At 70.6% G+C, this 49,343-nt stretch carries 47 protein-coding genes; 18 read left to right on the forward strand and 29 right to left on the reverse strand.

Going from position 1 to position 49,343, the window contains the following annotated elements; all coding sequences use genetic code 11:
- Both VFB40_RS22815 and VFB40_RS22820 read left to right on the forward strand, forming a co-directional pair.
- On the forward strand, positions 1 to 396 hold a 396-nt coding region (locus tag VFB40_RS22815), incomplete at its 5' end, for an ABC transporter permease (protein ID WP_414642133.1).
- A gap of 65 nt (positions 397 to 461) precedes the next feature.
- A complete protein-coding gene (locus VFB40_RS22820) occupies positions 462 to 1,388 on the forward strand; it encodes an aldo/keto reductase (RefSeq protein ID WP_324853956.1) in 927 nt (308 codons plus the stop codon).
- Between the two features lie 13 nt (positions 1,389 to 1,401).
- Here VFB40_RS22820 and VFB40_RS22825 read toward each other — a convergent pair whose 3' ends face one another.
- The 3 genes from VFB40_RS22825 to VFB40_RS22835 all read right to left on the reverse strand — a co-directional run bounded on the left by VFB40_RS22825 (position 1,402) and on the right by VFB40_RS22835 (position 3,646).
- The gene (locus VFB40_RS22825) at positions 1,402 to 2,262 is read right to left on the reverse strand and encodes a tetratricopeptide repeat protein (protein WP_324853958.1); all 861 of its coding nucleotides are present in this window, start codon (positions 2,260 to 2,262) and stop codon (positions 1,402 to 1,404) included.
- Between the two features lie 87 nt (positions 2,263 to 2,349).
- Positions 2,350 to 3,021, reverse strand: a complete 672-nt coding sequence (locus VFB40_RS22830; protein ID WP_324853960.1) for a FadR/GntR family transcriptional regulator — start codon at positions 3,019 to 3,021, stop codon at positions 2,350 to 2,352.
- A gap of 163 nt (positions 3,022 to 3,184) precedes the next feature.
- Positions 3,185 to 3,646: a GNAT family N-acetyltransferase gene (locus VFB40_RS22835; protein WP_324853962.1), complete on the reverse strand. Its 462-nt coding sequence runs from the start codon at positions 3,644 to 3,646 to the stop codon at positions 3,185 to 3,187.
- A 94-nt stretch (positions 3,647 to 3,740) separates the two neighbouring features.
- Between VFB40_RS22835 and VFB40_RS22840 the strand changes: the two genes are divergently transcribed.
- Positions 3,741 to 4,283 (forward strand): NUDIX domain-containing protein, encoded by a 543-nt coding sequence (locus VFB40_RS22840; protein ID WP_324853964.1) that lies wholly within the window; start codon positions 3,741 to 3,743, stop codon positions 4,281 to 4,283.
- 13 nt (positions 4,284 to 4,296) lie between these two features.
- Here VFB40_RS22840 and VFB40_RS22845 read toward each other — a convergent pair whose 3' ends face one another.
- Complete coding sequence (locus VFB40_RS22845) at positions 4,297 to 5,454, reverse strand: acyl-CoA dehydrogenase family protein (RefSeq protein WP_324853966.1); 1,158 nt, start codon at positions 5,452 to 5,454, stop codon at positions 4,297 to 4,299.
- 124 nt (positions 5,455 to 5,578) lie between these two features.
- Between VFB40_RS22845 and VFB40_RS22850 the strand changes: the two genes are divergently transcribed.
- Both VFB40_RS22850 and VFB40_RS22855 read left to right on the forward strand, forming a co-directional pair.
- Positions 5,579 to 6,238, forward strand: a complete 660-nt coding sequence (locus VFB40_RS22850; protein ID WP_324853969.1) for a TetR/AcrR family transcriptional regulator — start codon at positions 5,579 to 5,581, stop codon at positions 6,236 to 6,238.
- 64 nt (positions 6,239 to 6,302) lie between these two features.
- Complete coding sequence (locus VFB40_RS22855) at positions 6,303 to 7,664, forward strand: FAD-binding oxidoreductase (protein ID WP_324853971.1); 1,362 nt, start codon at positions 6,303 to 6,305, stop codon at positions 7,662 to 7,664.
- Positions 7,665 to 7,722: 58 nt separating this feature from the next.
- Here the strand turns inward: VFB40_RS22855 and VFB40_RS22860 are convergent, their stop codons facing one another.
- A complete protein-coding gene (locus VFB40_RS22860; protein WP_324853973.1) occupies positions 7,723 to 8,529 on the reverse strand; it encodes a hypothetical protein in 807 nt (268 codons plus the stop codon).
- A 162-nt stretch (positions 8,530 to 8,691) separates the two neighbouring features.
- Here VFB40_RS22860 and VFB40_RS22865 point away from each other — a divergent pair, with 162 nt between their 5' ends.
- On the forward strand, positions 8,692 to 9,210 hold the full coding sequence (locus tag VFB40_RS22865) for a DinB family protein (RefSeq protein WP_324853975.1): 519 nt from the start codon (positions 8,692 to 8,694) through the stop codon (positions 9,208 to 9,210).
- 236 nt (positions 9,211 to 9,446) lie between these two features.
- Here the strand turns inward: VFB40_RS22865 and VFB40_RS22870 are convergent, their stop codons facing one another.
- Entirely contained in the window at positions 9,447 to 10,241 is a 795-nt protein-coding gene (locus tag VFB40_RS22870; protein ID WP_324853977.1) for a cellulose binding domain-containing protein, read from the reverse strand.
- A 287-nt stretch (positions 10,242 to 10,528) separates the two neighbouring features.
- On the opposite strand from VFB40_RS22870, the gene VFB40_RS22875 reads away from it, so the two are divergent.
- Positions 10,529 to 11,623, forward strand: coding sequence for an LOG family protein (locus VFB40_RS22875; RefSeq protein ID WP_324853979.1), 1,095 nt, complete (start codon positions 10,529 to 10,531; stop codon positions 11,621 to 11,623).
- A gap of 145 nt (positions 11,624 to 11,768) precedes the next feature.
- Here VFB40_RS22875 and VFB40_RS22880 read toward each other — a convergent pair whose 3' ends face one another.
- Positions 11,769 to 12,470: a gamma-glutamyl-gamma-aminobutyrate hydrolase family protein gene (locus VFB40_RS22880; protein ID WP_349260035.1), complete on the reverse strand. Its 702-nt coding sequence runs from the start codon at positions 12,468 to 12,470 to the stop codon at positions 11,769 to 11,771.
- A gap of 49 nt (positions 12,471 to 12,519) precedes the next feature.
- On the reverse strand, positions 12,520 to 14,226 hold the full coding sequence (locus VFB40_RS22885) for a DUF885 domain-containing protein (protein ID WP_324853981.1): 1,707 nt from the start codon (positions 14,224 to 14,226) through the stop codon (positions 12,520 to 12,522).
- A gap of 169 nt (positions 14,227 to 14,395) precedes the next feature.
- Between VFB40_RS22885 and VFB40_RS22890 the strand changes: the two genes are divergently transcribed.
- On the forward strand, positions 14,396 to 15,034 hold the full coding sequence (locus VFB40_RS22890; RefSeq protein ID WP_324853983.1) for a hypothetical protein: 639 nt from the start codon (positions 14,396 to 14,398) through the stop codon (positions 15,032 to 15,034).
- Between the two features lie 30 nt (positions 15,035 to 15,064).
- On the opposite strand, the gene VFB40_RS22895 is transcribed toward VFB40_RS22890, so the two are convergent.
- On the reverse strand, positions 15,065 to 16,324 hold the full coding sequence (locus VFB40_RS22895; protein ID WP_324853985.1) for an S-adenosylmethionine:tRNA ribosyltransferase-isomerase: 1,260 nt from the start codon (positions 16,322 to 16,324) through the stop codon (positions 15,065 to 15,067).
- Positions 16,324 to 17,109, reverse strand: a complete 786-nt coding sequence (locus tag VFB40_RS22900; RefSeq protein ID WP_324853987.1) for an SDR family NAD(P)-dependent oxidoreductase — start codon at positions 17,107 to 17,109, stop codon at positions 16,324 to 16,326. The genes VFB40_RS22895 and VFB40_RS22900 overlap by 1 nt, the downstream gene beginning before the upstream one ends.
- A gap of 161 nt (positions 17,110 to 17,270) precedes the next feature.
- Here VFB40_RS22900 and VFB40_RS22905 point away from each other — a divergent pair, with 161 nt between their 5' ends.
- Genes VFB40_RS22905 through VFB40_RS22915 form a run of 3 tightly spaced genes read left to right on the forward strand, consistent with a single transcriptional unit; the run spans position 17,271 to position 22,091 of the window.
- Positions 17,271 to 18,446: a GAF domain-containing sensor histidine kinase gene (locus VFB40_RS22905; protein WP_324853989.1), complete on the forward strand. Its 1,176-nt coding sequence runs from the start codon at positions 17,271 to 17,273 to the stop codon at positions 18,444 to 18,446.
- Positions 18,439 to 19,113: a response regulator gene (locus VFB40_RS22910; protein ID WP_414642134.1), complete on the forward strand. Its 675-nt coding sequence runs from the start codon at positions 18,439 to 18,441 to the stop codon at positions 19,111 to 19,113. Before VFB40_RS22905 ends, VFB40_RS22910 begins: the two co-directional genes overlap by 8 nt.
- A 23-nt stretch (positions 19,114 to 19,136) precedes the next feature.
- Entirely contained in the window at positions 19,137 to 22,091 is a 2,955-nt protein-coding gene (locus VFB40_RS22915; protein ID WP_324853993.1) for an FAD-binding and (Fe-S)-binding domain-containing protein, read from the forward strand.
- 5 nt (positions 22,092 to 22,096) lie between these two features.
- On the opposite strand, the gene VFB40_RS22920 is transcribed toward VFB40_RS22915, so the two are convergent.
- The 6 genes from VFB40_RS22920 to VFB40_RS22945 form a co-directional block, all read right to left on the reverse strand.
- On the reverse strand, positions 22,097 to 23,029 hold the full coding sequence (locus tag VFB40_RS22920) for a hypothetical protein (protein ID WP_324853995.1): 933 nt from the start codon (positions 23,027 to 23,029) through the stop codon (positions 22,097 to 22,099).
- A 48-nt stretch (positions 23,030 to 23,077) separates the two neighbouring features.
- Positions 23,078 to 24,061 carry a hypothetical protein gene (locus VFB40_RS22925; RefSeq protein WP_324853997.1) on the reverse strand — a complete coding sequence of 328 codons (984 nt, stop codon included), beginning with the start codon at positions 24,059 to 24,061 and terminating at the stop codon, positions 23,078 to 23,080.
- Between the two features lie 239 nt (positions 24,062 to 24,300).
- Positions 24,301 to 24,552, reverse strand: a complete 252-nt coding sequence (locus VFB40_RS22930) for a hypothetical protein (RefSeq protein ID WP_324853999.1) — start codon at positions 24,550 to 24,552, stop codon at positions 24,301 to 24,303.
- 381 nt (positions 24,553 to 24,933) lie between these two features.
- On the reverse strand, positions 24,934 to 25,593 hold the full coding sequence (locus VFB40_RS22935; protein WP_324854001.1) for a DUF1707 SHOCT-like domain-containing protein: 660 nt from the start codon (positions 25,591 to 25,593) through the stop codon (positions 24,934 to 24,936).
- A 94-nt stretch (positions 25,594 to 25,687) separates the two neighbouring features.
- The gene (locus tag VFB40_RS22940) at positions 25,688 to 26,293 is read right to left on the reverse strand and encodes a DUF1684 domain-containing protein (protein WP_324854003.1); all 606 of its coding nucleotides are present in this window, start codon (positions 26,291 to 26,293) and stop codon (positions 25,688 to 25,690) included.
- 292 nt (positions 26,294 to 26,585) lie between these two features.
- Positions 26,586 to 27,704, reverse strand: coding sequence for a LysR family transcriptional regulator (locus VFB40_RS22945; RefSeq protein WP_324854005.1), 1,119 nt, complete (start codon positions 27,702 to 27,704; stop codon positions 26,586 to 26,588).
- Between the two features lie 91 nt (positions 27,705 to 27,795).
- On the opposite strand from VFB40_RS22945, the gene VFB40_RS22950 reads away from it, so the two are divergent.
- The gene (locus VFB40_RS22950) at positions 27,796 to 29,007 is read left to right on the forward strand and encodes an EamA family transporter (protein ID WP_324854007.1); all 1,212 of its coding nucleotides are present in this window, start codon (positions 27,796 to 27,798) and stop codon (positions 29,005 to 29,007) included.
- Here the strand turns inward: VFB40_RS22950 and VFB40_RS22955 are convergent.
- The gene (locus tag VFB40_RS22955; RefSeq protein WP_324854009.1) at positions 28,966 to 29,622 is read right to left on the reverse strand and encodes an FMN-dependent NADH-azoreductase; all 657 of its coding nucleotides are present in this window, start codon (positions 29,620 to 29,622) and stop codon (positions 28,966 to 28,968) included. The genes VFB40_RS22950 and VFB40_RS22955 overlap by 42 nt on opposite strands.
- Positions 29,623 to 29,769: 147 nt before the next feature.
- Here VFB40_RS22955 and VFB40_RS22960 point away from each other — a divergent pair, with 147 nt between their 5' ends.
- The 4 genes from VFB40_RS22960 (at position 29,770) to VFB40_RS22975 (ending at position 33,803) form a co-directional block, all read left to right on the forward strand.
- Positions 29,770 to 30,336 carry a MarR family winged helix-turn-helix transcriptional regulator gene (locus tag VFB40_RS22960; RefSeq protein WP_324854011.1) on the forward strand — a complete coding sequence of 189 codons (567 nt, stop codon included), beginning with the start codon at positions 29,770 to 29,772 and terminating at the stop codon, positions 30,334 to 30,336.
- 307 nt (positions 30,337 to 30,643) lie between these two features.
- Positions 30,644 to 31,423, forward strand: coding sequence for a GNAT family N-acetyltransferase (locus VFB40_RS22965; RefSeq protein WP_324854013.1), 780 nt, complete (start codon positions 30,644 to 30,646; stop codon positions 31,421 to 31,423).
- A gap of 39 nt (positions 31,424 to 31,462) precedes the next feature.
- Entirely contained in the window at positions 31,463 to 32,215 is a 753-nt protein-coding gene (locus tag VFB40_RS22970; RefSeq protein ID WP_324854015.1) for a class I SAM-dependent methyltransferase, read from the forward strand.
- A 394-nt stretch (positions 32,216 to 32,609) separates the two neighbouring features.
- Entirely contained in the window at positions 32,610 to 33,803 is a 1,194-nt protein-coding gene (locus VFB40_RS22975; protein WP_324854016.1) for an RtcB family protein, read from the forward strand.
- Between the two features lie 180 nt (positions 33,804 to 33,983).
- On the opposite strand, the gene VFB40_RS22980 is transcribed toward VFB40_RS22975, so the two are convergent.
- Positions 33,984 to 34,433: a nitroreductase family deazaflavin-dependent oxidoreductase gene (locus VFB40_RS22980; protein ID WP_324854018.1), complete on the reverse strand. Its 450-nt coding sequence runs from the start codon at positions 34,431 to 34,433 to the stop codon at positions 33,984 to 33,986.
- A 162-nt stretch (positions 34,434 to 34,595) separates the two neighbouring features.
- On the opposite strand from VFB40_RS22980, the gene VFB40_RS22985 reads away from it, so the two are divergent.
- Positions 34,596 to 35,408: a class I SAM-dependent methyltransferase gene (locus tag VFB40_RS22985; RefSeq protein WP_324854021.1), complete on the forward strand. Its 813-nt coding sequence runs from the start codon at positions 34,596 to 34,598 to the stop codon at positions 35,406 to 35,408.
- Positions 35,409 to 35,588: 180 nt separating this feature from the next.
- Here VFB40_RS22985 and VFB40_RS22990 read toward each other — a convergent pair whose 3' ends face one another.
- The 6 genes from VFB40_RS22990 to VFB40_RS23015 form a co-directional block, all read right to left on the reverse strand.
- Positions 35,589 to 36,830: a cytochrome P450 gene (locus VFB40_RS22990; protein WP_324854023.1), complete on the reverse strand. Its 1,242-nt coding sequence runs from the start codon at positions 36,828 to 36,830 to the stop codon at positions 35,589 to 35,591.
- 183 nt (positions 36,831 to 37,013) lie between these two features.
- Entirely contained in the window at positions 37,014 to 37,940 is a 927-nt protein-coding gene (locus VFB40_RS22995; protein ID WP_324854025.1) for an SWIM zinc finger family protein, read from the reverse strand.
- Positions 37,941 to 37,963: 23 nt separating this feature from the next.
- Positions 37,964 to 41,278, reverse strand: coding sequence for a DEAD/DEAH box helicase (locus VFB40_RS23000; RefSeq protein WP_324854026.1), 3,315 nt, complete (start codon positions 41,276 to 41,278; stop codon positions 37,964 to 37,966).
- 86 nt (positions 41,279 to 41,364) lie between these two features.
- A complete protein-coding gene (locus VFB40_RS23005) occupies positions 41,365 to 41,685 on the reverse strand; it encodes a thiamine-binding protein (RefSeq protein WP_324854028.1) in 321 nt (106 codons plus the stop codon).
- Between the two features lie 42 nt (positions 41,686 to 41,727).
- Entirely contained in the window at positions 41,728 to 42,729 is a 1,002-nt protein-coding gene (locus tag VFB40_RS23010; protein ID WP_324854030.1) for a glycoside hydrolase family 18 protein, read from the reverse strand.
- A gap of 52 nt (positions 42,730 to 42,781) precedes the next feature.
- Complete coding sequence (locus VFB40_RS23015) at positions 42,782 to 43,486, reverse strand: TetR/AcrR family transcriptional regulator (protein ID WP_324854032.1); 705 nt, start codon at positions 43,484 to 43,486, stop codon at positions 42,782 to 42,784.
- Between the two features lie 173 nt (positions 43,487 to 43,659).
- Between VFB40_RS23015 and VFB40_RS23020 the strand changes: the two genes are divergently transcribed.
- A complete protein-coding gene (locus VFB40_RS23020) occupies positions 43,660 to 44,916 on the forward strand; it encodes an MFS transporter (RefSeq protein WP_324854034.1) in 1,257 nt (418 codons plus the stop codon).
- Here the strand turns inward: VFB40_RS23020 and VFB40_RS23025 are convergent.
- From VFB40_RS23025 to VFB40_RS23045, 5 genes are all read right to left on the reverse strand, one after another.
- Positions 44,896 to 46,017, reverse strand: a complete 1,122-nt coding sequence (locus VFB40_RS23025) for an AAA family ATPase (protein WP_324854036.1) — start codon at positions 46,015 to 46,017, stop codon at positions 44,896 to 44,898. The two genes, VFB40_RS23020 and VFB40_RS23025, sit on opposite strands and share 21 nt — an antisense overlap.
- Positions 46,014 to 46,646: a nicotinamide riboside transporter PnuC gene (gene pnuC / locus VFB40_RS23030; protein ID WP_324854038.1), complete on the reverse strand. Its 633-nt coding sequence runs from the start codon at positions 46,644 to 46,646 to the stop codon at positions 46,014 to 46,016. The genes VFB40_RS23025 and pnuC overlap by 4 nt, the downstream gene beginning before the upstream one ends.
- A 96-nt stretch (positions 46,647 to 46,742) precedes the next feature.
- Positions 46,743 to 47,744, reverse strand: coding sequence for an MBL fold metallo-hydrolase (locus VFB40_RS23035; protein ID WP_324854040.1), 1,002 nt, complete (start codon positions 47,742 to 47,744; stop codon positions 46,743 to 46,745).
- Positions 47,745 to 47,814: 70 nt separating this feature from the next.
- On the reverse strand, positions 47,815 to 48,831 hold the full coding sequence (locus tag VFB40_RS23040) for a Gfo/Idh/MocA family protein (RefSeq protein ID WP_324854042.1): 1,017 nt from the start codon (positions 48,829 to 48,831) through the stop codon (positions 47,815 to 47,817).
- A 1-nt stretch (position 48,832) separates the two neighbouring features.
- On the reverse strand, positions 48,833 to 49,343 hold a 511-nt coding region (locus tag VFB40_RS23045; RefSeq protein WP_324854044.1), incomplete at its 5' end, for an arylamine N-acetyltransferase.

Raw genomic sequence — 49,343 nt, forward strand, 5'->3', positions numbered from 1 at the left:
ATCTACGCCGTTGGCGGCAACATGGAAGCGGCGCGCGCCGCCGGGATAAAGGTGAACAGGGTCCGGATCGGCGTCTACGTGGCGGGCAGCGTGCTCGCCGCGATCGGCGGGCTGATGGAGGCGGGCAGGGTCTCCCAGGTCGCGCCCAACCAGGGCTACGGCGAGGGCATCATCTTCTCCGTGTTCGCCGCCGCGGTGATCGGCGGGGTGTCGCTGCGCGGCGGGCGCGGCAGCATGGTCGGCGCGGCCAGCGGCGTGATTCTGCTGGGCCTGGTGCAGAACGTGATCGACCTGGCGCAGGTCTCCAACTACTGGCAGCTGGCGATCAGCGGCGCGGTCATCCTGTTCGCGCTGGCACTGGCCCGCGTGGTCGGCGGCGAAGCGAGCGCTGACTGACCTTGGGCGACGCCACTTCCCTTCAAGCATCCGCACGCAGGCCGCTCGGGCGCAGCGCGGTGTCGGTGACCGCGCTGTCCCTCGGTACCGCCCCGCTGGGCAACCTGTTCGCGCCGGTCACCGACGAGCAGGCCACAGCCGTGGTCGAGGCGGCGTTCGAAGCCGGGATCGGCTACATCGACACCGCGCCGCACTACGGCGTCGGTCTGGCGGAGGAACGGCTCGGACGCGTCCTGGCGACGCGGGACCGCGCCACCTTCACCCTGTCGACGAAGGTGGGCCGATTGCTGCGCCCGCTGCGGAACGGGGAGTCCGCCGATCCGGAGGGCTTCGTCGAGACGCCGCCGCGCGCGCGGGAGTGGGACTTCAGCGCGGCGGGCGTCCGCTCCAGCCTCGAGGCCTCGCTGGATCGCCTCGGCTTGGACCGGATCGACATCGCCCTGCTGCACGACCCGGACGAACACGAGCGCGACGTCTACGAGTCCGGATACGCCGCGCTCGCTCGGCTGCGCGCGCAGGGCGTCGTCGGAGCGATCGGCGCGGGCATGAACCAGTCGGCGATGCTGACGCGCTTCGTGCGCGACTTCGATCTCGACTTGGTGCTGTGCGCGGGGCGCTATACGCTGCTCGACCAGTCGGCCCTCGCGGATCTGCTGCCGGCGTGCGAGCGGCGCGGCACGTCGGTGGTGATCGGCGGCGTGTACAACTCCGGCCTGCTGGCCAACCCGAATCCGGGCGCGACCTTCGACTACGCCCCGGCGGACGCCGCGCTGGTCAAGCGTGCCCAGGCGCTGGCAGAGCTCTGCGAAACACACGGAGTGCCGCTCAAGGCCGCCGCCGTGCAGTACCCGCTGCGCCACCCCGCCGTGGCCAGCGTCCTGGTCGGCTGCCGTAGCGAGGCGGAGGTGCGCGACAACGCAGCCGCATTCGCGCACCCGATCCCGGAGGAGCTCTGGTCCGCGCTCGGCGCCTCGGGCCTGCTCACTGCATAGGGCCGGCGTCCGCCTACAGCAGGTCCGCGCCCAGGTGTTCGCCGCTGAGGTGTTCGCCGCTCAGCTCGGCGAGACGGCGCAACCGTTCCGGCTCCTCGGCGACGAGCCAGGCGTCCCCAGACAGCAAGCGATGTGCGGCGGCGAAGTGTGGCGAGGCTGCCTCCGGCTGCCCGGTAACCAGCAGCAGCTCGCCGAGCTCCTCGTCGATGTACCCGGCGCCGGGGCCGGACTGGCGAAGCTCTCGCTGAATCGCCAGCGCCTCGTCATACCGCCCGAGCGTACGCAGGCACCGGGCGACCGCCCAGCGCGCCACCTTGATCGGCTCGGGATCGCCTTGCGCCAGCCGGAACGCGAGGGCCTGCTCGAAGTATCGCAGTGCCTCGTCATACCGCCCGAGGCCGTGCGTGGTCCAGCCGAGGTTGTGGGTCACCGGGCCGACCCACCGGCGGGCCCGGGGATCGTCGGAGGACTGGGCGATCCGCAGCGCTCGCTCGGCCCAAGGCACCTGCGCCTCGCCGGACTCGGCGATGGCGAGCATGTGCGCGGCGTCGGCGGCCAGGAAGTCGAGGCCTGCCGCCTCGGCGCGTTCCAGCGCGCTGATGAAGAACGGGCGGGCGGCTGCGGTGTCTCCGCTGGACCGCAGCATCCGGCCGCGTTCGATGGCCAGGTACGCGGCGGCCAGCGCGCTGTCGCCGGGATCCACCGCGGACAATTCCTTGTCCGCCTCGTCGAACCGCCGCTGTAGCCCTAGCGCGCGGCCAAGCTGGGTGCGCAGCACCGCCGCGTCCTCGCCGTCCGCATCGGCCAGCGCCGCCCGGAACCGCTGCTCGCTGGCAGCCGGATCTCCGAAGTCCCACAAGGCGTCGAGGTCCACGCCGTCACCGTACCAACGGCGAGACGTCCCCGCGGCGCTCACCGATACATGGTGCTCACGGACACGCTGCGCGCCGCGGCGCACGCCCTAGAGCACTGAGGCGAGCCACTGCTCCACGCTGGCGATGTGCACGGTCGCCCAGGAACGCGCCGCCTCGGGATCGCGGGCCTGCAGCGCGTCGAGGATCGCGCGGTGCTCAGCGAGCGTGCGGGTCGCGGCGCCCTCCTGAGTCAGGCCGCGCCAGACGCGGGCTCGCGCCGTCGGCGCGGAGAGCGTGTCGAGCAGTGAGCACAGCACCGAGTTGCCGGAGGCGGCCGAGATGCGGCGGTGGAATTCCAGGTCGCTGGCGACCAGCTTGTCGATGTCCGGCGTCTCGCCGAGGTCGTCGAGCGCGGCGCGCAGCGAGGCGATCTCGTCCTCGGCGATCCTGGTGGAGGCCATCGCCACGGCCGCGGGCTCCAGGATGCGGCGCACGGCGAGGAACTCCAGCACCGTGTTGTCCTGGTGGAAGTCGACGATGAAGTTCAGCGCCTCAAGCAGCAGCGGTGGCTCGAGGCTGGTCACGTAGGTGCCGTCGCCCTGGCGCACGTCCAGGATGTTGATCAGCGAGAGCGCCTTGACCGCCTCGCGCAGCGAGTTGCGCGACAGGCCGAGGTCGGCCGCCAGGTCGGCCTCCTTCGGCAGCCGGTCGCCCGGGCGCAGCGCCCCGGTCACGATCATGCCCTTGATCTTCTCGATCGCCTCGTCGGTGACCGCCACGTACCACTCCCGTCGACCCTGCCGTGCCTGCCGGGACCGCCCCGGCAGGCATCGGAGCTCTCCGCATCAGTATCGCGGTCGCTGCCCGCGGAGAACAGCGGAAACAGCTCACATTCGGACGGTGAGCAGGCATGACATCCTGATCGATCAGATGTCCGGCTCGTCAGGGCAGCGGCTTGATCCAGCGGCGCCAGTGCTCTTCGCGCTGGTATCCGGCCGCGCCCCAGGCGCCGTGCGCGGTCGTGTTGCGTTCGAGCACCATCGCGTCCGCGCGGCGGCCGCCGAAGGCCGCGAAGCGCAGTTCCGCGGCCTCGATCAGCAGTCGGCCGATGCCCTGCCTTCGGCGGTCCGGCGCGACCGCGAGGCGGTAGAGGTGGCAGCGCCAGCCGTCGAACCCTGCGATGACGCTCCCGACGATCCGGCCGCTGCGTTCAGACGCGGGGCTGTGCTCGGTCGCGGGACTGTGTTCGATCGCGAGGATGAGCGCCTCGGGATCGCGCTCGATCAGCCCGCGCACGCCCGCCGGGTCGTCGCTGACGCTAACCCCTTCGGCCGCCGCGGCCCAGAACGCGAGCACGGCGTCGATCTCGTCCAGGCGCGCGGGACGGACGTCAAGATCGCTCATGCGGCGATCCCATCACGGGAATTCGGCTGCGGGCCACCGGTTATCCGGCCGCCGGCGGCAGCGCGGTGGAAACGCGGCGGCTAGGCTGGCCGTCATGATCGAGCAGGTTGCCAGCCGAGTGGTGTACGAGAACGCGTGGATGAGCGTGCGCGAGGACGAGATCGTCCGCGCCGACGGGACCGCGGGCATCTACGGGGTCATCGACAAGCCGCGGTCGGCGCTGATCGTCCCGCTGCAGGACGACGGGTTCTGGCTGGTGGAGCAGTACCGCTACACGGTCGGCGGCCGGTTCTGGGAGTTCCCGCAGGGCACCCTGCCGGATCGCGGCGACGGCGACCCGGCCGAGGTGGCGCGGCACGAGCTGGCGCAGGAGACCGGCCTGAGCGCCGGGAGGCTGACGCCGCTCGGCCGGTTCTTCCACGCCTACGGGATGTCGAGCCAGGCCTGCAACGCCTGGCTGGCCACCGATCTGCGACCGGATCCGGCCGCCGCGGCGCCGGATCCGGAGGAGGTCGACCTGGTCGCGAAGTGGTTCCCGCGCCCGCAGTTCGAGGAGATGCTGCGCGACGGCCGCATCGCCGACCTGGCGACCATCGGCGCGTACGGCCTGCTGATGTTGGAGGAACGCAGCCGGTAGGCCGTCGCTCCTGCTACAGGCCGAGCGACTTCGCCACGATCGTGCGCATGATCTCGGACGTGCCGCCGTAGAGGCGCGAGACGCGGGTGTCGGCGTACAGGCGGGCGATCGGGTACTCGTTGATGTAGCCGTAGCCGCCGTGCAACTGCAGGCACTTGTCGATGATCCGGCCGGCCGCCTCGGTGGTGAACAGCTTGCAGGCCGCGGCGTCGGCCGGGGTCAGCTTGCCCTCGTCGAACAGCTCGACGGCGCGGTCGGTCATCGTCTGCGCCGCCTGGTACTCGGCCTCACAGTCAGCCAGCACGAACTTGGTGTTCTGGAACGCGGACACCGGCTGCCCGAACGCCTTGCGCTCCTTGACGTACTCGATCGCGAACCGGATCGCCGCGGCCGCCGACGCGGTGGCGCCCACGACGATGGCCAGGCGCTCCTCGACCAGGTTGTGGGTCAGGTACTTGAAGCCCTGGCCCTCCTCGCCGAGCAGGTCCTCGACCGGGACCTTGACGTCCTGGAACGCCAGCTCCGCGGTGTCCGAGGTCTTCAGGCCGATCTTGTCCAGCTTCTTGCCGACCGAGTAGCCGGGGGACTTGGTGTCCACGAACAGGATGGACAGACCGCCGCGCCGGTCCTCGGGGGTGGCCGGGGAGGTGCGCGCGACCACGAGCACGCGGTCGGCGAGCACGCCGCCGGAGATGAAGGTCTTGGCGCCGTTGAGGATGTAGTGCGTGCCGTCGGCGGACAGCTTCGCGGTGGTGGAGATGCCGGCCAGGTCGGAGCCGGTGCCCGGCTCGGTCATGGCCAGCGCGCCCATCATCTCGCCGGAGACGAACCCGGGCATCCAGCGCTGCTTCTGCTCCTCGCTGGCGAAGGCCAGCAGGTAGGGGCGCACCAGATTGGTGTGGATGCTGTAGGCGCCGAAGGAGACGCCGGCGCGGGCGACCTCCTCGGCCATCACCATGGCGAACTTGTAGCTGGACTCGCCGGCGCCGCCGTACTCCTCGGGCACGTTGATGCCGTGCAGGCCGAGCTCGCCGAGCCGCAGGTAGAACTCGCGCGGGACGTGGCCCTGCTGCTCCCACTCGCCGTGGTGCGGGACGACCTCGGCTTCGATGAAGTCCCGGATCATGGACCGGAACGCCTCGTGGTCCTCGTTGTAGATGGTGCGGATCACGGGGTATGCCTCCTCGCGAGTACAGTTGAACGCTCGTTAAGCTACTCGTCAGTAGCCCAGCCTGTCCAGAGCGGTCGCGTTCGGGGCCGGCCGGGCCGCCCGGGTGAGTGGAAGGAGCCCGTCCATGGCCGGACGCCCCGCTGGGCACCAGGCACTGCTCGACGCCGCGTCGGCGGAGTTCGCCGGACGCGGCTACTACGCCACCTCGATCCGGGACATCGCGGCCCGCGCCGGGGTGAGCCTGTCCGCGCTTTACCACTATTACCCGGGCAAGCAGGCGCTTCTCGCCGCCTTGCTCCACGAGGGCATGGACGCCTACTTCGCCTTATGCGACGACGCGATGGCGCAGGCCGGCCGTGATCCGGCCGGACGGCTGGCCGCAGTTGTCGGCGCGACGGTGCGGTACCGCGCTGAACGTTCGGTAGCGAGCCTGATTCTGATTAACGAAGCTAGAGCGCTGCCTGAGGACTTGGCTGCGGCGTACCGCGAGCGGGAGCGCCAGGCGACGGACCTGTTCCGCTCAGCGATCAATGCGGGAATCGCGAGTGGCGTTTTCACGACGCCGTACCCCGACGACGCACGCCGGACGATCATCGCCGCGTGTAACGCGGTCGCGCAATGGTACCGGCCGGATGGTCCTGTACCGCTGGACGTGTTGGCTGAGCGGTACGTGACGCTCGCGTACACGCTGCTGGGTTATCGGCGCCGCACGCCGCTGGCGCGATCGCGCGCAGCGGCCTCGGCGGCCACTCGGGCAGCTGCCATCGACGCCGGCGCCGGGTGATTCGCCTCCGCGCCCGGGCGCCGCGGCATTGACACCGGCCGGACCCGCGAATAGACCCGTTACCGTGATCATCGACGATCTCGTGAAGGAACTGCCCCCGGGTCGCGTCATCACCGATCCCGACCAGATCGGCGCGTACTGCAACGACGAGCACTCGTATGTGACGCCTGGTCAGGCCTGCGCCGTCGTGGTCGCGCGAGAGCGGGACGACGTCGTGGCGGCGCTGCGCTGGGCCTCGCGCAACCGGGTGCCGGTCATCCCGCGCGGCGCGGGCACAGGCATCGTCGGCGGCACCGCCGCGGTCGACGGCTGCCTCGTCATCTCCCTGGCCAAGATGACCGCGATCCGCGAATTGTCGGCGGAGGACGAACTCGCGGTCGTCGAGCCGGGCGTCATCAACGCCGAGCTCGACCGCCAGGCGCGCAAGCTCGGTCTGATGTACGCGCCGGACCCGTCCAGCTACGAGACCTGCACGATCGGCGGCAACATCGCCACCAACGCGGGCGGCCTGCGGTGCGTGAAGTACGGGGTGACCCGCGAATCGGTGCTCGGGCTCGAAGCCGTGCTCGCCGACGGGTCCGTCCTGCGCACCGGCCGCCGGACGATCAAGGGCGTCGTCGGATATGACCTGACCGCGCTGCTGATCGGCTCGGAGGGCACGCTCGGCGTCGTCACCGAGGCGACGCTGCGGCTGCGCCCGGCGCCCAAGCAGCCGCCGGTGACCGTGGCCGCCGAGTTCCCGACGATCCGTCAGGCGGCGGAGGCGGTCTGGGCGATCATCCGCTGCGCGGTCGGGCCGAGCCTGCTGGAGCTGATGGACCGCACGACGCTCGTCGCGATGGACGAGTGGCGCAACATCGGGCTGGATCCGGCGACCGGAGCGATGCTCCTCGGACAGGCGGACGGATCGGATGCGCAGGCGGCAGCCGCGGTCATGGCGCAGTGCTGCGAGGCCGCGGGGGCGTCCGTCGTGGCCGTCTCGTCGGATGAAGCGGAGGCCGCACAGCTGCTCACGGTGCGCCGTACGGCGTTCAACGCGATCGAGCGTCTCGGTGCGTGTCTCATCGAGGACGTGTGCGTACCGCGCTCGAAGCTGCCGGAGATGTTCGATGCGGTAACGCGCATCGCAGAGCAGTACAAGGTGCTGGTACCGACGGTCGCGCACGCGGGTGACGGCAACCTTCACCCGGTCTTCGTCTTCGACCGTTCGCTGCCCGAGATCCCCGCCGAGGTGTGGGCGGCGGCCGACGAGCTGTTCCGCGCGGCGCTCGCCCTCGGCGGCACGTTGACCGGAGAGCACGGCGTGGGCACGCTCAAGCGGCACTGGCTCGGCGAGGAGCTGGGCGCGGAGACGCTCGCCGCGAATCTGGCGATCAAGCGGGCGCTCGACCCGCTCGGGATCCTCAATCCCGGCAAGGCGATCTAAGGGCCGCGGCGCGGCTCACTCCCTACGGCCACCGGACGCGCCGCGGCGAGCAAGCCCCCTACTCCGAGGCGAAGAACGAGGAGGTCGCGGCGTCCGGGAGGGTGCCGTCGAGGCTGCGTCGCCGTGCCCGGCGCAACGATTCGAGCCCGGCGAGGTCGAGCGTGCGTGTCTCGATCGCGGCGGCGGTCGGCGTGGCTCCGGCCGACACCGGGTCCTCCGCATTGGCGGCGGCGGTCGCGGTCATCGTGGTCGCGGCGGCCGGTTCGGTGGCCGGCGCGACGGCGCGGCGCACCGAGTAACCGATGGCCGCCGTGACGCCGGGAAGCCAGCCGAGAGCGGCGCCGAGCACGGCCATCGTGGCCGCTTGCAGCGTGAGCACGTCACCGATGGGCGCGTTGGCGGTCATGCCCAGATCCATCGCGCGCATACCCGGGGCCACCGCGTGATCGACGATCCCTGCGATCAGGCCGATCACCGCGGCGCAGAGCGTGCTCAGGCTCCACACGCCGACCAGCAGCGAGAGCCGGGCCCTGCGCAGCGCCAGCCCGCCGGCCAGCAACCGCGCGCCGATCAGCACCAGCAGCGGCCAGCCGAGGTCGAGTACGAGCCCTGCGACCCAGTGTCCGGTGGTCTGCCCGGCCGGGGCGCTGGAGCCGTGCGGGCCGACCGTCCAGTGGAACACCGAGAGCGACCCGGCCAGCATCGGCACGCTGTTGCCGACCGGCCTGCGGTCCAGCGCGCCCATCGTCGACCAGGTCCACGGGTTCCCGATGGCGGCGGTCAGGATCAGCACGGCGCCGGCGGCGCAGCCGGCGATACCCCAGCGACGGCGCGGCGAAAGAGTCGACAGGTATGTACGTGCCATGGCAAGCAAGCTTCGCCGGGCTGTTGAACGAAATCAAGCCCCGAATCGGTAGTTACGTGGTTACCGATTCGTGACAATCCGCCCGGTCCGCGCCTGGCCTGGGAGCGCGCGGCGCGGATAAACCCGCTGAGCCTTGTCGGTACGTTATGCCAGGATTGCGCCATGACGATCACCATGGACGCACAGAGCCGCCACGAGCCGCCGGGCGTGGCCGACGAACGCACGCTGCTGACCGGCTTCCTCGACTATCACCGCGACACGCTGGCCTGGAAGTGTTCCGGCCTGAGCGAGGAGCAGCTGAAGCTGCGCTCGGCGGAGCCGTCGAGCATGTCACTGCTGGGGATGCTGCGGCACCTGACCGAGGTCGAGCGCGGCTGGTTCAACAAGGGCATCGCCGGCGAAGAGACGCCGCCGCTGTACTTCGACGACGAGGACCAGGACGGGGACTGGAACCGCCTCGACGCGAACAGTCCGACCGAGGTCTTCGAGGCGTGGCAGGCGGCCTGCGCCCGCTCGCGCGAGATCACCGCCGCGCACGAGCTGGATTTCGAGGCGAGCCGGGGCGACTGGACCTTCTCGCTGCGCTGGGTGCTGCTGCACATGATCGAGGAGTACGCGCGGCACAACGGGCACGCCGACCTGCTGCGGGAGCGCATCGACGGCGGCGCCATCGGGGAGTGACCCGACCGGCGCGGCGTGCCATGAGCGTCGATTACCTGTTGGCGTCCGCTGCGAAGCTGGGGGTGCGGCCGCGCGGCTCTGCCCCCACCGGCGGGAGCGCAACACCCGGCGGTGAGGGCAGAGAGAGTACCGCGCAGCAGTCCTGATCAGCGTCCCAGAACAGCAGCCTTGCGCAGCGGTCCCGCGCAGCAACTCTGCGCAGCGGTCCCGATCAGCTACCCCAATCCCTGCCGGCGTCAGGCGCAGGGGACGCCGTTGAGGGTGAAGCCGCTCGGCGGCGCGTCACTGCTCTGCCAGGAGCCGACGAAGCCGACGCCGGTGAGCGTCGCCCCCGGCGCGATCGTCCCGTTGTTCGCGGTGTTGACGAGCGTGACGCTGTTGCCGGTCTGCGCGAAGTTCGCCCCCCATACATAAGAGATGCGCTGGTCGCCGCCGAAGGTGAAGGTGAGACGCCAGTAGCTGATCGGCAGCGTGCCCGTGTTCGTGATGGAGACCGCGGCCACGAAGCCGCCCTGCCACTCGCTCTGCTTCGTGTAGACGATGTGGCAGGAGGAGGTCGCGCCGCCCTGGATCGCGACCGTCGCGGTGGCCGTGGCCACGGTGGCGCCGCCCACGAAGAAGCTGACGTACTCCTGGTACGAGGTCGCGCTGCATCCCGCGAAGGTCAAGGTGCCGAAGGCGTTGGTGTACTGGCCGTTCGCCGCGAAGTTCGCCGGCATCGCGATCGGGTCCACCACCGGGCAACCGGGCGGCAGCGTGTTGCCGGAGGGGCCGAAGAACCTGCCGTAGGCCTCGACGGTCGCGCTGACCGGCTGCGCGGTACAGTTCGTCGCGACGAGCTTGGCCGTGGCGGTCTGACCCGCCGTCACGACCGGCGTGCCGAACGCGAACGAGTCGATCTGGATCGTTCCGGTGCACGAGGCGGTGGCCGCGCTCGAGTGCGCCGCCGCGGCCGCTGGGCCGGCGCCGGCGAGCACGAGCGCGAACAAAGCCAGAATCGGCAGGGCGGCCAGGCGCAGGATGCGTCGCACGGCTCTGCTCCCTTCCCGGCCGCGACCGGCCGGCGAGAGGTGGATTGTCAGCCTTCGATCTCGCATGTTCCCGTGGTCTTATACACCCGGGCCGATGCACCGCAAAGGCCGGACGCACCGGCCCGGATCAGGCTTCCGGCTCGCGTCGCACGTCATCCGGCAGGCCGCGGTCGGCGCCGCAGCGCTCCCGTCGTGAAAGCGTCACGCCCGCTCTCGCGTCACTCCGCCGGGCCGGATTGTGCCGACCGGTACCCGCGACGGCCAGGCTGCGACTACGCTTTGCGACCATGGAGATCGAGTCCCTGGCCGCCTTCGACAACCACTTGAGATCGCATCAGGGTAGCCTCGCGGGCTGCCGGGTGCAGGCGGTCGATCTCGTAGAACGCGGTTGGGAGCTGCGCACCGCGGACGTCACGGACTCGGTCTTCCTCGGCTGCTCGCTGACCGAGTCGGTGGCCGGTGACCTGCGGCAGCGCGGCGCGATGGTGTTCCCGCCGGCGCCGAACCTGCCCTTCGACCCCTACCGCACCGCGTTGTACACGGCGGACGAGCTCTACGACGGGATCGCGCAGAAGCCTTACGAGCAGACCCCTGACGCCCTCACCTACGCCTGGGACTCTGGACCGCGCGACCGCGAGGACGTGCTGGGCATCGTGCTGCGCGGCCTGCATGACGACTCGATCACCGACGCGCTCGGCGAGTTCCTGACGGACCGTAAGACCGTGGCCGTACTCGGCGGACACGCCGTCGCCCGCGACTCCTCGGCCTACGAGGAGGCGGCACACCTCGGGCGGACGCTGACCCGCGCCGGGTTCACCGTGGCGACCGGCGGCGGCCCGGGCGCGATGGAGGCGGCGAATCTGGGCGCGTACTTGGCGCCCTTCCACGACGGGGCCGTGGACGAGGCGGTCGAGGCGCTCAGCGCGGCGCGCGAGTTCCGGCCGGATCCGACCTCGTGGGCGCGCGCCGCGTTCGACGTGCGCACCGCGTTCCCGGCCGAGCGGGCGGGCCAGTCGCTGTCGGTGCCGACCTGGTTCTACGGGCACGAGCCGCCCAACGCCTTCGCCGGCGCGATCGCGAAGTACTTCTCGAACGCGGCCCGGGAGGACTGGCTGCTGGCGCGGGCCTCGGCGGGCCTGGTGTTCCTGCCCGGCGCGGCCGGCACGGTACAGGAGATCTTCCAGGCGGCCGCGCCCGCGTACTACACGCCGGTCGGCGAGGTCCCGCGCCGGCTCATCCTCGTCGGCATCAACCACTGGACGAATACGCTGCCGGCCTGGCCGCTGCTGCGCGCGCTGGCCTACTCGCGGCCGATGGCGACCACGATCCACCTGGTGGACACCGCGGCCGAGGCGGGGATACTGCTCACCCGCGTGCACTGAGCGCCGCCGTCCGCAGCCCTCTGCTGCCGGTTCGCCACCGGGGTCGGCTGGCTGGCAGGCTCGGCTACTGGGCTCCGAGTACCGGCGGCGGTGGACCCGGGGGTCGACGAGCAGCACACCGGCTGAGGCGAGCAGGGGCCGGCCGTTACCCGGTCGCCTTCACCAGCGCCGTGAACAGCGCGGGATCGTCGCGCACCTCGGGATGCCACTGCACACCCACCAGGAACCGGCGGCGCGGCACCCAGGCGGCCTCGATGGTGCCGTCCTGCGCCCAGGCGCTGGCGACCATGCCGCTGCCGAGGCGGTCGATCGCCTGGTGGTGGTGACAGGGCACGTCGACGCCCTCGCCGAGCAGCGAGCCGGGCAGCGCGTCGGTGTCCAGCCGGATGCGCACTGTGCCGTACACCCCGGGCGCCGGACGGTGCCGCTCGCCTCCGGCGAGGTCCGGCAGGTGCTGGTGCAGCGTCCCGCCGAGGCAGACGTTGATGAGCTGCAGACCGCGGCAGATCCCGAGCACCGGCAGGTCGGCCTGCAGCGCGGCCATCAGCAACGCGGTCTCCCAGGTGTCGCGATCCGCTTGTGAGCGCTCGGCGAACGGATCCGGAGCCGCGCCGTACCGCACCGGTTCGATGTCCGGGCCGCCGCTGAGAATGAGCCCGTCCAACCGGCTGATCACGGCCTGGGCCGCGTCGTCCGCGCCGATCGGCAGCAGCACCGGTACGCCGCCGGCCGCCGTGACGTGGTCGGCGTAGGCGTGCGGCAGCAACGCGGCCGGGGTGTGCCACACACCCCAGGCCGCGTGAGTCCGGTAGGCGGTCAAGCCAATCAGAGGCCGCACATCACTCATCATGGCAGTGATGCCCACGTGGCGGCGCGGTTATCCCGTGATTTCTCCGTCATCCGGCGGTTTGCGCTTCTTCCACCGATCCTGCGCTTTCCCGCTCCCGGCCCGCGTCCGGCCCGAATCCGCCGAGCGCCGCGGCCCGCGCCAGCCCGAGCGGCAGGCTGCCGGAACCGGCGATCGTGTCGTGGAACTCGCGCCGCGAACCGAGGCCGCGGGCGAGGTACTCGTCCCGGATCCGCTCGATCTCCAGGCAGCCGGTCAGATACGACGGCGCCTGCGTCGGCCAGGCGCAGTACCGCGACACCTCGCCCTTCGCGGTGCCGACGGACAGCGCGGTCTTCTGCACCATGAACGCCTCGGCCTGCTCGGCCGTCATGTCGCCGCAGTGCAGCGCGGTATCCACGACGATCCGGGCGGCGCGGAAGGCGCGGGCCTCGACGTGCGCGAGCTCGTGGCGCGGATCGGTGAAGTAGCCCGCGTCGCGCATCACCGTCTCGACGTAGAGCGCCCAGCCCTCGGAGAAGTACGGCGTGCGGTGCACCTTGCGCAGCGTGCGCGTCGAGTTCGCGGACCAGGACAGGTGCCAGTGGTGGCCGGGGTACGCCTCGTGCACGGAGATGGTGGGGATCTGCGCGCGGGAGTTGGTCGCCAGCCGCTGGCGCACCTGGTCCTCGGTGAACTCGGCCGGGGCGTAGGGCACGAAGAAGTGGCCGACGCGGGACTCGGTCAGCGGCGGCGGCGACATGTACGACGCGACGGCGAGGATCGGGCGCTGGAACTCGGGCGAGGGCACGACCCGGCACTCCTCGCCCCGCGCGAAGGTGACGATGCCGCGTTCGCGGGCGAACTGCCGGGCGCGCTCGGTCTCGGCCTCGTACTCCTCGCGCATCGCCTCGAGCGTCGGCGGGTGGTCGTCCTGGAGGCTCGCGATCAGGGCGTGCCAGTCCGCTGACTCGCCGGCGGTCGACTCGGCGGCGATGCGGCGGGCGAGCTCGCCAAGCTCGGCGTCGAGGGCGGCGTACGCGCGCTCGCCGCGCTCGTGCAGCTCGGCGGCGCCGTAGCCGAGCAGTTCGCGTTCGGTCAGCAGCGCGGAGTAGAGCCGCTCGCCCATCCGCCAGTCGCCGCGCGCCTTCTGCTGGAAGTCCTCGAGGAACGCCGCGGTCTCGTCGAAGGCCGCGGCGGCCGGCTCGGCGGCCCCGCGCACGCGCGCGGCGAGCCGCTCGTCGCCGACCATGCCCGGCAGCGAGGAGGTGACGAAGGCGCGTCCGGTGCGCGCCTGGCCGAGGCCGCGGCCCACGATGAGCGGCGCGGCGAGCTCGGCGTCCAGGTTGTCGCGGCAGGATGCCAGCACGTCGGGAAGCTGGGCGAGTTTGCCGAGGGTGTCCTCGACCAGGAACGACTCGGGGTGCAGCCGGTGCACGTACGGCATCAGGAGGCTGAAGAAGGTGGTGGACAGGTACACGGAGGGGTCGCGCCGCCAGGCCGGCCATTCGGCGAGCAACTGCTGGCCGCGCAGCTGGGCCACCGCGAGCCGCCGGTCGATCTCGTCGTCGAGCTGCGGCGCGGGCGCCAGAGCCTCGAACCGCGCGAGCCATTCGGTCACTTCCCGTTCGCGTCGCAGCATCGCCTCGGCCGAGTGATCGCCGAGCCGGCCGTCGAAGCCCTCGGCCCCGAGCAGCTGTGCGTGGGCCGGATTATCGGCGAAATACCAGGTCAGGTAGGCGTCGACGAGCTGCGGGACGGAAGCGCGCGCATTCATGGGGTGATCCTCGCCGCACCCGGCCAGGTTCGCAACCCCCTTGCGCCCCTGACTCAGGCTTCTTCGTCATTCGCGCCGCCGTGAGCCGGGTGCGGAAGGTCGCCGCAACCCCTCCCTGGACTGGTGTGCGAGCGCATAGAATTCCACCTCCAAAGGGAGGGGTGGCGGCGTGGAAGCCGAGGACAGCGAACCCGCAGGGCGGACCGACCGGGTGCAGACGGTCGGGGCGGAAGAGGATGCCGGCGTCGCGGTCGGCCGGGCGGCCGATGCGCCCAAGGCTGCCGGGACCGGTGGGGCTGCCGATGCCGCTCAAGCGCCTGGGGTGGAAGCACGGCAGCCGTCCGCTGACCCAGACGCCGATGCCGACGCCTCCTCTGACGCCAGCGCCACACCGAACCCCGCCCCCGACGCCGACGCGGCAGTCGTCGACGGTGCCGAATTGGACCCTGACGCCGCCCTTGACGCGGACCAGGCCTCGCGCAAGGGTCGGCCGGTCAGCAGCGGCATCGGTTGCGCCGCGCTGCTGCTCCCCCTCGTCGCGGTCGCCGGCGCGATCCTGTGCTTCGCGGCCGGGATCCTGTCCACGGTCACCGGCTGCACCCCGAACGGCTCTGCGCTGTGCTCGGCGAACGGCGCCTGGTTCGAGTTCGCGCTGCCGCTGTTCGCCTCCCCGATCATCGCCGCGGCGACGGCCATCGGAGCGGTGACGGTACGCCGCCACCGCTCCAGTTGGCTCGCCGTGGGCTACGGGATCGTGTTCATCAGCATCATCGTGGGCCTGGCCTCGGCCTCGACCGGATCGAGCTGACCGCGCCCCGCCACGCATGCGCTCCGCCGGCTACCGCAGCAGCAGGTTCACGTCGCCGAACTCGTGCCAGAGGTACCGCTCGCGGATGGCCTCGGCGTAGCAGAGGTCGAGCAGCGGACGGCCCGCGACGGCTTCCAGCATCAGCAGGTGCGAGGCGCGCGGCTCGTGCCATCCGGTCAGCAGGCCGTCCACGGCGCGCACGCCACGCTCCGGCGTGATGATCAGATCGGTCCATCCGTCGGCCGCGTGGACCTTCCCGTCGAGGTCAGCGGCCGATTCCAGCGCGCGCACGGCTGTGGTGCCGACCGCGATGACCCGGCCGCCGTGCGCTCGTACGTGGTTGACCAGTCTGGCCGTGCTCTGCGGGACGCGGTATCGCTCGGCGTAGGGCGCCTCGTGCGCTTCCGGCGACGCCACACCTGTGTGCAGCGTGATCGGCGCGATGAGGACGCCGCGCGAGACGAGCGCCGCGACGAGTTCGAGCGTGAAGGGCCGGGCCGCGCTCGGCATCTCGCTGCTCCCCGGCTCGGCCGCGAAGACCGTCTGATAAGCCGACAACGGCCAGTCCCGATCGACGTACGAGTAGCGGATCGGCTTGCCGTGGCGGCTTAGGAAGGCCGTCAGCGGGCTGACCGCAGCCGAGTTCGCCGTGCCTGACGGCTCGCCGCCCCTGCTCGGGAGCCGGAAGTGCGCGTACCAGAGTCGCTTGGTAAACGCGGCGGTCAGCAGGAACGAGGCGCCTTCGGGCAGCGCGATCTCCAGGCCCGGTCGGGCGGGAGACGGCACGGTCAGCACAGTCTTGCCCGCCGTCCGGCCCGCGTGGCGCCCCGCTTGCGCGTAAGGCACCGTGCTGCCAGCGTGCGGCCTGCGCAGCTCGACCAGGTACTCCCCTCCCGCACCGGGCTCGGCGCTGGACACGTGCACCGCGACCGGCGTGCCGTCCGGCAGCCTTCCGTTCAGCGCCGCGGGCAGCGTCCCCGAGTTGTTGACCACGAGCAGGTCGCCGGGGCGCAACACCCGCGGCAGGTCGGCGGCGGTGTGATGCGAAAGCTCCAGGCCCTCGCGGTGCCCGACCAGCATTCGCACCGCGTCGCGCCGCAGGCCTCGCGCCTCCGCTGGTGCGCGTGCGGACAGTTCCTCGGGGACCGTGAAGTCGAAGCCGGTCTCGAACGCGTCGAGACCGGGGAAACCTCCGTTCTCGTCGAACCCTGACTCTGCGCTCCCCCGCCGGCCAGCGCCCGATCCGGCGCGCAATTCCCCGAGCTGCGCCACGTCACGGATGAGCATCATCAGACTTCCTCCTTCGTGCGCAGCAGGTCGCTGGCGAGGTAGCGGCCCGAGTCCGGCCAGTCGCGCAGCAGCGCGCGGAACGCCGGGATCACCGTCTCGGGCAGCGGCCGGTCCGAGATGTCTTCGCCGGGGAACGCCTCCTGGTGCATCCGCGTGCGCATGTCGCCCGGGTCCACGACCCAGACGCGCAGCTCCGGTTCCTCCTGCGCCAGGATCGCCGAGGCGTGGTCGAGCGCCGCCTTGCTCGCGCCGTAGCCGCCCCAACCCGCGTACGGCTCGACAGCCGCGTCGGAGGAGATGTTGATGATCGCGCCCCCGGTCAGGCGCAGCTGCGGCAGCACGAGCTGGGTAAGCGCGATCGGGCCGAGGACGTTGACCTCGAAGGTTTCCAGCAGCCCGGGCAGCGGGAACGCGGCGAGGGTAGGCAGCGCGGCGCCCTTCAGGTCGTAGCCGGTGAGCGTCGAGGCGTTGTTCACCAGCAGGTCGGCGCCGCCGAACTCGGAGGCGGCCTCGGCCAGGTCGGCGCGGTGGTCGTCGTCCACGACGCTGCCGGCCAGCGCCGCGACCTCGGTGAGCGCGGAAAGCTCGGCGGCGGTCTCGTCCAACTCGGCGGCGCCGCGCGCGGTGAGCACCAGTCGCCAGCCGTCCTTGGCCAGCGCCCGTGCCAGCTCCCGGCCCAGGCCGCGCGAGGCGCCGGTGATCAGCGCGACCGGCCGGTGCGCCTCGTCCGCGCGCCGTCCGGCGGCGCGGGCCTGGATCCGTACCTCGTCCACGGTGTCTGTCATCGGTTTCGGTGTCGATGTCGGTGTCATGGCTCGACTCTCCCTCCGGCCGGCCCGCGCGCGGATCGGTCCGCCGACCGGACCGGGCCTCGTCCATCGGTCCTAGGACCACGGGCGGAGCAGCGGCCGATCTGCGGATCCGGGCGGCGCGCTAACGTGGAGAGGTGTCCACCACCGCAGACCGATCGCAGGCCCTGGCCACGCTGCACGAGCTGAGCCAGGCGGTACTGACGATCAGCCGGCACCTGGACACCGGGGAGGCGCTGCGGCGGATCGTGCGCACGGCGCGCGAGCTGGTGGGGGCCGAGTACGCGGCGCTCGGCATCCCGGACGGCGCGGGGTCGTTCGCGCGGTTCCTGGTGGAGGGGATGACCGACGAGCAGTGGGCGGCGATCGGGCCGCTTCCGCGCCAGCACGGCATGCTCTCGGTGATGCTGCACGACCCGCGGCCGCAGCGGCTCGACGACATCACCGCCGACCCGCGGTTCGGCTGGTGGCCGAAGGCGCATCCGAAGCTGACCGCGTTCCTCGGCGTCCCGATCCGGGACTGCGACGAGATCCTCGGCGCGCTCTTCCTCGGCAACACGACGCCCGCGCAAGACGGCGAGGGCTTCACCGAGCAGGACGAGGAGCTGCTGACGGTGCTCGCTGCGCACGCGGCGATCGCGCTCACGCACGCGCGGCTGTACGAGCGGGAGCGCGAGCTGGCCATCGCGGAAGAGCGCACGCGGCTGGCGCGTGAGCTGCACGACGCGGTGGCGCAGAAGCTGTTCGCGCTGCGATTGACGGCGGAGGCGGCCAGCGGTTTGGTGCAGGGCGATCCGCAGCGGGCACGCACGCACCTGCGCCAGATCTCGGTGCTGGCCAAGGAGGCCGCCGAGGAGCTGCGCGCGGCGGTCGACGAGCTGCGGCCCGCCGAGCTGGACGAGGACGGCTTGGCGATCGCGATGCGCAAGAAGGTCGACGTGCTGGATCGGGCACAGCAGAGCCGCGGCGGTCCGCGCCTCACGTTCCGGGACACGCCGATCAGCGCCCTTCCTCCCGCACACGAGCAGGTGGTGCTGCGGGTGGCGCAGGAGGCGTTGCACAATGCCCTGAGACACGCGGAGGCGAAGCGGATCGAGATCTCGCTCGGGCCGCTTCCGCGCGGCGGGGCAGTATTGTCAGTGGTCGATGACGGGGTCGGCTTCACGGCGGATTCGGGCACCGGCGAGCGCGGGCTCGGCCTGGTGTCGATGCGCGAGCGGGCCGATTCGGTCGGCGGGAGGGTGCAGGTGACCTCGACTCCGGGTCAGGGCACGACGGTGCGCTTGGAGGTGCCCGGTGGACGTCCTGCGTGAGGAAGAAGCCGGCACACCAGCGGGCGCGCGGTCGGGGAAGATCAGCGTCCTGATTGCCGACGACCACCCGATGGTGCGGCAGGGACTGCGCGTGTTCCTCGAACTGCAACCGGACATCGAGGTCGTCGGCGAGGCAGCGGACGGTGCGCAGGCGGCGCGGCTCGCGCAGGAGCTGCGGCCGGACGTGGTGTTGCTGGACCTGGTGATGCCCGGGACCGACGGGGTGACGGCCATCGAGCTGATGGCCGAGGCCGCGGTGGACAGCAGGGTGCTGATCGTCACCAGCTTCGGCGAGCACCGGACCGTGGTCCCGGCGATCCGGGCCGGTGCTCGCGGCTACGTCTCCAAGGAGGTCGAGCCCTCCGCATTGGCCGCGGCGATCCGCGCCGTGGCCGCGGGGCATGTGCTGCTCGGTCCGGAGGTGGCGGCGGCGCTGCTGAGCGGAGATGCGTCGCAGACCTCTGAGAACGGCGGGGCCGAGCCGCAGCTGACCGCGCGCGAGCGTGAAGTGCTGGACCTGATCGCGCGCGGCCGCTCCAACCGCGAGATCGCCAGAGCCCTGACAGTCTCGGAGAAGACCGTCAAGACGCACGTGTCCAGTGTGCTGATGAAGCTGGGCGTCGCCGATCGCACCCAGGCCGCGCTGTGGGCGGTCCGCCATGCCTGAGTCCGCCATGCCTGGGCACGGGAATGAGTGAGCCCCTCGAATCGGCGCTGCGTGAGGCCCTGCGCGGCGACGTCGAGTTCGGTTCGAGTACGCGCGCCGTGTACGCGACCGACTCGTCGAACTACCGCCAGGTACCGATCGGCGTCGTTTTCCCGCGCGACGAGGCGGACGTTGCCAGTACGCTGACGATCTGCGCGCGGTTCGAGGTGCCGGTGCTCGGCCGGGGCGGTGGAACCTCGCTCGCGGGCCAGGGCTGCAACGAGGCCGTGATCGTCGACTTCAGCCGGTACATGACCGCGATCCTGGAGATCGATCCGGCGGCGCGGATCGCGCGGGTGCAGCCCGGTGTCGTGCTCGACGATCTGCGGAGGGCGGCCGAGGCGCACGGGTTGACCTTCGGGCCGGATCCGGCCACGCACGCGTGGTGCACGCTCGGCGGCATGATCGGCAACAACTCGTGCGGCACGCACGCGTTGTTCGCGGGCAAGACGGTCGACAATGTGGAGCGGCTGCGCGTCGTGGCGTACGGCGGCGAGCGGTACGAATTCGGGTCCTACGATGACGGGCAGTACGCGGGCCTGGTGAAGTCTGGGGCCGGCGAGGCGGCGATCGTCGGCTCACTGCGAGAGATCGGCCGGCGCAGCGCCGACTCGGTGACGAGCCGCTTTCCGCAACTGCCGAGGCGCGTCTCAGGGTTCAACCTCGACCAGATCCTTCCCGGGCGCCCGCTGCACGTTGCCCGCTTGCTCGTGGGCACGGAGTCGACGTGCGTGCTCGTCACCGAGGCGACCGTGCGGCTGATCCCGAGCCCGGCGCACCGGCGCCTGGTCGTCCTCGCCTACCCCGACGTCTTCGCAGCCGCCGATGCCGTCGCGGGCCTGCTGTCTTCGCTCGACGCCGGCCTGATCGGCCTTGAGGGCTTCGACGCGACCCTCGTCCGGCAGATGAAAGCGCACCAGCTGAACCTCGATCATCTCAGCCTCCTGCCAGACCTCGGCCAAGCGCTTGAACGCGATCGCGGTGGTTGGCTACTCGCCGAAATCGGCGGTGATAGCGCCGACGAGGCCGACGAGCGCACCGAACGCTTCATCAGCCGTCTTTCCTCCGAGCTCCCCTACCGCCGCATCGACGATCCGGCCGAGCAGCGCGGCGCATGGGCGATTCGCGAATCAGGACTCGGAGCCACCGCGATCCGCGAGGACGGCAGCCACAACCTGGAAGGCTGGGAGGACGCCGCCGTACCGCCTGAGAAGCTCGGCACCTACCTGCGAGAGATCGCGAGGCTCTGGGACGAATTCGGATATGCGGGCGCGTGGTATGGCCACTTCGGCCAGGGCTGCGTGCACACGAGGAACAACTTCGACCTGCACACCGAGTCAGGCCTGCGCACATACCGCGAATACGTCGAGCGCGCCGCCGACCTCGTCGCATCGCTGGGAGGCTCGCTTTCCGGCGAGCACGGCGACGGGCAGTCGCGCGGCGAGCTGCTGGAACGGATGTACGGGCCCGAAATCGTCGCCGCTTTCCGACAGGTGAAGGCGGTGTTCGACCCCAAGGGCAGAATGAACCCGGGAAAGGTCGTGGACCCGTACCCGCTGGACGAGAACATCCGGTTCGGCCCAGCGTACAAAGTCACTGCCCTAACTCCCAAGTACTTCCCCTTCGCCGAGGACGCCGGTTCGCTCCAGCATGCCGCGGAGCGGTGCGTCGGCGTCGGCCGCTGCCGGCGGGACGACGCGGGCGTGATGTGCCCGTCGTATCGGGCGACGCGCGACGAGCGGCACTCCACGCGGGGTCGGGCGAAGCTGCTTGTCGAGCTCTTCCAGGGCGAGGTCACGCCGATGTCCTGGCGCAACGCGGATGTCCGCGAGGCGCTGGACCTCTGCCTGGCCTGCAAGGGTTGCGCCGTCGACTGTCCCACTCACGTGGACATGGCGACGTACAAGGCGGAATTCCTCGCGCATCACTACCGGGGACGCGTGCGCCCCCGCGAGATGTACGCCCTCGGCCTCGTCCCGTGGCTTGCCCGCGTCGCGACGCGCGTGCCCGCGTTAGCTAACGTCGCGTTGTCAGCACCCGGAATCAGCACACTGCTGCGCCGCGCCGCCGGCGTCACCACCGATCGTCCCGCCCCCCGCTTCGCGTCCAAATCCCTGCGCCGCGCCCAACGAACCAGGTCTCGGCCAACGTCACCGACACCGACACCGACACCGACACAACCCACGGTCGTCCTGTGGCCCGACACCTTCACCGACGCGTACCGCCCAGATCTCGCCCTCTCCTGGAAGACAGTCCTCGAAGCAGCGGGCGAATCCGTTGCTGTTCCCACCGAGTGGGCCTGCTGCGCGCGTCCGCTCTACGACACCGGAATGCTCGACCTCGCCCGCAAGACGCTGAGACAACTGGTCGATGTGCTCGATGAGCACATCGACCGGGAGACGCCGGTCGTCGTCCCCGAGCCGAGCTGCCTGGCCGCGTTCCGCGACGAGTTGCCGAAGCTGCTCGCCGACGACCCGCGCGCCGCGAAGCTCGCGGCCCTCTCCCGCTCCCCCGCCGAGCACCTGCTCGCGACCGGTGCCGTCACGAAGCTGCGGCCGCAGCGAGCTTCCGGACAGGCCGCGTCCGGCCGCGTCCTGATTCACCCGCACTGCCACGCTCGCGCCGCCCACGCCTCCGACGCGGACCGGCTGCTCCTCGAAGCACTCGGCTTCGACGTATCAGTACTCGATGCCGGGTGCTGCGGCCTGGCCGGTTCCTTCGGCTTCAGCGCGCAGCACGAACCCGTGTCGAGGGCCATCGGCGCGGAGCAGTGGCTGCCGCGCCTCCGGGACGCAACCCAAGACAGAACACTGGTCATCGACGGATTCTCCTGCGCGACGCAATACGCGCACCTCGCACCGACCGGCTCCACCAGCCCGACCACCCTCGCCGAGCTGCTGCGTGCCCACATCAGCGCCAAGACGACAAGCTCCGCATAACCAGGTCACTCAGGGAAGTCGAGCTCACCGTACGTTTGAAGCACGTTGCGGTACGCGGCGACATCGTCGGCGACGAACGGCCTCCAGACGCCGGTCAGATAGTTCGGACCGTCGGTCAGCAGGACATACGAGACGATGTACTCAAGCTTGATCTTCGTCAGGAACGTGCACTCGGGCAGGTCGCCGCCGACGATCGCGATCTCGGTCGCCTCGTCGACGGTCGGCGCGTTCATCCACAGCCTGTCCCCCCGGTCCGACTTCTTGCGAAAGTCGACTCCGAGCGTCTTCTCGGTGATCGGGTACTCCTTCATCGTGCTGGGCAGTTTGATGCCGTACTGCCACCTGCCGTTCGAGGCCCCTTGGGCGTCTCCCGGGTTCGGCCCGGTGGAGATCGTGGGTAGGCCGTGGCTGTTCTTCGTGATCCGGTACACGGCGATCCAGTCGCTCACACTGTCGAACTTCAGGGCGAGCGCCTTAAGCCCGCTGCGAACGAGTCCTATGTCGCCGCCTTCGAGGTGCTCGAATCCGCCGTGCTTCTGCATCGTCCACGGGCTGCGGCCGTCGGCCCGATAGAATATCCCGGCCGTCTTGACCGGGACCGCGAGCGTCGCCAGCGGCTTGAGGTCTGCCATAAGCCTCGCGACCCGATCTCCCTGCGTCTCTTGAAGCATCCGGCTCACAGAGCTCAGGTGCCGATCAATCTGCGTGAAGAGCGCTATCATCTCTCTTATACGGCCGTCTAGTTTCTTCGACCAATGCGTGTCGCGGAGCCTAAGCCGGACGTCGTAGTCGTCGATGATGCGCTTGGCCTCCGGGTCCTTCTCGAGTCTTGCGGCCAGGCTCGACTTGAACGCCTTGGCGGTCGGGGGGCCGCCGGGCGGAGGCGGCGGGGGCCCGTCGGCGCCCTGGTCGTTGGTCGAGAAGCTGGTTTCGGACATGGTTGTGCCCTCCGGGTCACGTGGTCGGGGTCGGGGCAAGCTGACTGGTCACTGATCGGCGCCGGCGAGTTCGAGCAGTACTTCCCGTACCGCCTCGACGATCTGCGCCTCGGAGAGCTCCCCCGCACCGGGGACGTCTTCGAGCGCTCCCGTGACGCTGCGTCCGACCAGTTCCAGCAATGCCGCCTCGGCAGGGTCCGCGCCATCGGCGAGCGCTGGATCCGGCGACTGCGGGACGGGCGGATACGGCGTACCGACCTCCTCGTACGGCCGCCACTGGTTCCGGTCGAGCCACGTCGCAGACGGTTCGTGGTAGGGGAGCCACAGCCCGGCGTCGTCATGGAAGCGACACCACTGCTCCTCGCGCCACCGCTCCCATACGCCGTCAGCGGTGTGGTGGTACTCGAACTCGCCGTCCTGCGCCACGAAACGGCGCCAGCGGCCGCTTTCCACGTCGAAGTGCTGCTCACGCAGATCTTTCACGGAGTCGGCCTGCAACTCCCCGCGAAGATAGAGGTTTCCCTCGCCGTCCACATAGCCGCCTGGACGGGATTCGTCGGGCCACACGGGTGTCCGGCCGTCGCGCAGATACCACTGCTGCTCCATCGCGTGGTACATGAGCCCCTGGTCCTCGTCGTACTGGAGGGCGGCGGCGTGAAGAGACAGCTCGACCGGGGACCACGCGTCAGCCGGCGCATAGCGATCGGAGGCGTAGACATCCGCGCCATTGACATCCTTGCTGACCCAGTAGCCCTGCCACTCCTTCCCGAGTCCGTACGACTGCGCCGGCGCCGCGAGCGTGATCATCCGCAGGTGCTCGAAGAGCAGCTCCTCGCGACCGGCGTAGTCGCCGGATCCCTCGAGCCGTGCGACGAGTTCGGCGTATCCGCGATCACCGTCGACCAGCGCTGGGCAGCCCCGGCGAACCGATTCATCGAACGCGACGAAGGTCGTGGCGGCGACCCACTGTTCGCCGTCGCGCCGCAGGCCCGCGAAGAGATCCTCATAGAGGTCCCAATCGGTGAACGACATCGCTGCCACCCTGCTCTCAGAAGATTGCCGGCCGCCGCCGAGAGCGACGGGTCAGCCCTGGTGACCACCTTCGCCCCGGAGCGGTCCCGGCGCCTGCCTCAAAGCGCGGCGTCGGGCGCAGACGCGATGCTCGATCAGACAGCGACAGAGGCCTGCTTCGCCTCGCGACGAAACAGCCCTCTGTCGCACTGAACGCCGCCCCGGAGGGCGGCGTTCAGTGTCAGGTGGGTGAGCAGTTCTCAGTCGAGGTTGATGTAGCCGTTCCAGTTGAAACCGTCGTAGGCACAGAAGCCGTCCACGGCGCCGTACTGGGCCTCGGCGTTCGCGACGGTCACTTCGCACCAGTACTCGGAGGGCCCGTGGTAGACCTGCTCCTGCACGTGGACCTGGGGCCGAACCGTGGCCGCGTCTGCCGAGACCGCCGTTGCGCCGATGACGGCTCCGGCGCCTGCGACGATCAGCGTCGCCTTGAATATCGCGTGCTTGCGCATGAGATCTCCTCCCGATGCGGCGCTGTGCGCCTGTCTCCGTGGCGAGGACACCGGGGCCGGAAGTCGACGTTCACCCCCGCGTCCTGCCGACACAGAGAACGATGGCAGCGGCGAAGGCTGGAGCCACGAAACCCGTACGAGCTCGTACGACCCCGTACGCCCGCCAGTCCCCTGATTGGCCAGTCGCACCGGTCTACACAAGCCGCCGTACCGCAGCCGTTACAGCAGGGATCTCATTCGCACGCTCCGCGACGCGCGCGCCCGGGTTAGCTAACGTCGCGCTGTCGGCGCCCGGAATCAGCAGGCTGCTGCGCCGCGCCGCCGGCGTCACCACCGATCGCCCCGGCACGCCCCCCGGCTCGATGCGGACCGTGCCGTCCCTCACGAGGTCAGTTCGCCGCGCTGCTTCTTCTCGAGCTCCTTCGCTGCCTTGCGCCGCCCGGTCACTCCAGCCCAGAACGCGATTCCCACCACTCGCACGATCGGCGCGCCCGGCGGCGGCAGCTCCACGTCGTCGGAGGTGGCGTCGTCGTATCCGCCCATCAACCCGAAGCCCTCGATGCGCAGGTCGACGCCCTCGGGCGCGATGATGTCGATACCGGCCATGATCGCGTTCGCGCGGATGACCGTTTCGCGCTCGGCGAAGGTGGCTTGGCGCAGATCGAGGACTACACCGCCCCAGAACGAGAACGCGTTGTACCGCGCGGGCACGACCCATCGCCCACGCCGATCCGAACCCGACATGATCGCGATCGACCAGCGACGCTTCGTGGGCGTTCCGCCGATCAGCGGTGTTGCCACAGCGGAGCTGGCTGTCGCGGGGAGCGGTGGCGTCGTTCCGGCCGCCGGAAGATCGCGGGTCAACGGTTCCAGCTCGGCGTAGGTCTTGGCCGAGTAGGCGCGCTCCAGCCGCTCCTCAAGCTCGTCCATCGTCAGCCGACCGTGTCCCGCGGCCTCGCGCAGTTGCTCTGCCACGCGCTCACGGTCGGAGTCGGAGGCACGCATTTCCAGCGCGGTGTTGGGGTCCCCGGTGTCAGCCATGTCGGGATTCTAGCGAAGCAGCTAGCGGCTGATCAGCCCGAGGATCGCGCCACTTCGCCGGAAACGATGAGGCGTTGCTCCCGCTGTCGGCTCGTCACAGCCGCTCGCCAGCACGTATCGGAACGTTGATGGTGTTGCCCGGCGGAGCGAGCGGACACTGCCATTGCGCTTCATACCGGCATGACGGGTGATACAGGAAGTTCAGGTCGACGACGAGGCTTTCCGCATCGCCGCCGAGGTCCGCGCTCTTTGCGGTGTCCAGCAGGTAACGCCCGCCGCCGTAGCTTTCCGTGCCGGCGGTGCCATCGCGCACGGGGAGGAACAGCCCGCCCGCGTACTGCCGCAGCCACCAGACGTCGAGCGTCGCGCCGATCGGTTCGGGAAGTTCGACGCGGCCGACCAGCCGCATCGCGGTGTTGCCGTCGCCGTCGGTCGGCAGACTCAGGCCATTCGGCTCGCCGGGCGGCAGGATGGGCAGCTCGAAACGCAATCGGGGGTCGTACGGCCAGTACGGCACGCCGGTCCCGCGCATCGGATCGCCAGGTGGCAGCGGGCTTTGCGGGTGACGCCGGAACAGGTCGTCGCGGCCCACGCGCCACAACTCATGCGCGCGCTCTGGGTTCGGGATGGCACGGACCGCCGCGTAGAGCACGCTGACCTCGCGGCGCCAACCCGCCAGCTCAAGCTCGGGGATGTTCATGCGAACCGTACGTCCCTCTCCGTAGCGGGTTCTGCCGAGTCCAGCGAAGCACACGGCGATGACACGTTGGCCGCTGAGCGCAAGGCTGTCATCGATCAGTAAGCGGGTAGCGCACGTGGCATTGATCAGTAAGCGGGAAGCGTCGCACGCAGGATGACGGTGACGCACTCACGGCATGAGCAGGCCGCGCACCGCCGCATGATCCGCAGCAGGTCGCCCGTCAGCCCGTCGCCGATACGCCCACGGCATGAGCAGGCGGCGCACCGCCGCATGATCCGCAGCAGGTCGCCCGTCAGCCCGTCGCCGGCACGCTCACGGCTTGAGCCAGGCGTGCGGCGTCGGCCTTTGCACTCGCCGATGCTTGCCGGAGGGCCGCCACTGCGCGGGAGTAGTTCGCGCCCTTGCGCATCGCGGCGGCGATGCGGCGGCGCGGGGCGTCCTGGCCGATCGGCAGGACGCGCACCGAGTCGGGGACGATCGGCGGCAGGCCGAGTTCCGGCACGACGGTCACACCAAGTCCGGCCGCGACGATGCCGACCGCTGCGAGGAAGTCCGTCGTGTAGTGCGCGGCGCGGGGCTGGAAGCCCGCCGACGCGCAGGCTGCGGTGATCACCTCGTTGCAGGAGGTCCAGCGCCGCGACTGGATCCAGGGTTCCTCGGCGAGCTCCCGCAGGTCGATCGGATCGACGCTCTTCGCCAAGCGATGCCGGGCCGGAACGACGGCCCGATAGTCGTCGACGACCAGGGACTCCAACACGACGCGGGGGTCGGCCAGGGCGGGACGGTTGGGCGCGATCATCACGACCGCTACGTCCACTTCGCCGTCGAGCAGCAGCGCCAGCGCCTCCTCGGACTCGGCCTCCTCGATCGAGACCCGCCAACCCGGGTTCTGCTCGCAGAGGTCGGCCACCGCCTTGGCCACGAAGGCCGCGATCGCGGTGGGGAACGCGCAAACTCGGAAGCGGGCGGCGGTTCCCTCGCGGAAGTCGCGTAGTTCGGCGTCGGCACGCTCGTATCGTTCGAGGATCGCGTCGGCGTGGTCGAGCAGGATGCGGGCCGGCTCGGTGAGCACGACGCCGCGTCCGCGCCGCTCTACGAGGGTGCAGCCGGTGGACTTTCCGAGCGCGGTGAGCTGTTGCGAGACCGCGGAGGGAGTGAGGTGCAGGGCCACGGCGGCGGCGTTTACTGTGCCGTGGTCGGCGAGTGCCCTCAACGTTCTAAGATGCCTCGGATCGATCACCGTGCTCGCCTCCCGTCGCGTGCGCGAAGGTGCGCACCGTCCGCGCTGGTCGGGTGGGGTACGGTGCGGTGCGAGGAGTGCCACGCGGGGCCGTCTTGGCCGGGCGCGCAATCGGCCCGGGGCGGGGTGGAGCGGGGTTCCACCGAGCACCGAGCACCGAGCACCGAGCACCGAGCACGAGTATCCCGATTCAGCGTTTCTGCATGGTATCGCGCAGAACTATTCGCTGGTCCTAAACGATCGGCGCTGCTTGATTGGATCCATGACTCGCGGCACCGCGCTTCCCGTCCGCCACCTCCTGCTCGCCTGGCTCGCCGTGCTCGTCTGGGGCGTGAACTTCACCGTCATCGACGCCGGACTCGCCGACTTCCCGCCGCTGCTTTTCGCCGCCCTGCGCTTCGCGGCCGTCGCAGTCTGCTGCCTGTTCGTGCCGCGCCCGCAGATCGCCTGGCGCTGGCTGCTGCTGGTCGGCCTGTTCACCGGGACCGGCCAGTACGCCCTGCTGTACCTCGGCATGGCGGCCGGGATGCCCGCCGGGCTCTCCTCTCTAGTGATGCAGGCTCAAGTGGTGTTCACGCTCGTGTTCGCCGCGCTGGCGCTTCGCGAGCGGCCTTCTCCACGCCAGGCCTTCGGCATCGCGGTCAGCGCGGTCGGTCTCGGGATCGTCGGGCTGGCGCGCGGCGGTTCGGTCAGCGTGCTCTCGCTGCTGCTGGTCCTCGGCGGCGCGGCCAGCTGGGCGATCGGCAATGTGTGCACCCGCATCGCCAAGCCGGACAACGGGTTCCGGCTGGTGATCTGGTCCTCGGTCGTGCCGCCGCTGCCCCTGCTCGCGCTCTCGCTGCTGCACGAGGGCGCCCACCGCGACATCACCGCCTTTGGTCATGCCGGGTTGGGCGCATGGCTGTCGCTCGCCTATTCGGTCGGGCTGTCGACGATCCTGGCGATGGGCAGTTGGTCACTGCTGCTCAGCCGGCATCCGGCAGACCGGGTGGTGCCCTACGCGCTCGCCATTCCGGTCATCGGCTTTCTCACCGGCCGCATCGCGCGCGACGAGTCTGTGACCGCACCGATGCTGCTCGGGGCCGCGGTGGTCATCCTCGGACTCGCGCTGGTGGTCTCCCGGTTCCGGTGGAGGTTCCGGCCGGGGAGAGCGGAGAGCGCGGAGAGGACGGACAAGGCGGGCTCGGCGACGAACGAGGCGGCGCGAAGGGCGGAGTGGGCCGAGGCAGGCTCGGCGACCGCGACCGCGACCGCGACGGCGGAGGGGGCGGAGGCGGGGGCGTCGGGGCCGGTGTCAGCAGCCAGAACTGCGGCTGGGCCGGTAGTGGCGGCAGCCGGAACTGCGGCTGGGCCGGTAGTGGCGGCAGCCGGATCTGCGGCTGGGCCACGGCTCGGGCAGGCTGGCAGCGATCCCGGAGCGCCAGAGGGAGCGCTACGCGGCGGCGAACTGGCCGGCGAGGGCGCGGGCGTGTGACTCCGCCGCCTCGTGCGCCGCGGCGCGCAGCTGCTGTGCGGCCGGTATCAGGTCAGCCATGGCCGGGTTGCGCTCGGCCAGGGTCAGCTGCGCCTTGATCACGGTCACGTCCAGGCCCAGCGCCTTGCCGAGGACCGTCTCCAGATAAGGCTGCACGAAGTCCCAGCCCTCGCGCGGCGTACCCGGGTCGTAGCCGCCGCCGTAGGCGAGCACGATCGTCGCCGGACGCCCGGCCAGCGGCGGCGTCCCGTCGAAGCTCACCGTGCGACCGGACAGGATGATCTGATCCAGCCAGGCCTTGAACGTGGCCGGCACGCCCCAGTTGTACATCGGGACCGTGAACAGGTACGCGTCCGCGGCCAGCACTTCGTTCACTAGTTCGGTACGCAGCGCGAATGCCGCGGCCTGCTCGGGCGTGTGCTGCTCCTGCGGCATGAAGCCCGCGTGGATGCCCGCCTCCTCGAGCGCGGGCACCGGGTTGCGCCCCAGGTCGCGATGCGTGATCTCGCCGTCGGGGTGCGCCTCCTGCCAGGTCTTGCGGAAGGTGTCGGCGATCTCCTTCGACACCGAGCCGACGGTCAAGGCGGAGGAATCGACGTGCAGCAGGCGGGCCATGGCTAGCTCCTGAACTAGTCTGTTCGACAATCTGTCTTGGATTTAGATTGTCTGTTGCACAGACTATTTGTCAAGCCTCAGGGCCGCTGTATCCTGGAACCGCAGACCAGACGCGGATTCGACCGCGGCGAGAGCGGAGGGGCGGGCATGAGCGCAGGCGCCGTCGAGCGGGACGCGGCCGCGGACCCGTCGGCGCCCGCACCCTCGACGCTGGCCGCCTCCTACGGAATCCCGGCCGGCTTCGATCAGAATTTCGGCTGGCTGCTCGCGCAGTGTTTCCGCGCCTACACCTACGCGGTCGAACGTGCGGTCGCCGATCTGCCGCACGGGCATCGCGGCTTCCAGGCGCTCTACGGCGCGGCCAACTGCAGCGCGCACAACCAGGCCGAGCTGGCCAAGCAGCTCGGGGTGGACCGCACCGTGATGGTCTACCTGGTCGACGACCTGGAGAAGGCCGGGCTCGCGGAGCGGCTGCCGGATCCGAACGACCGTCGCAGCAGGCTGATCCGGGCCACGTCGGCCGGCCGGGCCCGGCTGGCCGACGCGCAGTCGGCGATCAGCGCCGCCGAAGCGGAGTTGCTGGCCGCGCTCAGCGAGGACGAGCAGAAGGCCCTGCGCGGAATGCTGTGCAGCATCGCCGCGCACCAGCGCACACCGGCCGACGGCGCGACGCCGTGCGAAATGGCCGAGAAGATGAAGCAGGCCTCGGGCTGAGCCGATCGCTCGCGGGTTGTGCCGATGTGGGCCCTCATATCGCGGGTTGTGCGCCATTAGGTCAGTTGTGGGCATCGTGACGCTCCGTGTTTGACTGCCGCTCTCCGGCACGGCATTGTTTGCCAGCAGCTAGGGCGGCGGGTGGATCTGGGCCGGATCAGCGAGCGGTCGAGGGCCGAGCACGGCTAGGCGAAGGAGGCCTGCGCACAGGGCTGTGCGCAGGCCGCTGACGCAGCCAGGAGACGGCCATCGGCCGCGGACCCGGCCCAAATCCACCCGCCGGCCTGGAACTTCGGAGAAGGAAGCCATGGCCGAGACGCCCACCGCTGACGCCCTGATCGCGACAGCCGCCGCAGGTTGGGGATACGCCGAGTCCACGCAGGTGGACGGCTGGCACCTGCGGGCTGCCGAGGGGTTCACCCACCGAGCCAACTCGGCGTGGCCGCTCGGCCCGCTCGAGCGCCCGCTGCCTGACGCGGTGTCGGCTGTGCAGGCCTGGTACGCCGAGCGCGGACTTCCGGCCCTGGTTCAGGTGGCAGTCGGATCAGAGCTCGACCTCGCACTCGCCGAGCTCGGACACGAACGCGCCGACGCGCTCGCGTGGCGGCAGGTCGCCAACGTCTCCGAGGTGCTCGACACGCTGCTGAGCGTCGCCCCGATCGGCGTGAAGGAGACCTTCGCGGACGAGCCGACCGACGACTGGCTGTCCCTCTACCGCTCCGGCACGGTGCCGCCGGTCGCCCGGCAGGTCCTCGGGTCCGGTGAGGGCGTGAGGTTCGCGACGATCTACGACTCGGACACCGGCGCGCCGGTCGCGATCGGTCGCGCCGCGGTCATCCCGGCCACGGACGCAGACGCACCGGACGGCTCGCGCTGGGTCGGTCTCAGCGCCATAGAGACGGCTCCCTCAGCGCGGCGCCGCGGGCTGGCCAAGCTGGTCATGGACGCCTTGCTGGAATGGGCCGACGAGCAGGGCGCGACGGACGCGTTCCTCGAAGTGAGTCCCGACAACGAAGCGGCGGTCGGGCTTTACGCGGCGCTCGGATTCACCACCCACCATGAGTATCACTGCCGGGTGATCGGCTAAGGTCCCTCTCGGTACTTACCGACGGGAAGGGGCCCTGCGGTGGCGGAGCGTTCGAAGTTCGACACGGTGGCGGCGAACTACGCGGCGGGGCGGCCCGACTATCCCGCAGAGCTCTACGACACCCTGGCGAACGTGCTCGGCAGGCCGCTGGCCGGGCTCGACGTAGTCGACCTGGGCGCGGGCACCGGGATCGCCTCCCGTCAGCTGGCCGAGCGCGGGGCGCGGGTCACCGCGGTCGAACTGTCCGGGCCGATGATCGGGCAACTGGCCGCGACCTCGCCCGGAGTGCGGCCGGTGCGCGGCAGCGCGACCGCGATTCCGCTGCGCGACGACTGCGCTGACTTAGTCACCAGCGCGCAGGCGTGGCACTGGATGGATCCCGCGCTCGCCGTGCCCGAGTTCCGGCGCGTTCTGCGGCCCGGCGGCGCATTCGCGGCCTGGTGGAATTACACGCAGCGGGACAGTGCGTGGGAGGTAGAGCAGGAGGAGCGGATCAACGCCGCCGCCGAGCCGGGCTGGCGGCAGGTCAGCGCCCCGTTCGCGCAGGACGGCAAGGAACTCGGCCCCGACTTCGACCTGCCGGTGACAGCGCACGCCTTCGCGTGGGAGCGCACCGTCTCGTTGGACACGCACCTGGACAACCTCGTGTCGAAGTCGTACGTCGCCGCGCTGTCCAATCGCGATGAATTCCTGGCCACCGAGCGCGCGATTCTGAGCGAGCAGTTCCCAGACGGACACGTCACCGAACGCTTCGGTACGCACATGGTGACGGTGGTTCTGCCGTCTGCATAAGCGCTCAGGCAGCCGCGCGCTCCCCTAAGCGATCGATAATTCCGTTGCCGCGCCACGGCCGTATATGGGTTCATAGACGACGGCGCGGCCGACAGCCCGAATGGTTCGGGCGGGCGCGCACGGCGGCTTCCACGACCGTCGTGTAGCGAGAGAGGAGACCTCCAGCGATGTTGCGTCGTCACCCGCTCCGCTGTCGCAGGTCCTCTCGACTGCGCCGCAACGCCGAATAGGTCGAGTCCGCTCGACCGACCAACCGGCTGCGGCCGCGCCCTTCCCCCGTAGAACAGCGCACTCACCCACGTCACTACAGACATCTCTGCCGCACGTATGCGGATAACGCCGCCTCACGCGGAGACTTGAACGTGTCCATCATGACCACGGAGGTCGACTAGTCATGCCCATGACCGAGCTGCCCGGGCATTACGTGCCGATCCGCCTTTGGGCGGACCCGGCCACGGTAGAGCCCCAGGCGCTCCAGCAGCTCTTCAACGTCACCACGCTGCCGCAGATCGCGGGCGTCGCCGTGATGCCGGACGTGCATGTCGGCATCGGCGCGACCGTGGGCTCGGTCATCGCGATGCGTGACGCGGTCTGCCCGGCCGCGGTCGGCGTCGACATCGGCTGCGGGATGACCGCGGTGCGCACCTCGCTCACGGCCGCCGACCTGCCGGAGGACCTCGGCCGGCTGCGGTCGCGGATCGAGGCCACGATCCCGGTCGGGCGCGCCTCGCACCTGCGTCCGGTGGACGGCGCGAAGCTGCACGGCTTCTCGGCGACCGGCTGGGACGCGTTCTGGGCCCGGTTCGCGCAGCTCGCCCCGGCGGTCAAGGCGCGCAGGGAGCGGGCGCTGGGACAGATGGGGACGCTGGGCTCGGGCAACCACTTCATCGAGTTCTGCCTCGACACCGAGGACCGGGTGTGGCTGATGCTGCACTCCGGCTCGCGCAACATCGGCAAGGAGCTGGCCGAGCACCACATCGGCGTGGCCCGCGCGCTGCCGCACAACCAGGGCCTCGTGGACCGGGACCTGGCCGTGTTCCTCAAGCGCACGCCGCAGATGGACGCCTACCGGGCGGACCTGTTCTGGGCGCAGGAGTACGCGCGGCTCAACCGCGCCGTGATGATGGCGCTCTACCAGGCGGTGGTGCGCCGGGAGTTCAAGGCGGCCGCGCCGACCTTCGGCGAGGTGATCTCCTGCCACCACAACTACGTGTCCGAGGAGGTCTACGAGGGCGAGGAGCTGCTGGTCACGCGCAAGGGCGCGATCCGGGCCGGGGCCGGCGAGCACGGGATCATCCCGGGCTCGATGGGCACCCGCTCGTACATCGTGCGCGGGCTTGGTAACGCAGCGGCGTTCAACTCCGCCTCTCATGGTGCAGGACGGCGGATGAGCCGGGCCAAGGCCAAGAAGGTGTACACCGAGGCGGACTTGGCCGAGCAGACCGCCGGCGTCGAGTGCCGCAAGGACCTCGGCGTGCTGGACGAGATCCCGGGAGCGTACAAGCCGATCGAGCAGGTCATGGCCGCGCAGACCGACCTGGTCGAGATCGTGGCCGAGCTGCGGCAGGTGGTGTGCGTGAAGGGATGAGGCACGGCGCGGCGTTCGGCGCTGGGAGGGGAGGCTCCGAGCGTTGCGCCAGTGCCCTCGTTCAGGATCAACCGGTGCGGTACCGCGGGCATCTGCGGTACCGCACCGGTCTGTGTGAGCTAACGGCCTTTGTGAGCTGGCGGTCTGTGTGAGCTAACTGCTGCGTGAGCTAGCGGCTGATCAGTTGGCCGGTTCGAGGACGACGACCGGGATCTGCCGGTCGGTCTTCGTCTGATAGTTGTTGTAGTCCGGCCAAATGGCGGACATGGTCTGCCACAGCCGAGCACGCTCCTCGCCCTCGGCGTCGCGGGCGCGCACCCGGACCTTGTCCGCGCCGACCTGGATCTCGGACTCGGGGTTGTCGCGCAGGTTGAGGTACCAGAGCGGATGCGTCGGGGAGCCGCCCTTCGAGGCGACGACCACGTAGTTGTCACCGTCACGGCCGTAGATCAGCGCGGTACGCCGCCACAGGCCGGACTTGCGGCCCTTCACCGACAACAGCAGCGTCGGCACCCCTTCCCGCCACTCGTGGCCTTTCTCGCCGTCGGACTCGACGTACTCCTTGATGTGGTCGGCGACCCAATCGGTCGGGCTGTCCACGACCTGTTGCGAGCTCTCGTTCGCGCTCATGGCTGCTCCTTTCCCTGGTTCGACACCCATCGTACTAGCTGGGCCGTACCTCGCCGCGGCACCGCCTACCCCTGGCGCGTCGTTTCATATAGCGATACAGACTTGCTCGCTTTCTGAGACGCGCTGCTAAGGTCTTGGTCAGGGAGACGAAGGAGCCTGACAATGACCGGCAAAGAAGCCACCTACACCCACGGCCACCACGAATCCGTGCTGCGCTCACACACCTGGCGCACGGCGCAGAACTCGGCGGCCTACCTGCTGCCGCACCTGCGCCCGGGACTGGCCCTGCTCGACATCGGCTGCGGCCCGGGCACCATCACCACCGATCTGGCCGAACTGGTCGCCCCCGGCCGCGTCGTGGCGATGGACAGCGCACAGGAGGCGCTGGACCAGGCCGCCGCACACGCGCAGGCAGTGGGGCTCGGCGACCGCATCGAGTTCGCGACCGGTGATGTGCACGAGCTCGCATTTGAGGACGACACCTTCGACGTCGTACACGCGCACCAGGTCCTGCAGCATGTCGGCGACCCGGTTCTGGCACTGCGCGAGATGCGACGGGTATGCAAGCCCGGCGGGATCGTGGCCGCGCGCGACTCGGACTACCGCGGCTTTCTGTGGTACCCGGAGCTGCCCAAACTCGACGACTGGCTGCGGCTGTACGTCGACCTGGCCCGGGCCAACGGTGGCGTCCCGGACGCCGGACGCTTCCTGCTCGCCTGGGCGCACGCAGCAGGGTTCGAGGACGTGTCCGCCTCGTCGTCGACCTGGTGCTACGCCGATGAGACGACGCGGCCGTGGTGGGGCGAGCTGTGGTCGGAGCGGGTGGTCAAGTCGCAGTTCGCGCACAGCGCGGTCGCGAAGGGGCTGGCCACCGAGGAGGAGCTGAAGGCGCTCTCGGCGGCCTGGCTCGAATGGAGCGCGCACCCGGACGGCTGGATCTCGCTCGTGCACGGCGAGATTCTGTGCCGGGCCTGAGCGCGCATCGAGCAGTCGCAGTGAGCGGTTAAGCGTCGCGGCAAGGTGCGCGGAACGCGTGTCCGTGCTCAGCGGCTCCGGAGGCCCGCACCTGGTCCGGAGCCGCCGAGCACGCGCCTCCGGTTCTCCCCGCCGGCGGCGTTGCGCGATGCTCGATCAGCCCGCTGGTGCTGTCCGCCGCTACCAGGCGACCGGCAGCGACACCAGCGAGCTGAGCACCTCGCCCTCGGTGTAGTCCAAGGTGAGCGGGTCCGCGGCCAGGCGCAGCCCCGGCAGCCGCTCGACCAGCAGGCCAAGGCCGATCCGCAGCTCGGCCTTGGCCAGGTGCGCGCCCAGGCAGTAGTGCGGTCCGGCACCGAACACGATCTGCGCGGGAGCCTCGCGGTCGAAGCGGACCACATCAGGGCTCGGGTACGCCGCCTCGTCGCGCAGCGCAGCCGAGGTCGCGATCAGTACCGCGTCTCCGGCGCGCACCGTGCCGGAGGGCAGTTCGACGTCGTCCACGGCCAATCGCAGCGCCGCTCCGTTGCCGAGCGGGTTGTACCGCAGCAGTTCGTCGACGGCCGCCGGGATCAGGTCCGGATCACCCACGAGCTGCTTCCAGAGGCCGCCGCCGTCGCGCAGCAGGGTGAGCACCGAGCGGCCGAGCATGTTCGAGGTCGTCTCGTTCCCGGCCGCGATCAGCCCGGCCACCATGTACACGAGCTCTGATTCGGTGAGCCGGTCCGCGCCATCCCTGGCCGCGATCAGGTCGTCGATCAGGTCGTCGCCGGGCTCGGCCCGCTTGGCGGCGAGCAGCGCGGCCGTGTAGGCCGAGAACTCGCGGATCAGGCCGGCCCGCTGCTGCGGCTCCATCCGCGCGGCCGAGACGAAGGCGTTGGACCAGTCGCGGAAGTTCCCGCGGTCCCGCTCCGGCACCCCCAGCAGCTTGCAGATGATCCGCACCGGCAGCTGGAAGCAGTAGTCCGACACGAGGTCGGCGGGCGGTCCGGTGCGCTCCATCGCGTCGATCAGCTCCGCGGCCACGGCGGCGATAGTCGGCTTCCAGCGCTCGACCCGGCGCGGGGTGAAGGCGGAGGCGACGATCCTGCGGATGCGCAGGTGCTCCGCGCCCTCCTTGTTCAGCAGGCTCTCCGGGTCGTCGAAGAAGCTCGGCCCGGCGGTGATCCGCGGCGAGCCGGGCGCGGTCAGGTCGTGCGAGAGGCGGGTGTCGGCGAGCGCGGCGGCCGAGTCCGCGTAGGTGACCAGCAGCACCGCCTCGTCGCCGCTGGGCAGCCGCACCTTGCCGAAGGGGCAGCTGGCGCGCCGCTCGGCGTATTCGGCCGGGATGCCGACGTGCGGGTCGACCGGGAAGGGGAAGGACGGCGGGGTCTGCGGTGCGGCGGCCGCGGTGGGCGAAGGCGCGGCGGGCAGTTCGGTCATGGGCGGGGACCTCCCATACGGTTCTTCCGCGAACGCCGGGGCTTCGCAGAGTTCGCATATGAGGCTAACCCGGATCGCCGCGCACCGGTACCCGCCGATCACCGCAAATCGAGGCTCCTGTGCTGGTCAGTGGCATCCCAGGCATCGCGCGACCCTGCTTTCACACGGGCCACAGCGCTCGCGTCAACCCCTGCCGTCACGCATCGCGCCGTACGCCGGGCGAAGCAGATCTCTCACATCCTCGCCGCGCAGGCGCCGGCCGAGCGGGCCGAGCCGGTCGAGGATGGCGCCGGCCGGCACGCCCGGACGCGAGGCCAACGGCTCCGGCGGCCCGGCCGGGGAACGCCAGTAGGCGTCGGTGAGGTGTGCCAGCGGCGTGTCCTGCGGCTCGTCCGCGGCCTCCTGCCACGCCTCGTCGTCGCGCAGGGCTTCGAGCCGGCGGGTCAGCACGGCGCGGTCCCGGCCGCGCCAGGCGAGCAGCGCGAACGGATCGTCGTCGAAGTGCCGGGCGAGTACGTAGCAGGCGGCCGCGACGTGCTTGCACGGGTTCTGCTTGTCAGGGCACGTGCAATCGCTGCGGAACTCCCGGCGTACCGGGAAGAGGGTGAGTCCTGCCGCGGTGAACACCCGGTCGATCCGCTCGGGCATGCGTCCGTCGAGCAGTTCCCTGATGTACCCGTGGCTCTCGACCAGCTCGCGTTCGACGCGTGCCCATTGTTCCGGCGAGTAGACCTCGATCCGCAGCGTCACGCTGTACGGCTTCTCCCAGGTGCCCTGCACACTCGCGGCGACCTCGCCGGGGCGGATGGAGAAGCCGAGCACGTTGCCGCCGCTGGCGTAGGTGCGGCCGCGGGTGAGCCGGTCGCCGTGTCCGAACCCTTCGATCACCGCGACGAACCGCTTGGACCAGCGGGCCTCGCCGGACGTGCCGCGCTGCGGCCGTGCGGCGAGGTCGGCGGCGCGGCGGGTGCCCGCGGGCGCGCCGTACCGGTTCACCGAGTCCCGGTTCGCCGAGTCCTGGTTCACCGTGTGCTCGTTCGCCGTGTGCTCGTTCGCCGTGTGCTCGTTCGCCGAGTACTGATCCGCTGAGTCCTTCGCTCCACCCGACACGTCGCCTGCCGCTCCCTTCGCCCTCACTCCACGACCGCGTCCGCGGCCAGCCGGATGACGTCGCGCAGCTCGGCCACGGACAGCTCGGTCAGCCAGCCCTCGCCGGTGCCCACGATCCGGTCGGCCAGGTCCTGCTTCTCCTCGATCACCCGGTCGATCCGCTCCTCCAGCGTGCCGGCGCACATCAGCTTGCGTACTTGCACGTCGCGTAGCTGCCCGATGCGGAAAGCCCGGTCGGTGGCCTGGTTCTCCACGGCCGGATTCCACCAGCGGTCCACATGGATCACGTGGTTCGCGGCGGTCAGATTCAGGCCCACTCCCCCGGCCTTGAGGGAGAGCACGAACAGCGGCGGGCCGTCCGGCTGCTCGAAGCGCTGCACCATCTCGTCGCGCGCCCGCCTGGGCACGCCGCCGTGCAGGAAGGCGACCTCGCGGCCGAAGCGCTCGGCCAGGTGCGCGCGCAGCATCCCGCCGAACTCGGCGTACTGGGTGAACAGCAGGGCCTTCTCCCCCGCCGCGAGCACTTCGTCGCAGAGCTCTTCGACGCGGGCCAGCTTGCCGGAGCGGCCCGGCAGCCGCGAGCCGTCCTTGAGGAAGTGCGCCGGGTGGTTGCAGATCTGCTTGAGCCTGGTGAGCAGCGCGAGCACCAGGCCGCGCCGGGCCACCCCCTCGGCCTCGGCCACCTCGCGCAGCATCTCGTCGACCGTGGCCTGATACAGCGAGGCCTGCTCCTTGGTCAGGTTGCAGACCACCTTCATCTCGACCTTCTCCGGCAGGTCGCTGATGATCGCCGGGTCGGTCTTCTCCCGGCGCAGCACGAACGCCCCGGTGGCCCGGCGCAGCCGCTCGGCCGCGCGCTCGTCGCCGTCCCGCTCGATCGGCCTGGCGAAGCGCTCCTTGAAGGACTCGGCGCTGCCGAGCAGGCCCGGGTTGGCGAACTCGAGGATCGACCACAGGTCGGCGAGCCGGTTCTCCACCGGGGTGCCGGTCAGCGCGATGCGGTGCGGGGCGGCGATCGCGCGCACCGCCCTGGCCTGCTTGGTGCCGGCGTTCTTGATGGCCTGCGCCTCGTCGATGACGACTCGGTGCCAGTCCACCTCCGCCAGCTCCTCGCGGTCGCGCAGCGCCAGGCCGTAGGTGGTGATCACCAGGTGCGCGTCGGCGACGGCCGCGCGGAACTGCTCGCCGGACAGCCGCTCCGCGCCGTGGTGCACGTGGACCTCGAGGCCCGGGGTGAACCGCGCGGCCTCCCGCTGCCAGTTCGCCACCAGCGACATCGGGCAGACCAGCAGCGTGGGCCGGCCTTGGGCACCCCCGGACTCGCGCTCAAGTTCGAGCAGCGTCAGCACCTGGACGGTCTTGCCGAGGCCCATCGAGTCCGCGAGCACCGCGCCGAGCCCGAACCGGTCCATGAACGCGAGCCAGCCGACGCCGCGCTCCTGGTAGGGACGCAGCGTGCCGTGCAGTCCGGGAGGCGCGACCGCCGCGCTGCAGCGCTGCTCGGCGGCGCCGGAGAGCAGGTCGCCGAGCCAGCCGCGCGCCTCGACCGCTTCGAGCGGCAGGCCGTCGTCGTCGAGGCCGAAGACGGCGGTGCGCAGGAAGTCCCGTACGCGCATCGCGCCGCCGCGTCGCGTGCCGAGCGCCTTGAGCCCCGCGGCCAGCTTGTCCCGGTCCACCTCGACCCAGCGCCCGCGGAACTGCACCAGGTTGCTCTTGGCCTCGGCGAGCGCCTGGAACTCCGCCTCGGTGAGCGTCTGGCCGCCGAGCGAGGCGCGCCACTCGTAGTCGACCAGGTCGCCGAGGCCGAAGCCGGAGCGGCGGGCGATCCGGCCCGGCTGCTCCGATTTCGGCCCCTGCTCGGTGCGCTCGGCCTTGGGGGCCGCCGCGAGCGTGAAACCGAGTTCGGCGCGCCCGCTCGACGACCACCACGCGGGCAGCAGCACGCCGAATCCGTTGCCGGCCAGGGCCGGGGCGATACGGGTGAGGAAGACGTGCGCGCCATCGGCGTCCAGGCGCACGTGCGTCGGGGACGCCTCGCGCAGCGCGTAGGCGAGGGCGGGGAAGACGCGAGCGGCACGGCTGAGGCCGGCGAGCAGGTCGCGGCGCGGGTCGGCGCCGGCCGCGCGCAGCAGCCGTGCCGCGCCGGAGCGGTGCCAGACCTCATGTGCGGTGGCGAGCAGCGAGGGGTCCTCGATGGACTGCAGGAGCAGCTCCACGGTCCACGCCTCGCCGCGCTCGCCGTCGGCGCGGTCGCCGCCGTACGCGCTCGCGCCCTCCTCCGGCGCGAGCAGGCGGAAGCAGGTGCGCACCGGACCCGCGGAAGCGCCGTGCGTGGTGCGCCATTCGTCGAGGGCTGCCATCAGCGCTTCGGCCGCCGTGAGGTCCAGCCGTTCAGGGTCGAGCAGGTTGCTGGAGGCGGAGGTCAGCGCGTCGAGCCAGAGTTCTTCGATGGGTGTCTTGACGCCAAGGCTGTTGGGCGGACGCGGGGGCGCGAGCGATTCTCCGTGTAGGCCGTGTGGGCCTGTCAATGCCGCGATGACGTACGCGTCGACGAGTGCGTTAACGGCGCCGTCGAGTACGTCGGTGGCCGGTCGTCCGGTGAGGTCTGCGTCGAGCAGTTGGGCACGGAAGACCGGTGGCATCGCGTCAAGCAGTGCCTTGCGATGCGCCGCGCTCTCCAGCGCGTACGTCGGGCGCCAAACCGCGTGGTGGTCGCCGTTTCCCTCGTCGACTTGAAGATCGGGAAGGATCTCTCCGCGCCGTACCAGAGCATCGGCGAACTGTGCGACCGCGGTTGCGTACCGCACCGTGTCGGCGAGTGGGATGTCGGTTTCGGCGCCGTCCGCGTCGTAGGTCGCGAGGCGTTCGCCGTCGAGGACCGCGAGCAGGGCGGCTCCGTCACGCGGGCCGAGGGCCAGCGTGGGGACGATCCAGGCGCGCAGTTCGGCCTTCTCGTCCTCGTCGCTCCCGCCGCCGCCACTACTACCGCCACTGCCACTGCCGCCCGCGCCGATCGCGGCTTGATCGCGTACGAACCGCGCGAAGCTGGCCGAGGGCCGCGGGCCGGACCGGGACGACGGCAGCGCGAGCGGCACGCTGCCGCGCGGGTCGGCCCGCCGTACCGTCGCCGCCACCTCGTCGCCCGCCGCCCGGAGCAGGTCGGCGAGGACCGCCGGGTCGGCCGCGAACGGATGCCGCTGCGCCGTGCCTGTGCCACCGCGGCGGGCCGCGCCGCCGCGGCCGGCCGGCTCGGCCGGCAGCGTCAGCGGCCGGCTCGAGTCCTCAGCCCAAAGCTCCCAGCAGCCCGCTTCGGTGAACAGGGCATGCAGGACGTACACGACGCGGCTCGCTCCTTAGGACGGCGCCGGATGAGTGCAAAGTCCCAGCTTATCGCAGTGCGCTTGAGCCCGAGTCGTCGAGTAGGTTACGCCTGGGCTTCCGCCAGGTACCGCTCTACCGTGGCCACTTTCGCCTCCAGCGCGCCGGTCACGCCGGGCCGGATGTCCGCCTTCAGAACGAGGCTGATCCGACCGGCCGCGCCGTCCCGCCGGGCGCTCTGCTGCACGGCCTCGTACGCGCGCTTGACGACGTCGAGCACCTCGTCCCACTCGCCCTCGATCGTCGTGAACATCGCGTCCGTGCGGTTGGGCAGGCCCGACTCGCGCACTACGCGCACCGCTTCGGTGACATGCGCACCGACCTCTTCTCCGACGCCGAGCGGTGTGACGGAAAACGCGACCAGCATGCGTGCGTCCTTTCCTCGATCTTCAGCAGCCATTGTGAGGCCTTACGGGTCCAGCCAATCAGACCGGTAGGCCGCCCAGTCGGCACGGGTCGCGCCGAAGTCGATATACAGCGCGACGCCGATCGCGCGGTCCGTCGGTGTTCCGTGCGGTAGTGCCAGCCGGACGCCGCGTATCCCGGCCGCGGTGGTCTCAGCCGCCGAATCGTGCACAAGGGAGTGTCCTTCGTACGCAGGCACACCCATGAGTAGAGCGACGTTGTGTGGCACGGCGCCGACTGCGATACGCGTCTCATCGCGCACGAAGCCGCTGTAGGAGCTGGCGGTCCACAGCACGGAGTCGTACGACATGATCGCGACCTGATCAACGCGTGAGGCGACTTGGTGCAAGTACCCGCTCGACCACCAATTTCCGTGGCCGACCACGCTTTCTAGCGCCCATCGGCCGCCCGGCACGGGTTCTACTTGTTCCGCGGAGATCGAGAGCATCCGCCCGGCGTTACGCACCAAGGCGTGCGTAGTGCCGAGCAGCGCGAGGTAGCCGGGATCCGCATCGCCGACCGGCTCGAAGTCGTAGTGCACACCGTCGAAGCCGTCGCTAAGTACAGAGGCGTCTGCGGCGAGGATGCGCTGCCTGGTATGCACGTCCTCCAGATCCAGGCCACCGGTTCGTGGTCTGACAATGTCACCGATCCATGCCAGCACTCGCACACCAGGCAGCGCGCGATGCGCGGCACTGACGAACCACCGCGCCCGCGGCCGCAGGGCCGGATCTAGCGAACCGTCCTGATTCACCGGTCCGACGTGCACGAACAGGTCTCTGATTCCCGTACCGCGCAACTGCTCGGCGAGCGCCGCGATGTCCTGTGAGCTGCGGCGTCCATCGACCCAGGCGTGTCCGAGCCAGAGCGCGTCGTTGCCGGTGGTGTGCGCGGCAGGGGTGACCGCTCCGAGATCCTGCGCCGAGAAGGCGATCCAGCGGCTGCCGAACAGGACGCTCAGCACGGCGGCCAGTCCGATGATCTTGCCGACGACCTGCCGCGCCAAGTCTCCCCCGTCCCCTCCAGGCGGCGCTCCCGCCGCCGCCGGTCACCGCCGACTAGCGCGCCCCGTCGGCCGCGTCACCACTGCCGGCGTCACCATCGGCCGCATCGCCATCGGCCGCGCCACGATCTGCTCCATCACCGTCTCCTCCGTCATCGCCGCCCCGACCGCCGCCGTCCGTGCGGGCGATGCGCCTGGCGACCTCCTCGAGGAACCGCGCGTGCTCTTCCAGCAGCTCCTCGTCCGGGTCGCGGCCGAAGATCAGCCGCGCGTGCTGGGGGCTGACGAACACCCAGTCGGCCATCGCCAGGAAGGTGAGCAGCAGGTGCCTGGGGTCGAGCTGCGGGTCGATGATCCCGGCGCGCTGGGCGTCCTCGATCACTGCGATCTTGCGATCGTAGTGCTTCTGCCGCTCCTGCACCGAGCGGTCGTCGACCGGTCCCTGGGTCTCCAGGCCCTCCCACGCGACCAGCCGCACCAGCGCGGGGTTGGGGCCGTGCTGGCGGATGAGGCTGGCCGGATAGCCGATCGGGTCGTCCGGGTCCGGGCCGATCTCATCGCCGCGGGTGTTGAGGTACTCGTCGAGCACCCGGCGCAGCAGCTCCTGCTTCGAGCCGAAGTAGCGGTAGATCGACTCCTTGTTCGCGCCGGCCTTGGCCGCGATCCGGTCCACGCGGGCGCCGGCGCTGCCGCGCTCGGAGAACTCCTCGACCGCGGCGCGCAGGATGCGGGCACGGGTGCCCTCCGGGTCGTATCCCACCTCGCGCCTCCACAGCTGCCAGCGGTCGCGCTCGGCCTGCTCGCGCGTCCGTCCGAGTATCGCGCTTCCCTCCCCCGATTTCCAACTGTTCGGTTGACATGATCGCGCGGGACGCGACAGACTCGTTTCCAACCAAAAAGTTGGTTGGAATTCGCGCTCCGAGGGGGAACGCCATGTCCACGCCACCGTCCGCCACCGTTTCGGCCTCCGCACCGGCTCCGGCCACCGCGCGGCAATGTCCGGCAGGACACGCGCCGAACACTGACGTCTCGCGCAGCGCACCGCGCCGGATCGTCTTCCTCCTCGCGTTCGCGTGTGCCCTTACCGTCGCGAACCTGTACTACTGCCAGCCGTTGCTGCCTGAGATCGCCAAGTCGTTCTCTGCGTCGCAGTCGGCGACGGGCGGACTGGTTACCGCGAATCAGCTCGGGTACGGCGTCGCGCTGCTGCTGATCGTGCCGCTCGGTGATATCACCAATCGGCGGCGGCTGGTCTGCGGGCTGCTGGTGATCGAAGCGGCCGCGCTCGCCGGGGCCGCCGCCGCGCCCAATCTCGCGCTCCTGCTCGCCGCCAGCGCGGCGGTCGGTATCGCGGCGTGCGTTGTGCAGATCTTGCTGCCTTACGCTGCGACCATCGCGGGCGATCACGAGCGCGGGCGCGTCACCGGAACGGTTCTCAGCGGTCTGCTTATCGGCATTCTGCTGTCCCGGACCGTCGCGGGGTTGATCGGACAGGCTTTCGGCTGGCGCACGGTGTTCGCCGCGGCCGGCGTGCTGATGCTGCTGCTGTCGGCGGTTCTCCTGCGGGCCATGGAGGCGGCCGGTCCCGAGGTCGCGATCAGTTATCGCGAGCAGCTGCGGGCGACCGCGCGGCTGGCTCGCAGCGAGCCCGTCCTGCGCCGGCGCTCCGTGATGGGCGGCCTGATGTTCGCGGCCTTCGGCCTGTTCTGGGCGACGGTCTCGTTCCTGCTCGCGGGCTCGCCGTTTCACTACAACCAGGCCGGGATCGGCCTGTTCGCGCTGGTGGGCGGGGCGGGCGCGCTCGCCGCGAAGCTGACCGGGCACGCGGCGGACCGCGGTCACGAACGCGCGACGACCGTCTCGCTGCTGGTCCTCGGCCTCGCCTCGTTCTGCGCGATAGCGCTCGGCCACGCGAATCTGGCTTGGCTGCTCGTCGGCGTGTTGTTCATGGACGCTGCCGTGCAGGGCGTGAACCTGCTCAACCTGAGCGTGGTGTACAACCTGTCCAACGGCGCACGGGCCCGGATCGCATCGGTTTATATGACCACGTACTTCGTGCTCGGCGCGCTGGGCTCGGCGGCCGGGACGGAGGCGTACCACTACGGCGGTTGGGGTGGCGTTTCCGCGGTCGGCGGCGGGTTCGTCGCGCTCGCGCTGGCACTCTTCCTTTCACCCCAGCGGCGCCGCTAGCTCCCAGCCCCGACCCAGCTCTTCGCCCACCGCCGCCAACGCCTGCTCCAGCCGCGAGGCACGGTCGCCGCGCACCTCGATCCAGCGCGCGCCCGACTTCTCCAGCACTTCGCGGAACCGCTCGGTCATCCAGGGACGCAACTGCTCGCCGTCACGCAGACCGTCGTCGTCAAACGGGACGTCCGCGTGATCAGTCAGTATGTACAGGGCGCGAGGCGGCATCTCCTGCGCAAGCGCACGAACGGGCTCTGTCGATCTTCCACGGTAGCGTTCCTGCCACACCGTGGTCGCCAGCGCGTCCGTGTCGCAGACGAGCACCGGCCCGCCGGCCTGCGCCGCCGAGTCCTCGTCAGCGCACTGCCGCGCCGCCACGGTCTCGAAGTCCGCGTCGTCCCATTCCAAGTCGAACACGGACGGCTCGGGCAGCCCGCGCAGGCCGGCGAGCGCCCGGGCGACCGCGAGCTTTCGGACCGTCAGTTCGCGTCCGTACTCGGCGACCCAGCGGGTCAACGCGTGCGGGCCGCGACGCTTGCGCAGTGCGTGCGCGAGATCCAACGACAGCGTCGTCGTTCCGCTCGACTCGGCGCCGACGACCACGACGCGCTTCGCGAACCACCCCCGGACCGGCGGCTCCAGCGCGTCCCACGCGGCGACCGGATCAGCGCGCACCTTCGTGCCTGAGACGGCGTGCGTTGCCCTCAGCGCGTCAAGACGTACGTCAGCCGCGTCGAACCGCCGGGCCAACTCCGCCCCGTACGCCTCCGAGGTGAATACGGCATCGACTTCGACACCCGCCAAACCGTGCGGTCCACCCGCGATCGCCTCACGCATCAGCGCGACGTGCCCAAGCCAGGCACTCTCACTCTCATAGTCGACCGCCAGGTTGTCGCGCACCCCGACCACAGCCACTCCGCTGCGCTCGCCGTGTGCCCGGCGAATCCAGTCGACCCGCGCGGCCAGCGGGATCGACTCGACGTCCGCGGCCATCACGACCACGGTCACCCGGGCGCAGGACTCGGCGGCGCTGCGAATCAGGAAGTGGTGCCCGGCGTGCGGCGGATAGAACTTGCCGATCACCAGGCCGTGCTGAAACGTGCTCATGCCGGTGCCATCCGCGGGTGCAGCTCGCGCCGCCAGGCCCGAACGCCGGTCAGACACAGCCCGAGGAAGATCAGATAGACGATGCCCGTCAGATACAGCACCTTGACGAAGTACAGCGGTATGTAGATCACATCCGCTGCCATCCAGAAGAACCAGTTCTCGAACTGCTTCAGGTTCAGCAGCCACTGGGCCGCCAGCGACAACGCGGTGGTCAGCGCGTCCCAGAAAGGTGCGATATCGCCGGCGCGGGTCAGCACGACGGTGAGCGCCCAGGTGACCGGGATGATCGCGAGCACGAGCGCGCAGACGGCCCACGGTTTCGCGTTTCCCATGATCCGGCGGCTTCGGCGGGTGCCGCCGTGCAGCCATTCCCACCAGCCGAACACTCCGAACACCAGGTAGACGATCTGCAGGCTCGCGTCCGCGTAGAGGCGGGCGGCCCAGAACAGCACCAGGAAGAAGAGGTTGTTGGCCAGCCCCACCGGAAAGTTCCAGATGTTCGCGCGCACGGTCAGCCACACCCCCACCGCGCCCGTCACGAAGCCGAGCAGTTCGGCCCAGGTGACCGCGTCCTGCCCGAAGTGGAACAGCACCACGTTGAGCGGTGCGACCAGATCCCCCAGCGACATGCCAGACCCTCCCAGTTATCGTCAGCCTGACGATAACTGATCCGGCCTTACTCGACAAGCGCTTAACGCGCCCGCCGTCGTCCGCTCCGCGCCGCCTCAGGCCTCTGCCTCACGCAGCCGCTTCTCTTCGCCCTCCAGCCACCGCGCGATGCCGCTCACGTTCGCCACCGCCGAGGAAAGCGCCTCGAACTTCGCCGCGACCTCCGGACGTGCCAGCAGATCGGCGTACCGCTCCCGGGTCCGGTCACGCACCATCGCGACCGCGTGGTCGAGGTCGAATTCGCCGCCGGTGTCGCGCCAGGCGTCCCGCACGATGGAGACCCACAGCCGCATCTCCTCCGCGGCGCGCTCCAGGGCGTCGTCCACCGCGGTGATCGGTCCGTAGTGGGAGAACAGCAGCCGGGTCGCCCGCAGGTCGCGGAACCGGCCCAGCGAGGCGAGGGCGAGATCGAGGTCGAACTCCGGCGGCGGGGTGCCGGGAAGCATCTGGCCCATCGCGCCGGAGGCGTCGAGCCCGGTTGTCGACGAGGCGTCCTGCGGCGGGATGTACAACCCGGCGGCGTCGCCGACGTATAGGTCTCCGGTCGCCGAGTCCACCAGGCCGAGGTGGTGCTTGGCGTGCCCGGGGGTGTGATGGCCTTCCAGCCGCCGTCCGCCGCCGAGATCCACCGTGCCGACGTCGCCGATCGCCTGGATCCGCGCCGCGTCAGTGGGCAGCAGCTCGCCGAACAGCGAATCCATCGCCGGCCCGAACACCCGCCGCGCGCTGGCCATCAGCCGCGACGGGTCGGCCAGGTGCCGCGCTCCGGCGTCCTGAACGACTACCTGTGCGCGCGGGAACGCGGCGGCCAGGTCTCCCACGCCGCCCGCATGGTCGAGATGGATGTGCGTCACCACGATGGTGGCGAGGTCGTCTGCGCCGACGCCGAGACCGGCGAGCGCCTCTTGTACGACAGGCGCCGAGGTAGCAGTCCCTGTTTCGACCAGGCAGGGCCGCGAACCCAAGATCGCATAGGCCGCGGTGATGCCGGAGTAACCCGACATGGCCGTATCGATCATGTATACGTCTGACCCCAGGGCCTTCGGCTGCGCTGCCATGCGCACAACATACCGTTGCCGTGGGAAGGACCGGCTGACCGGTTCTTCCCACGGCAAGGGTGACCGCTGGCTACAGCGCGACCGGCTGCGCCTTGGCCGCGGACTCGAACAGCGCCTCGATGACCCGCGCCTGGGCCACCGCCTCTTCGCGGCCGAACGGCAGCTTCCCGCCGGTCGCGATGGCGGTGGACACCGCGTCGAACGGATACCGCGCGACGGCGTACGGGGCGGTGATGCCGAGTGTGCCGTCCGGGTCGACCGCGATGAACTCGCTCTGCGGCTCGCCGTGCGGGGGCGGACCTTGCAGGCTCAGCTCGACGGTGTCGGGCCGGTGGAACCACGGGTCCTTGACCAGCAGCCGCCCCTTCGTGCCCACGATCTGCAGGTCGTCGCCGCGGGCCACCTCCTGGCCGGCCTCGAACTGGGCGATCACGTCGCCGGAGAAACGCAGCGTGGCCGCGAGGCTGACGTCCTCGCCGCCGCCGCGGCGCACCTCCTCCGCGTAGACCCGCTCCGGGGTGCCGCCGAACAGCAGCGCGGCGCTGAGCGGGAACACGCCGAGGTCGAGCAGCGCGCCGCCGCCGGTCGCCCGGTCCCTGCGAAAGTAGCCCGGCGGCACGGAGGCGGTGCAGCCGGAGTAGATGTACATCAGCTCACCGACACGTCCATCGGCGACCAGTTGCTGGAGCAGGCGAGTGCGCGGGTGGAAGCGGTAGAGCAGCGCCTCGGCGGCGAGACGGCCGGCGGCCTCGGCGGCGTCATAGACCTCTTCCGCCTCGGCGGCGGTCAGCGCGAGCGGCTTTTCGACCATGACGTGCTTGCCGGCCCGCAGCGCCTTGACCGCCCACTCGGCGTGCCGGTTCGGGGCCAGGGCCACGAAGACCGCGTCGATCTCGTCGCTGGCCAGCAGCTGCTCATGGCTGTCGTAGTTGTCCGGCAGTCCGTAGCCGTCGGTGTGCTTGCGTGATTCGCCGCCGTCCTCGTTGGCGACCGCGGTGAACTGCGTGGTGGCGGACTGCGCGTTCGCCAGCACGGCGACGTCGGCGTAGGAGGAGGACGCCAGCACGCCCCAACGTACCTTTTCCATGTCAGACCCCTTCGGTGGTGATCGGAACGTCCGGGACCTTGTCCAGCTTGATGCCGTACCAGGCCTCGAACTCCTTGAGGAACTCCTCGTCGTCGACCAGCACCCGCGAGGAGACGCGCTCGCCGCCGGAGTACTCGGTCAGCACCCGGTTGAACATGGACACCCGCCCGGTCTCGGTGACGATCGAGGCCCACAGCTGGCCGGCGCCGGGCACGCCGGGGAAGGTGGCGCAGAACCACATCGTGGCCGCGAAGTCGTCAAGCTCGCGCGGGTGGGTCTCCACCCGCCAGCGGGTCACCCCTTCGTGCACCATCTCCACGTCGCCGTCGGGGGTGTGTACGAGCTCGTACGCGCCGTGCGGGTCCTGCTGCACGCCGCGGGCGTCGAGGCGCAGCGGGCGGCGCGGGCACCAGCGGAAGCCGACGTCGCACAGGTACGAGTGCTCCAGCTCGACGCGCAGCACCGCGTGGCCGTTGTAGACGCCGCGGAAGGACTCCTTGCCGTTGTGCAGC

The sequence above is a fragment of the Actinocrinis sp. genome, from assembly GCF_035650855.1.
Classification (GTDB): domain Bacteria; phylum Actinomycetota; class Actinomycetes; order Streptomycetales; family Catenulisporaceae; genus Actinocrinis.

Excerpts from the sequence above, each read along its gene's own strand:
- VFB40_RS22875 (WP_324853979.1), top strand. The coding sequence starts at position 10,529 with ATGGAGATCGAGTCCCTGGCCGCCTTCGACAACCACTTGAGATCGCAT.
- VFB40_RS22965 (WP_324854013.1), top strand. The coding sequence starts at position 30,644 with ATGGCCGAGACGCCCACCGCTGACGCCCTGATCGCGACAGCCGCCGCA.
- VFB40_RS22955 (WP_324854009.1), bottom strand. The coding sequence starts at position 29,622 with ATGGCCCGCCTGCTGCACGTCGATTCCTCCGCCTTGACCGTCGGCTCG.
- VFB40_RS23005 (WP_324854028.1), bottom strand. The coding sequence starts at position 41,685 with ATGCTGGTCGCGTTTTCCGTCACACCGCTCGGCGTCGGAGAAGAGGTC.
- VFB40_RS22920 (WP_324853995.1), bottom strand. The coding sequence starts at position 23,029 with ATGTCCGAAACCAGCTTCTCGACCAACGACCAGGGCGCCGACGGGCCC.
- VFB40_RS22925 (WP_324853997.1), bottom strand. The coding sequence starts at position 24,061 with ATGTCGTTCACCGATTGGGACCTCTATGAGGATCTCTTCGCGGGCCTG.
- VFB40_RS22985 (WP_324854021.1), top strand. The coding sequence starts at position 34,596 with ATGACCGGCAAAGAAGCCACCTACACCCACGGCCACCACGAATCCGTG.
- VFB40_RS22940 (WP_324854003.1), bottom strand. The coding sequence starts at position 26,293 with ATGAACATCCCCGAGCTTGAGCTGGCGGGTTGGCGCCGCGAGGTCAGC.
- VFB40_RS23020 (WP_324854034.1), top strand. The coding sequence starts at position 43,660 with ATGTCCACGCCACCGTCCGCCACCGTTTCGGCCTCCGCACCGGCTCCG.
- VFB40_RS22900 (WP_324853987.1), bottom strand. The coding sequence starts at position 17,109 with ATGACAGACACCGTGGACGAGGTACGGATCCAGGCCCGCGCCGCCGGA.
- VFB40_RS22835 (WP_324853962.1), bottom strand. The coding sequence starts at position 3,646 with ATGAGCGATCTTGACGTCCGTCCCGCGCGCCTGGACGAGATCGACGCC.
- VFB40_RS22850 (WP_324853969.1), top strand. The coding sequence starts at position 5,579 with ATGGCCGGACGCCCCGCTGGGCACCAGGCACTGCTCGACGCCGCGTCG.
- VFB40_RS22950 (WP_324854007.1), top strand. The coding sequence starts at position 27,796 with ATGACTCGCGGCACCGCGCTTCCCGTCCGCCACCTCCTGCTCGCCTGG.
- VFB40_RS22865 (WP_324853975.1), top strand. The coding sequence starts at position 8,692 with ATGACGATCACCATGGACGCACAGAGCCGCCACGAGCCGCCGGGCGTG.
- VFB40_RS22990 (WP_324854023.1), bottom strand. The coding sequence starts at position 36,830 with ATGACCGAACTGCCCGCCGCGCCTTCGCCCACCGCGGCCGCCGCACCG.
- VFB40_RS22860 (WP_324853973.1), bottom strand. The coding sequence starts at position 8,529 with ATGGCACGTACATACCTGTCGACTCTTTCGCCGCGCCGTCGCTGGGGT.
- VFB40_RS22915 (WP_324853993.1), top strand. The coding sequence starts at position 19,137 with ATGAGTGAGCCCCTCGAATCGGCGCTGCGTGAGGCCCTGCGCGGCGAC.
- VFB40_RS22960 (WP_324854011.1), top strand. The coding sequence starts at position 29,770 with ATGAGCGCAGGCGCCGTCGAGCGGGACGCGGCCGCGGACCCGTCGGCG.
- VFB40_RS22935 (WP_324854001.1), bottom strand. The coding sequence starts at position 25,593 with ATGGCTGACACCGGGGACCCCAACACCGCGCTGGAAATGCGTGCCTCC.
- VFB40_RS22840 (WP_324853964.1), top strand. The coding sequence starts at position 3,741 with ATGATCGAGCAGGTTGCCAGCCGAGTGGTGTACGAGAACGCGTGGATG.
- VFB40_RS22975 (WP_324854016.1), top strand. The coding sequence starts at position 32,610 with ATGCCCATGACCGAGCTGCCCGGGCATTACGTGCCGATCCGCCTTTGG.
- VFB40_RS23035 (WP_324854040.1), bottom strand. The coding sequence starts at position 47,744 with ATGGCAGCGCAGCCGAAGGCCCTGGGGTCAGACGTATACATGATCGAT.
- VFB40_RS22930 (WP_324853999.1), bottom strand. The coding sequence starts at position 24,552 with ATGCGCAAGCACGCGATATTCAAGGCGACGCTGATCGTCGCAGGCGCC.
- pnuC (WP_324854038.1), bottom strand. The coding sequence starts at position 46,646 with ATGTCGCTGGGGGATCTGGTCGCACCGCTCAACGTGGTGCTGTTCCAC.
- VFB40_RS23025 (WP_324854036.1), bottom strand. The coding sequence starts at position 46,017 with ATGAGCACGTTTCAGCACGGCCTGGTGATCGGCAAGTTCTATCCGCCG.
- VFB40_RS22895 (WP_324853985.1), bottom strand. The coding sequence starts at position 16,324 with ATGATGCTCATCCGTGACGTGGCGCAGCTCGGGGAATTGCGCGCCGGA.
- VFB40_RS22880 (WP_349260035.1), bottom strand. The coding sequence starts at position 12,470 with ATGAGTGATGTGCGGCCTCTGATTGGCTTGACCGCCTACCGGACTCAC.
- VFB40_RS23040 (WP_324854042.1), bottom strand. The coding sequence starts at position 48,831 with ATGGAAAAGGTACGTTGGGGCGTGCTGGCGTCCTCCTCCTACGCCGAC.
- VFB40_RS22885 (WP_324853981.1), bottom strand. The coding sequence starts at position 14,226 with ATGAATGCGCGCGCTTCCGTCCCGCAGCTCGTCGACGCCTACCTGACC.
- VFB40_RS22980 (WP_324854018.1), bottom strand. The coding sequence starts at position 34,433 with ATGAGCGCGAACGAGAGCTCGCAACAGGTCGTGGACAGCCCGACCGAT.